Here is a 56353-nt window from a genome sequence, read left to right as displayed (position 1 = left end):
TGGGAGAAGCGATACGTGCCCGCCGCCGGGCACTGGACCTATCGCAAGAAGCGCTCGCGGATGCGGCGGGAATTGATCGATCTCATATGGGAAAGATCGAGCGCGGGGAGCGGAACGTCACGTTCCTGAACATTGCGCGTATTGCGACTGCGATGGGGTGCAGGCCATCCGAGCTCCTTGCTGACGCAGAGTTGTGAAGCCAGGCGCTGCGCCCTCCCCCTGCAATCCAAATCGAGCGACGCCGTTCGGCCAAAACCGTCATGCTAGAAGTGCAATTTTCGACCTCAATCACAACGACAAGCCAGAGAGTTTGGGCACAAGATTGGGCACGCTCGCGAACCTCCACTCCCACCGTTCTTTCAGCTGCTGCGAGCATCTATCGAAGTAATGACTTCTTGCATCGTGAGTAGAGCGGGTTCGAGGCATCGGGCAAGCAGAGTCGCGTAGTGCGTAGGCTGAATCTCTCTCCCCCGCGGTATAAAAAGGGGATCTCCCAATCGTCTCCGCAATTTACTCAGCACGTTACTGACAGCGGGTTGGGTGACGTTCAGCTTTAAGGCGGCCCTGGATACCCCTCGTTCCCGATAGACAACCATGAAAGTCACCCAAGCATTCAGGTCGAAAGCACGGAAGGCCTGCTCATCGAACTCCATCAAGGGGCTCCAACTCCGCACTCTCTGAGACGCTGCTGAAGCGGATGCTCGCGGAGTGCTGTCTCAGGAAGCCCAGCAGCTCATCGAGTTCCACGGAGGAGAAGTGTTGGACCATCGCATTGAGGCTGATCCAGTAGCCATTAAGGACCCAGAACTGTTGATCATCTTGGGCACGGCGCAGGCCGTACTGAAGGCAGCCGGGTAGCGATCCCAAGCGTGTGGTGAGCTCCATCAGGTCCTGCTCAAAATGCTCAGCTGCACTTGGGCGAGCCCAGACCTCCAAAGTGTTCACATGACTGACGGACATGGAAGTTGCCTCCTGGATAGAGGCCGGCGGCGGGCGCCGGCCAAACGTAACAATCAACGGGACAGGTCCAGCGAGACAGACGCCTCGGACTCGGGAGCTGGGCGGCTGAGGAAACCGAACACCGCCAGGGCCGACAGCAGGGTGATCCCGGTGAGGATGTGCAACAGCACGTCGAAAGACTCGAGGTAACTCGCTACCAGGATGGCCCGCGGAATCTCGGGCACGAGCGTTGCGGCACGGACAAGTTCACCGGCAGCCACCTGCTGCGCGACTCCGGCCAGGCCGGCAATTTCACTGTCCACCGCGTCCAGCAGATATGCCTGGGTGAGGGATGCCAGGATGGCGCTCACAATCGCAAGGGCAACGCCCTCGCCAGCGACGCGGGCAGTATTGAAGATGCCGGTCGCCATGCCAGCGCGCTCCTTCGGTACCACGCTGATCGCCAGGCCATCCATCAGGCCCCAGGGCAGGCCGGCGCCGACGCCGATCAGCAGCATCGGCAGAATCACTTCGGTACCCGATGCAGCCGAATCGAGGCGGGAAAACCATTGCAGACCGACGGCTGCAATCACGAAGCCCAGGCCGGACAGCAGGCCAGGCGAAATCCAGCGCGCCAGGGTAGCGGCCAGGATCGGCACCACCAGCATGGGCGCGGACAGGGCCAGCAGCATCCAGCCCGCCTCAATCTCACTCATGCCCTCAACACCGATGAAGCGCAGCGGCAGGATTACCACCAGCACGATGTAGCAGTAGCAGGTGCCAATAGGCAGCAGCTGCACCCCCACAAAGCGCGGGATGCGGAACAGGCTGAGGTCAAGCATGGGACGGGCGACGCGGTTCTCCACCTTGATGAACGCAACCAGCAGCGCCGCCGAAGCCAGCAACAATCCGACGACCAGCGGGCTATCCCAACCGCTCTCCGGTCCCTGGATCACCCCGAAGGTGAAGCACGCCAGGGTTCCGGTGAAGGTCAAGGTGCCAGGCCAGTCGAGCCCCGTAGCGTTCGGGTCGCGGGTTTCACGCATACGCGGCAGGCCGAAGATCATCGACAACGCACCCAGCGCCGCCGTGGCGAAGAAGATCGAGCGCCAGCCCAGGCTTTCGATCAGCAGGCCCGACACCAGCGGGCCGAAGGCCAGGCCAATGCCGAAGGTGGTCCCGAGCATGCTGAACGCACGGGTCTGAGCATGCCCTTCGAACTCCTGGGCCAGAGCTGCCGAGCCGCTGGCCAACGCCGCCGCCCCGGCCACGCCTTGCAGCGCCCGCAGCAGGTCCAGCGAGAGCACGCTGGGCGCGAAGCCCTGGGCAAAGGACGTGAGGGTGAAGAGCGCGGTGCCGATGCAGAAGAGGCGTTTGCGGCCGTATTGGTCGGCCAGCGCGCCGGCGGCCATCAGCAAGCTGCCGAAGGTCAGCATGAAGGCGTTGGTGATCCAGGTGAGCTGGACCGCACTGCCGCCCAGTTCGTGTCCAATGGCCGGACGTGCCACGGCGCCACCGGTAAAGCTCATCGGCAGCACCAAGGCTGCCAGACAGATCGAGGCGAGGATCATCAAGCTGCCTCGCGAGTTTGCTGTGCTCATTGCTTTTTCCACCATGAGTTCGCCCAGGGCGGAGCCAGGGGCGCCACCCGAAGGGACGTTGAGTTGAGGGCCCGACCGGACGGCCGGGCTAGTCGGGGATCAGGGCTGCACGGCCAGGTCCGCGCCCTCCAGTGGCCTCGGCGACAATTCCCAGCCACCACCGAGCGCGCGGATCAGGTTCACCGTGCCGATGGCCTGCACGCCCTGCAGCTCCACAGCGGCGCGACGCGCCTGAAGCAGCGAGCGCTCGGCGTCGATCACGTCGAGGTAATCCGTGGCGCCTTCCAGGTAGCGCGTGCGGGAAAGCTCGGCTGCCCGCGCGGAGGCATCCACCGCTTCCTGCTGGGTGCCGGTCTGGCGCCGCAACACGGCCAGGTCCGCGAGGTTGTCTTCCACCTCGCGGAAGGCCACCAGCACCTGCTGGCGATACAGCGCCACCTCTTCCTCGTACTGCGCACGGGCGCTGGCGAGGTTGCCGCTGCGCCGGCCGCCGTCGAACAGCGGGATGTTCAGTGCGGTACCAGCCAGGGGGCCGAGAAGGAACGCCCCATTACTCCAGTTGAACAGGTTGCCGAGGCTGTCCCCTTCGAAACCACCCGCACCCGTCAGGGTCAGCGAGGGGAAGAACGCTGCCTTGGCGATGCCCACGCGGGCATTGGCAGCGGCCATGGCACGTTCGGCGGCAGCGACATCCGGGCGCCGTTCCAGCAGGGACGATGGCAACCCGGCCGGGATGTTCAGCGCCACCGGGCGCAACGGCTCGACGGGCAAGGCAAACTCGGACGGTGCCTTGCCCAGCAATACCGCCAGGCTGTGCTCGGCAGTAGCACGACGACGCTCCACGGACATCGCCTCGGAGCGCGCAGTCGCCAGCTCGGCGCGTGCACGGGAGACATCCAGGTCGTCCACTTCGCTGTCGTCGAAGCGTGCCTCCATCAATTCCAGCGCCTTCTGCCGCAGCGTCACCGCATCGGCCAGCACCTGCGCCTGGGCGTCCAGTTGGCGGAGGACGAAGTAGTTCTGCGCCACGTCCGCCTGCAGGGCCAGGCGGACGGATTGGAACAGCGCCTCGCTGCGGGCCAGTTCAGCTTCGGTGGCATGCACCGACGCCGAGACGCGGCCGAACAGGTCCACCTCGTACGAGAAGCCAACCTGGGCTCGCACGGTGGTGTTCTGATACGCCGTGGAGCCTTCGCGCTGGGCCGCCTCGGAAACCCGCTGGCGGGTGGCGCCCACGCCAGCGTCCAGCGTCGGGAACAGCCCACCGCGCGCCACCTGGTTCAGGCCGCGGGCCTCCTTCACCCGTGCCGCGGCGGCCAGTAGATCCTGGTTGGCGGCGAGAGCCTCAGCTTCGAGTCGATCCAGCGTGGCATCGCCAAATGCTTTCCACCATTCGCCACGGGGAAGTTCTTCGGCGGGTCGCGCGGTTTTCCAATCCCCCGCCGCCGAGACCCCCTTGAAACTGTCCGAGACCGGGGCCTCGGGACGCTCATAGGTCGGCTCGACGGAGCAGGCGATCAGGCTCGCTACCGCTGCGGCCAGCAGGCCCAGACGCAGCGAAGCGTGGTTCAGGATTGCGTACATGGTTGCTCCTTCAGCGGGCCGATTCGGCTTGCGGGCGTGTAGCCGGGGAATGAGGGACAAAGTCCGGCTCCTGGGCTTCATGGCTACGCTTGGCGTTGAGCGGCTTGCCGCCGGACAGCTTGCGCAGCAGCACGTAGAACACTGGCGTCAGCAGCAGGCCGAACAGGGTCACGCCCAGCATCCCGAAGAACACTGCAATCCCCATCGCCTGACGCATCTCCGAACCCGCGCCGCTGGATATCACCAGGGGCACCACGCCCATGATGAACGCGATGGAGGTCATCAAGATCGGCCGCAGGCGCAGCCGGCTGGCTTCGACAGCGGCCTGCACGATGGAACGGCCCTGCATTTCCAGCTCGCGGGCGAACTCGACGATCAAGATCGCGTTCTTCGCCGACAGCCCCACCAGCACCATCAGTCCGATCTGAGTGAAGATGTTGTTGTCGCCATTGGTCAGCCACACACCGACCAGGGCCGAGAGCAGCGTCATGGGTACGATCAGCAGGATCGCCAGCGGCAGGCTGAGGCTCTCGTACATCGCCGCCAGCACCAGGAACACCAGCAGCACGCTGATGGGGAACACCCAGAGCGCCGAGTTACCGGCCACCACCTGCTGATAGGTCAGGTCGGTCCATTCGTACTTGATGCCGCGGGGGAACACCTCAGAGGCGATCCGCTCCACGGCGGCCTGGGCCTGGCCCGAGGAATAGCCCGGCGCCGGTCCGCCGTTGATATCGGCGGCCAGGAAGCCGTTGTAGCGCACCACCATTTCCGGACCGTAGGTCGGTGTGACGGTCACCAGCGACGACAGCGGCACCATCTCACCGGCGGCGTTGCGTACCTTCAACTGGCCGATGGAGTCGGCCGTGGCGCGGAATGGCGCGTCGGCCTGAGCACGTACCTGGTAGACGCGGCCGAAGGCGTTGAAGTCGTTCACGTAGAGCGAGCCCAGGTAGATCTGCAGGGTCTCGAACACATCCTTCACCGACACGCCCTGCTGCTTGGCTTTGACGCGGTCCAACTGCACATCCAGCTGCGGCACATTGATCTGGAAGCTGCTGAACATTGGCCCCAGTTCAGGCGCTTCGGCGGCTTTCTTCATGAAAGCCTGGGTGGCAGCGTTCAGGGCCTCATAGCCCAGAGCACCACGGTCCTCGATCTGCAGCTTGAAGCCCCCTACCGTGCCCAGCCCAGACACCGGCGGGGGCGGGAACACCGCAATTGCGGCGCCCTTGATCTTGGCGAACTTCTCGTTGAGGGCCGCGGCGATCTCCGCCGCGCTTTCTCCGGCACCACGCTCACTGGACGGCTTGAGCACCGGGAACACCAGCGCGCTGCTGGAGGAGTTGGTGAGGCCATTCACCGACAGACCGGGGAAAGACGGCACGTGTGCGACACCCGGCTGAGCCAAGACGATGTCACTCAGCGTGCGGGTGATTTCGCTCGTGCGCTCCAGGGACGCGCCGCTGGGCAACTGCACGATGGCCACCAGATAGTCCTTGTCCTGACCCGGCACGAAACCGCCGGGGACGGTCTTGCCCAGGTACAGTGCGAAGGCCAGCAGCACGCCATATACGACCAGCATGGCGCCCTTGTGGCCGACCACCCGTTGCACACCGCTGCCGTAGGACTCGGAGCCGCGCTGGAACACGCGGTTGAACAGCGCGAAGAAGCGGCCAAACACGGCGTCCATGAACCGGGTCAGACGATCCTTGGGCTCGTGGTGTCCTTTGAGCAGCAGCGCAGCCAGGGCCGGCGACAGGGTCAGCGAGTTGAAGGCCGAGATCACCGTGGAAATGGCGATGGTCATGGCGAACTGCTGGTAGAACTGGCCGGTGAGCCCCGACATGAACGCCAGCGGCACGAACACCGCCACCAGGGTCAGCGCGATGGCGATGATCGGGCCACTCACTTCCTGCATGGCCTGGTAGGTCGCCTGCCGCGGGGTCATGCCAGCGGCAATGTTTCGCTCGACGTTCTCGACGACCACGATGGCGTCGTCGACCACGATGCCGATCGCCAGCACCAGGCCGAACAGGGACAGCGCGTTGATGGTGAAGCCGAAGGCCAGCAGCAGCGAGAAGGTCCCGACGATGGACACCGGCACCGCCAGCAGCGGAATGATCGACGCGCGCCAGGTCTGCAGGAACAGGATCACCACCAGCACCACCAGGGCAATGGCTTCCAGCAGGGTCTGGATCACCGCATTGATGCTGTCGCGGACGAACTGGGTCGGGTCATAGCGCACGGCGTAGTCCACGCCCTCGGGCATGTCCTTTTTCAGCTCGGCCATGGTCCGGCGCACGTCGTCGGAGATCTGCAGCGAATTGGCATTGGGCTGCTGGAAGATGATCAGCTGCACCGCTGGCTTGCTGTCGAGCATGGCGCGCAATGCGTAGTCCGCTGCCCCCATCTCCACCCGTGCCACATCGCCCAGGCGAATCACCGCGCCATCAGGCGAGGTCTTGAGGATGATGTCGCGGAACTCCTCCACCGTCTTCAGCCGGCCCTGGGCGTTGACGCTCAACTGCAACGGCACATCGACGGGCATGGGCGCGGCGCCGATGATGCCGGCGGCGACCTGGACGTTCTGCTCGCGGATCGCGGCTACCACCTCGGCCGCGGTCATGCTCTGCCGCGCGACCTTCTGCGGGTCCAACCAGACACGCATGGAATAGTCGCCCGAGCCCCACATCACCACCTCGCCGACGCCGGGAATGCGCGCCAGCTGATCCTTGACGTTGATCAGCGCGTAATTGCGCAGGTAGGTCAGGTCATAACGGTCGTTGGTGGTGATCAGGCTCACACCCATGGTCAGGGTCGGCGTGGATTTCACCGTGGTCACACCCAGGCGCTGTACATCTTCAGGCAGACGCGGCAGGGCCTGGGCGACACGGTTCTGCACCAGTTGCTGGGCCTTGTCCGGGTCGGTACCCAGCTTGAAGGTCACGGTGGTAGCCATGCTGCCGTCGCTGTTGGACTGCGACTGCATGTAGAGCATGTTCTCGACGCCGTTGATCTTCTCCTCGATGGGCGAGGCCACCGTCTCGGCGATCACCTTCGGGTTGGCGCCGGGGAATTGCGCCCGCACCATCACCGAGGGGGGCACCACTTCCGGATATTCGGCCGTGGGCAGTTGGAACAGGGAAATGATCCCAGCCAGCAGGATCACCACCGAGAGCACGCCGGCGAAGATCGGCCGGTCGATGAAGAACTTGGAGATATTCATGATGGCGAGCCTCAGTTGGCGAGGGCCAGCGGCTGGCTGGTCTGCATGCTGGTGTCATGAACCTGGACCAGGTCGTTGGGCCGTACGCGCTGCACGCCGTTGACGACGATGCGTTCGCCGGCTTCGAGACCCTGGGTGACGATGCGCAGCCCCTCATGGAGCCCACCCAGAACCACTTCGCGGTACTGCACGCGGCTTTGCGGGTCCACCACCAGGACGAACTTCTTCGCCTGGTCGGTACCCACCGCGGCATCGCTGATCAGCACGGCTTGGGAGGGCTTGCCACCCTCGACCTTGACCCGTGCGAAGAGACCCGGCAGCAGCGCGCCATCGGCATTGTCGAAGCGAGCACGGACACGCAGGGTGCTGGTCCCGGTGTTCAACTGGTTGTCCACCGACACCAGTTCGCCCTGGCGGGAATAACCGCTCTCGTCGGCCAGGCCCAGAGCAACCGGGACCTTCGTGCCGCTCGTTCCTCGCAGGTAGCGCAGGTAGGTCTGCTCGTCGACCTCGAAGGACGCATAGATCGGCGACACCGACACCAGGGTCGCCAGCAGCGGCGCACTGGCGCCCGCCGCGACGATATTGCCGACGGTCAGCTCGGCACGGGAAACCCGGCCGCTGACGGGCGCCGTGATGCGGGTGTGGTCCAGGTCGATCAGGGCTGCCTGCAACGCCGCCTTGGCCGCCTTGACGGCCGCGGCGGTCTCCTTGCCGGCGTTGACGCGTTCGTCGAACTCGCGCTTGGCAATGGCGTCGCGGGTAATCAGCCGACGTGCCCGGTCAGCATCAGTGGCGGCATAACTCGCGCGGGCTTCGGCGGCGGCTACCTCGGCACGCGCCCGCTCGACGGCGGCCTGGTACGGGCGCGGATCGATGGTGAAGAGCAAGTCACCCTGTTTCACCACGCCGCCATCCTTGAGGTGGACGCTGACGATGGTGCCACCGACTAGGGGGCGCAGCTGGATGTGTTCGGTGGCCTCCAGTCGGCCGGAGTAGCTCTGCCACTCGGTGATGGTGCGGCCGATGGCCGGAGCCACATCCACTTCCACCGCCGGCGCTTCAACGGCGGCTTCGGCGCTGGGGATGGAGGCAGTGCCCTGATGGATGGCGAGGCCGGCGGCGCCGCCCAGGGCGATAAGTGCGCTGATGGCAAATACGAGGGTCTTGGGTTGGACTGACATGGTGCTTCTCCTGGAAACCGGTATGAAAAGGGGGGCGGACGGGTCGACGGGAACATCAGGGGGGCGCGTCGAGTGCGGCATCCCGGAGATGGCAGGCCACTGTCGTGGCCAGTGCATCGATGTAGTGATCGCTCAGGCCGTGTTCGCGCAGGGCCTGCTGCAGCAGCTGCAGGTACTCGGCGTTGCTGCCATGGGGGCCGCTGGCCAGTGCGATTTGTCGAGCGATAGCGACGACTGAGGAATCGGCTTCATAGAGGCTGAAGGCCGGATCGGCGACGAACACCAGGGCCTCGGTCTGATTGCCGTCGGCCAGGGTGATGCGCTCCCAGACGGGCCGGTAGGAGCCGAACACCATCTCCCGCCGCCAGACGCATTGCAGGTCGTGGTGCAGAACCTCACCACCGAGGCGGTAGGCGACGCCCTGGGTGTGGCCGCCGGGCTCGACCGCCAGCATCCGCCCCGGCGCGGCTTCGGTGCCGCGGCCGGCGACCATCCGCAGGCAGAAACTGCGCTGCCAGCCATGCAGGGTGGCCACGGCGCGCTCGATGAAATCCAGCAGGGGGTTCCAGATCAGCGAACCGTAGGCGAACAACCAGATGTCGCCGTTGCCGGTGCGCGCTGACAGGGTCTCGTCGAGGGACTGGAGGATGCGTGCCTCGCTCCACAGGAGGCCTTCGAACGACTCGAAGCTCTTCAAATAGAGACCACTGCTCAGGGCGTCTTTGGTCAGCATCGGGATTCCTCCTCGCACCGGGGTGGCGGTGCCATCTGGGGAGGAATTCTGAATTCGACCTGCAGCGGGATAAACGCGCCACCAAGCGACGCTTTGTAGCGTCTATTTCTACAATCCGGCGGCGCGGATCAGGGGATAGGTGGCCGGGCCGTACGAGCCCGGCAGACACCTAGGCGCGCAGGCGCTCGGCGAGGTAGTCGAGCACTGCGCGGGTCTTGGCCGGCATCCTGTGGCCGGCGGGAATCAAGGCATGCACGGGTGGGCCGGGGACTGTGGCCTCGGGCAGGATCGGCACCAGTTGGCCCTTCTCCACATAGGGCCGGGCGACGCGGTCGTATATCTGGGCAATGCCCAACCCGGCGACCACTGAATCGATCAGCGCCTGGCCATCGGAAAGCACCAAGGTCGGGTTGGGGGCGAACTCCTTGATGTAGCCGTTTTCCATCAGCGACCAGGGCCGCAGGCGCCCGGTGAAGCCGCGGAAGGTCACCGCGTCGTGGTCGATGAGGTCGGAAATGGCGGCAATCGCCGCGTGGCGCTCCAGGTAGTCGGGGGCAGCGTACAGGGCCAGTCGAATATCGCAGAGCTTGCGCACCGTCATTTCGCTGTCCTGAGGCAGCTCACCTGCTCGCAATACCAGGTCCCAACCTTCCCCAACGGCGTCGGACATGCGATCAGTCATGGACAGTTCGAGGGTGACCTGGGGGTAGCGCTTGCGCAGCTCGGACAGGGTGGGCAGGAAAAGCTGTCGGAAGCCCGAGGGCATGTCCAGGCGCACTCGGCCAATGGGCTCTTCTCGCCGCGCCGCCAGTGCCTGTGCCGCATCGCGCAGGCCGTCCAATGCAGCACGGGCAGCCTCCAGATACGTCTCACCATCCTCGGTGAGGCGCACCGCACGGGTCGTGCGTTGCAACAGGCGCGTACCCAGCCGCGCTTCCAGGCGCTGGACCGCCTTGCCGACGTTGGACTTGTTGCTGGCCAGGTGTTCGGCCGCGCGGGTGAAACTCCCCGTCTGGGCCACCGCCACGAAGGCAGCGATCTCGGGGAAGGAGGCATCAGTCTGCTCCATCGTTGTATCTCCCGTGGACACAATTCGCAGGACTTCAGGGAGCTTATCCGCCATACGCGCGCATCCAAAATTTCCTAGAGTTTGTAGTTGGGCGCGCAACGTTAAGCGGCCAGCAGGGGCAGATAAACCGCTCCAACCACCGCGCACTGTCGCCCCGAAAATGACAATCACCATCCTGTGCGGCTTCTTGATTGTCGCCCTGAAACCGACAAAGCGTCTCCCGGAGGCGCGTTTATCAAGCTAGGAGAAACTTCGAAACTGCGCTCACCGGCCCTGATACCCAGGCCGACTCCCCACTCCAAGGTGACGCACATGAAACTCTTTATCGCCGACCAGACCTGCTCCGAAGCCGTCCAGATCATCGCCAACGAACTGGGCCTAGACCTGGAACTGGTGCACTTCGACGTCTGGAACCGGACCACCTCGAACGGTGAGGACTTCGCCCAGATCAACCCGCTGTTCTACGTACCGGCGCTTCAGCTGGACAATGCGGACAAGGACATCCTCACCGAGACCATCGTCATCACGTCTTACCTGGCCGACCAGTTCCCCGAAGCGGGCCTGGTGCCCCCGCAAGGGAGCCTTGAGCGTGCGAAGTTCAATCAGTTGCTGACCTTCCTCGCCACCGAAATTGCCCAGAAGCACATCCCGCTGATGCGCAAGCTGCTCACCGAGGAAGGCACTGCCTGGACCCGCGACAAGCTGGTCAAGGCTTACACCACCCTGGATGCCCGCCTGGCGGACGGACGCACCTGGCTCACCGGTGAACAGTTCACCGTGGCTGATGCGTACGTTTGGGGCACCTTCTGGCATGAACGCTCCGGTGTCGAGATCGGCCACCTGAAGCATCTGATGGCCTACAAGGCCCGCATGGATGAGCGCGCCTCGGTGCAGAAGACCATTCAGGACGAAGCCAAAGTAGTCGCCGATCACAAGGCGATGGCGCAGGCCTGATTAGCCACACCGGCCGATCCGCCCCTTTCAGGGGCGGATCTCTCCTTTCCTCTTTTTGGCCCCGGCGATGGGCTTGGTGTCGGTCTGGTTGGTCCGGAATGGCAAGCCGTTCAGCTAACGGCTCCCTCCTTGATTGCCATCACCGTCCTGGCCACCCTCGATCAACCGCAAGCTCTGCGGAGACGACAGCGCGATCTTCTGTTCCCGCAGCGCCTCAAGGATGGTGAACAGCAGGTCGCTGCGAGTGCCGGAAACCAGGCGAGGGCCGCTGACGTAGCCACTGACGGTCACGATGATGCCGTTGCTGGCGAGGTCGTTGAGGCTCACCGAGGGCGCAGGCGTCTCGAGGATGGCGGCATGTTCGGCATAGACCTTCAGCAAGAGGTCCCGCACCAGACGCATGTCAGTGTCCAACGGGAGGGTCAGGTGGATACCGACCACTCCCAGGGCGCTGTCCATGGTCACGTTCCTTACTTTCAGCGAGATGAATTGCGAGTTCGGGACTATGACCGTGGAGCGGTCCGACATCTGGATTTCGGTGGCCCGCACATTGATGCGTCGAATGTCGCCCTCGACCCCGTCGAGACTGACCCAATCCCCGACCTTCACCGGCCGCTCGGTGAGCAGGATCAGGCCGGAAATGAAATTCTGCACGATGGCCTGCAGGCCGAAGCCGATGCCCACCGACAAGGCGCTGATCACCCAGGTCAGGCTGGTCAGGTTGATGTGCAAGGTCGACAGGACCACCACCGCCAGCAGGATGAAGCCGAGGTAACCCACCAGGGTTACCAGCGAGGCCCGCATGCCGGCGTCCAGGTTGGTATCAGGCAGCAGTTCGTCACTCAGCCAGCGCTTGAGGACACGAATACCCTGCAGCCCGGCCAAGAGAAAGCCGACTGCAAGCAGGATGTCCTGCGGCAGGATATTCAGCCCCCAGAGCGGTTTGTCCAATCCTCCCCAATGATTGACGCCCAGGAAATCTCCGGGCCTGGACCCGGACGGCAACAAGGCAAGTATCACGGCGATGAACAACAACAGGCTGCGCCCTAGACCGGTCAACAGCGTACTGACCTGTGCCTGGTGCCGTTGTGGGAGCCCGAAGGCGGAGGCCAGCGCCAGGCCGCCGGGAAGACGTGGTGAAAACAGGGTTTCACACAAATCCCCGTAGAAAGCGATAACCAGATAGGCGCTGGCCGCCACTACGCTGATCCACAGCAGCTTCACGGTCAGGAAGTAGGCCAGGCTGAGGTATCCAATGAACAACGCAGCCAGGATGAACCCCACCCACGCACTGGCCAGGAAGGCCATCAATCCAGCGATGCCCCGCGGCGGCCCCAGGCCGGAACGTCGACGCACATGCCGGTAGCGCAACAAGGCAACAGCGAACAGCAGCGCAGTGACGAACGCGGTCAAGCCATAGGTCGCCACGGTCAAGGCCAGGCTACTGGCAATCACGCTGTTGATCCGATCCTGGGTGACCACGATCACCAGGGTTAGCGCCAACAGCGGCGGGAACCACGCCAGGGCACTGGCTACCGGGTCCGGGATCGGCGGAAGGCGCCAGGACGGCCTGGACGTCATCAGCAGTGCGCGGCCGAGCCCTGCGACGCAGGCGCAGAACACCACCACGGACATCAACTGGCTCCCCAGCGTAGCAATGCTCGGTGGCAGCTGAGCGCTGCTCTCCAATCCCCAGAGCGATAGCGATACCGCCCCACCAATGGTAAGCAGAGAGATCACGCCAACGCCCAGCGCGAAGCCTGTCCGACGCATGCGCCCTTCTGGCAGCCAGCGGATCATCGACCAGGCCAGAAGGCGTTCGAGCAAGTACCGACCCACGCCCCACAGCAGCCCGGAAGCGATCAGGCAGGCGATGAACAGCCCGCTGCGCTCCGAGGAGAATGCGTCGCGCAGCATCGATGAAGCGTCCGCCCAGAGGCCACGCAGGCGGCTGAGATCGTCCCCGGAAAGACGAACAAGTTGCGACCAGAACTTGGGACTCAAAGGGCTGGCCGCACGGGTGCTGATCTGCGAGTTGAACAGGCTGCGGCGAAGATTGCTGATCTGCGCCGACAAATCGGCGGCCGACTGCACCAGCTGGTTGGCCTGGCGCCGCTCATCGAGCAGGGACACCCTGTCCTGCATCAGCTGCTGCCGCTGACTGGCCAGGTTCTCTGCCTCGCCGGCCTGCGCCGGACCAAGCACCTTCAGTTGGTCGTCCACCCGTTCGATATCCGCGCTACGCAGGTCGCTGAAGGCATCGGCGAGGCGTTGCACCTGCGTCGCCGCCTGGCGCAGTGCCAACAGGAAATCGTCATTGGAGTCACCCGCCACCTTCTGACGGATCAGGTCCAACTGCTCGCTCATGCGCCCCAGCCCGGCCCCTTCGGCCAGCGCCGGCAGCTCACTGGGCACCGTTGCAGGCTCCGCCTGCGCAGAAGGAAACCAAACCAAGGCAGCTATCCAGAACGTCAAGGCCAACGGTAGGCCATTCAGGCTGAAGTGCCGCATCGTGGCTCCCCCTGTGCTTGTCTGCCTATCGATCATAGACGGCCAGAGGGCGCCGGGGTCGTGACGCGGCGGGTTCTGCCTGATCGGTCCAACTTCCGGCCGCTCATTCATCCGTTTACTTTGACGCTTCTGCTTCCCACTTTCCCGCCCCGGTTGTTCCTATTGGCCAGGACGTTGCGCGGCGGGATGCGCGCGGCCGGTCCGAAAATGCAAGTTGCAGCCATGAAAGCTACAGTGGAGTGGGCGCGACAATTTTCCATCAGCAGCCCCATCTCCTGTCATGACAGGAACCCGGCCACGTCAAGTTTCTGTCGACTCACCGCAACTCGCATTGGGCAACCTGTCCGCAGCGGCCCCTCGCTTGTAGCGATAGTCGATAGCCAACCCGCTCTGGGCGCCATCGCGCATAAGCCATCTCTCAGCCAAGGAGAAGCATATGAAGCTCGCGTCAACAGTCGTTCTGGCTGCCGCTATCAGCCTGGGTCTGACCAGCCAGGTGTCGGCCGCTGACCAGGATGAACTCCTGCAGATTGCCAAGGACGCCTACGTCTACGGTTACTCGCTGATCACCACCGAGGTCACCCGGGTGCAGATGACCAACGTAGACAAGGTCAGCGGATTGCATGGCCCCATGGGGCAGTTCATCAACGTCCCGCGCTATCCACCGGCCGACTACCGTGGCGTGTCGGCGCCGAATGCCGACACGCTCTATTCGGCCGCCTGGGTGGACCTGAGCGAGCCGCAGGTGTTCAGCCATCCCGACATGGGCACCCGCTTTTACCTGATGCCGATGTACGACCTGTGGATGACCGACTTCCACTCGCCCGGCGCGCGCACCACAGGTGGCAAGGCGGCCAACTACCTGCTCACGGGGCCGGGCTGGAAGGGCGAGGTTCCCGAGGGCATGGTCCAGATAAAATCCGCCACCGCAAAAATGCTCATTCTGGGCCGCACCTATGCCAATGGCACCGATCAGGACTACAAGGCGGTCAACGCCTTGCAGGCGCAGCTGAAAATCACGCCCTTGTCGGCCTGGGGCAAGGCCTATACGCCCAAGGTCCCCGCGGTGGACCCGAACCCGGGTTTCAGCATGACCGCCAAGCCCCAGGACGTGATTCTCGGGATGAGCACCGAGACCTATTTCAACAAGCTCGCCTCATTGATGTGCAAGGACGCTCCCCCGGCTGCTGAAGACGCCCCCATCCTGGCGCGTATGGCCAAGTTGGGCATCGAGCCTTGCAAGCCGTTCGAGCTCGGCAAGCTGGATCCGGGGTTGCAGAAGGCGTTGGCAGATCTGCCCGCGGTTGCCTTGAAGGAAATCGGCGCGAACCAGCATTCCATTGGCAGCGAGGTGAACGGCTGGCTCTTCACGAAAGGGCTCGGTGTCTACGACACGCAATACATGAAGCGCGCGGTGGTCGCCGCCTTTGGCTGGCCGGCGAACGTACAGCAGGATGCCGTCTATCCCTATACCACCGTCGATAGCAGCGGCCAGACACTCAATGGCGCCAATCGCTACACCCTGACCTTCCCCAAGGGACAGACGCCCCCGGTGAATGGTTTCTGGTCCATCACCATGTACCAGATCGATCAGGGCTGGTGGTTCGTGGACAATCCGTTGAACAAATTCACCGTCAGTCCCCGCAACGATCTGAAGTACAACGCCGACGGCTCCCTGACCCTGTACCTCCAGCATGAATCACCCGGCAAGGACAAGGAGGCCAACTGGCTGCCAGCGCCAAAAGGAGATTTCCTGCCCATGATGCGCATGTACTGGCCGAAGGAGCAGAGCCCGTCGATTCTCGATGCCAGCTGGACCCCGCCGAAGATCGTCAGGGTCAACTAGCCGCCCCGCCGCAATGGCCCCGATGCCGGTCGCATCGGGGCCTGCTTGGCATACGCGGCTGAAGCCAGTGGAGGCGTTATTCAAGGCTCGGCCCCAGCACAGGGTTATGCTGCTGGCAGACCGTGAATGGCAAACCGCTTCTGGCCGATAGCCGCCCTACCGCTGCACGGCATACCGTAGGAGCGAGCTCTGCTCGCGAACACCCCCCGCGCCAAACTCACCCCAACCTTGTAGGGGCGATATCAATCGCCAAGGGCAACCCCGTTGCCCCAACAAAACAAAGGCCCCTCTCCCAACCCGGAAGAGGGGCCCCACCACAGCTCAACTCACATCCAATCCAACGGCAATTTCTGGCCTCTTCATTAACTGACCGAAATCCTCCTGATTGCTGCGGGCGAGATGAATCACCGCCTCCATCAACATGCCTTCCCGGTAGTAATTGAGATAAGCCCCGGGAACGCAGGGCCGCAATGTGGCGTTGTCCAGGAGTATCTCCGCCAGCACCTGCACGATCTCCAGCCGCGAATCCAGCCGGTTCACCAACTCCCGCAGCCGGCGTTCTTCAAGCTCCTCGGTCATACCGACACCTCCTTGCCGCTCGCCATAAAGGCCGGCAAATCCCGCCAGGCCACCCACACCTCACCCTGCCAGCGCACGACACCAATCAGCCGACCCTCAAAGCTCAGGTTCTCCCGACGCGGCGCCGCATCAGGTACCCGGTGGTAGTCATGCAGCGTCGGCACCAGCACGGCGTTCAGCCAGCGGCCCACCTCGCCGTGCTTTGGCTTACCGAATTGGAACAGCGCCCGGTACGCGCCGATATCGCTGATGACGGTGACCTCTTCATGGAAGTCCTGGGTGTAGCCGAGGCAGAGGGTTTGCTGCTCGTGGGGCTCCAGGGCCGGAAGCAAAGGGACGGCATCGGGAAGGCCGATCAACCGCGCGAAGTCATGGGCGACGAACCAGGGCTGGTTGTCGACCATCACTGCGCGCAGGCGGAGGGAGTGGTGATAGAAAACGACAGGGGTATATGCGTCGTGCATGGCGGATCTCCAGTGTATGAGTAGAACCCGCCACCGTCCGCTGTCAGTCGAAAGGTGGCAGATCGCGCAGGGTTGACAGACCGGACACTGGAGCCGGCAGACCGCTAGGGGTCTCCCCACGCGATCTGCCATAGAGCCATGCAGTTGAAAAACTGCATGCGAACAAGAGCCTGCAAAGAACGTCCGCCGTTCCTCGCATGCACCTTGCGGCGCAATCGCGCCAGTGTTTCGGGCTGTCAAACCCGGCCACGGGATTGACCGTGACGGGGAGGGACACTAGCCAGGGCGCGCGTAGGGCCTCAAGGCTAATGTGCTGTGGGAAATTTCTCTGTAGGCCAAAGAAAAGATGCTCGGAAATATCTGTAGGACCAGGCCGTGCGGAAGGCGCTGTGGCGTTGGTCAACCCGGTGTTTTCGTGCTTTGGCTATACAAGAGGCGCGTGACTGTTTGCGACCAGGCACGAATGTCCGATTTCGGCCAGAAGCGGACGATGGGGTTCGCTACGCAGTCGACCGAATTTTTGCGATGTCTTTGCTGGGAGCTGCACCAAACATCCGACTGTATTCTCGGCTGAACTGCGAAAGACTCTCGTAACCCACCCTGAAGCCCGCCGTGGAGACATCCAATCCCTCTGAAATCATCAAACGGCGCGCTTCCTGTAATCGCAGTTGTTTTTGGTACTGCAGGGGACTCATGGCGGTAACGGATTTGAAGCGATGATGAAGGGTTGAGGTGCTCAAATTCACGTAGCTGGCGAGCTCTTTGATGTGCAGAGGCTTTGCGTAGTGTCGGTTGAGCCATTCAATCGCCCTGGTAACCCGGTGGGTCTGACTGTCCGCGATCACAATCTCATGCAGCCGCTGGCCCTGTTGGCCTTTGAGCAGGCGATAGAAAATTTCCCGAAGTGCCAGAGGGGCTAATGCGGGGATATCTGCTGGCGTATCGAGAAGTCGGACCAGACGCAGCATGGCGTCCAGCAGCGATGTGTCGATCTTGTCGAGGTACAGCCCTCGGTTTGCCCCGTGGCCTGGAATGCCAATAGGGCTGCTGTCCGCAATAAGCTGCGCGATCTCGGCAGGGTCGATGTCCAGTCGTATACACAGATACGGATGTTCTGAAGATGCCTCAATGACTTGGCCTGCCAGCGGCAAAGTGACCGATACAACGAGGTAATTCAGCGGATCGTAGACATAGCTTTCGTTCCACAGCCTTACCTCCTTGCGGCCTTGGGCGATGATGCATAAACCTGGTTTGTGGACCGTGTGGATCGTATCGGTTGGAGCATCGCTGCGGATGAAGTGAAGCGGAGGGATAGCCGTCTGGTACACGCCGTACTCGGGAGCGAAGCGCTGTATGGTTTTGGCCAGCTCTGCTCTGCGTCGGGCAATTTCCACGTCCAGGTCGTTCACCTTCATCACTCCGTCAATCTGCTGCGCCAAAGGATATTGCGATTGCTTGGCGCTTGGTAGACGTACCTCTGGGTATCCATGCGCGAGGACATCCATTAGCGCCGGACCCGTGCCGGCAGATGTCCGCCTTGTTCCACTTGGACATGGCTTTCAGTCAGCAAAAAGTCGGCTGGAAGCGGCACTAGCGGCGTTCCCGCCCCCACAGCATTGTGCAAAACCTTCGTAGTAATCGATTAACGGCACCTCGGCATGACTTCTTAATCTCACTCCAAGACCTGCTGGGCAGCAGGAACCTCTGAAGCGAAAACAGGAGTCATGAAGATGAACAATATCGAACAGAAAGTCGTCGTCATTACCGGTGCCAGCAGCGGCATTGGCGAGGCAACCGCCCGCCTTCTCGCCGGCAAAGGCGCTCGGGTTGTATTGGGGGCTCGCCGTACCGATCGCCTCGAGGCCTTGGCAGACGAAATTCGTGCCGCTGGCGGTATCGCCGATGTGCTGCCACTGGATGTAACCAGCCTGGATGACATGCAATCGTTCATCGACTTTGCCGTGGAGCTTCACGGCCGCGTGGACGTACTGGTCAATAACGCCGGGGTCATGCCGCTGTCCAAGTTGGAGGCCCTGAAGGTCAACGAATGGAACCAGATGATCGATGTGAACATTCGCGGAGTGCTGCACGGCATTGCAGCGACCCTGCCCCTTATGCAGCAACAACGATCGGGGCAGATCATCAACATCGCATCGATCGGCGCCTATGCCGTAAGCCCTACCGCTGCCGTGTATTGCGCGACTAAATATGCTGTGCGCGCCATATCCGAAGGGCTTCGTCAGGAAGTAGGTGGCGACATTCGCGTCACAGTCATCGCTCCCGGTGTCACCGAGTCCGAGTTGGCTGACAGCATTTCCGATGAAGGTGGGCGCGCGGAAATGCAAGAGTTCCGCAAGATCGCCATTCCCGCCGTAGCCATTGCTCGCGCCATCGCCTACGCCGTCGAGCAGCCTGCTGATGTGGACGTCAGCGAATTGATCGTCCGTCCCACCGCGAGCCCTTTCTGATCGTCATTTCCAGCCGAGGAGGAGAAAGTCATGGCACAGCCATCCGGAGACCAGAACAAGTACGTTGGCATGTGGGTGACCGCCGACGGTCGTATTCGCCATGAGTTGTTGCCTGGCGGACGTTATGACGAGGCCCGTGGGTCGCAGAAAAGTGCCTACCAAGGACGTTACTGGCTTGAAGGCGACCATATCCAGTACGTCGACGATACAGGCTTCACTGCAGACGGCGAGTTCCGAAACAACGTGCTGTATCACGCCGGGATGGTCCTCTATCCAGAGCGTTGAAGCCAAGGCCGGAATGAATGCATTCCGGCTTTTTTTTCCAGGTGATGGTTCCAATATCTGATCGCCCGCCTCAGTGCGGGCGTCGACGTTGAATCCACTTCGGCTCGCAAGGTCTGAGAGTGAAGTGAGGTTTCATGACGCTGCAGTTGCAACCATTGGCCGATGGCCTGACCCATCAGGAGAGAGGTGGATGAGCGTGAACCTGACCGAGCGGACTTCTGCCGAGGGTTTGGAGGCGTACATTCGCGGCAGGCGTCTGGCTGCCTCGGACAGCCTGGCAGCACGCGATGTATTGGTTCAGATATTCAATCGTGAACGTGACCAGGACAGCTTTATCGTGCCGGCCGTGGCCGAACCGCTACTGGTGTGGATCATCTCCGGAACCGCTGCCGTGGAGGAGCGAATTCCTGGCGGCGAGTGGGAAACCAGCCATGTGGCCAAGGGGGACTTTTTCTTGACGTCCTCCGCAGAGCCCTACGAAATGCGCTGGAAAGTTTCCGGCGCAGATGCATTCGAAGTGATGCACATCTATCTCGGCATCCCGCTGCTTGAAAAAGCCGTCCGGGAAGTGCTCGGGGGATCCGGCGCCGTCCGTCTGCGTGAGGTATCGGGTGGTCGTGACGAGGTCCTATCACTGCTGCTGGAGCAGGTCCGCGCGGAGCTGACCAATCGGAATGCGGTCAGCGCACTGTTTCTCCAGGGGCTGGCCCAATGTATGGCTGTCCACCTTGCCCGCGAGTATCTGGACAGCTCGGCGGACGATATCGCACACCGTAATGCATTGCCCGCCTTCAAGTTGCGGCGAGTCTTGTCGACCATGGAAGCCAATCTGGCTTCCCCGTTCAGTCTTGGGACGCTGGCTGAAGAGGCCGGCATGAGCGAATACTGAATCGCCCCTAGTTTCGTAGACACCTCCAAGCCTCATAATGAGGCCCATTAGGAGGTGCCATGAGCAACCAGCGTTACCCCGAAGAATTCAAAATCGAAGCGGTCAAACAAGTGACCGAGCGCGGCCTCCCCGTAGCCGAGGTGGCAGCGCGGTTAGGCATGTCGGTGCATAGCCTGTATGCCTGGATCAAGCGCTACGGCAAGCCCCAGGCGCAGCGGCAGCAAGACGACGATCAGCAGGCCGAACTGCGTCGTCTGCGCGCCGAACTCAAGCGAGTGACCGAAGAGCGAGACATCCTAAAAAAGGCCGCCGCGTACTTTGCCAAGGAGTCCGGCTGAAGTACGCCTTCATCAGCAAGCTGTCGGTGGAGTACCCGGTTCGACGTCTCTGCCAGACCCTGAAAGTGCATCCCAGCGGTTACTACGCCTGGCTGACCGAGCCGAAATCCGTACGCGCCAAGGAAGATCAGCGCCTACTCGGGTTGATCAAACATGCCTGGCTGGAAAGCGGTGGGGTCTACGGCTATCGCAAGATTCACGACGACCTGCGTGAGCTGGGGGAGTCCTGTGGCCGGCACCGCGTGGCTCGCCTGATGCGAGGAGAAGGGCTGCGCTCACAGACCGGCTATCGGCGGCGCCCCGGCTATTACGGCGGCCGGCCAACGGTGGCTTCGCCCAATCGCCTGGAGCGGCAATTCAACGTTAGTGAACCGAACAAGGTCTGGGTCACCGACATCACCTACATCCGCACCTATGAAGGCTGGCTGTATTTGGCGGTGGTGCTGGATCTGTTTTCACGCCAGGTGATCGGCTGGTCGATGAAGCCACGGATGTGCAGCGACCTGGCTATCGATGCCCTGTTGATGGCGGTGTGGCGGCGCAAGCCCAAGCAGGAAGTGATGATCCACTCCGACCAGGGCAGCCAGTTCAGCAGCTCGGACTGGCAGAGCTTCCTCAAGGCCAACAACCTGATCAGCAGCATGAGTCGACGCGGTAACTGCCACGACAACGCGGTGGCGGAAAGCTTTTTCCAGTTGCTGAAGCGGGAACGCATCCGACGAAAAACCTACGGCACCCGCGAAGAAGCCCGGAGTGATGTGTTCGATTACATCGAGATGTTTTATAACCCCAAACGCCGGCACAGCAGCGCTATGCAGCTATCGCCAGTGGAGTTTGAAAAGCGTTATTTCCAGAGCTTGGAGAGTGTCTAGGAAAGCCGGGGCGATTCAAATTTCCCTCTTCTCGACATGCATCTCTTTGGCAGGGTTGCTCAGCCTATCGGGGTTTTGCTCCTTTCTTTGATGCGCAGTTTTTGTTGGATGGATGACAAAATCTGGCGGTTACTCGCGGAGCGAGTGGCTTTGAGCAGCAATTTCTGCGCTGTCGCCCCAGCTCAGAAATGAGAAGCCCCGGTAGTCATTTCGAACGTCCGCTACTGGCCGGAAGCTGCCGTTCGCAAGAAGTTTCTTCCAGCCATTAGCGGACTAGCGAGATACAAAGCAACAGGATTCTTCAGCGGAACCCAGTTTGCGTTGAGCGATACCCATCAGCCCTGCGCGCATGGGTATCGCTCAGCTCGCGGAACGCCGCCCGCCCCATCCTTGAACTGAGACACGAACAACACCAGTCGTAGCCCGGATGAAATCCGGGAGCGGCGGTGGGGCTCTCCCCGGATTTCATTCGGGCTACCTCCGTCTACGTCGCATCCCACCCTTGCGCGGTCGAATCTGGACAACTGTCCCCTGCCTCGCACAGCGTAATCTTGCTCGCAGTCAGGTCAGGAACAGCAGCGCTCCACGGCTCCTCTCTGTTCCCCTGCAGGCCCTCCCCGGCCCTGCGACCTGCACGGCCTCGAAAGGCTTCGAAGCCGGCTCTTCGTACAGACGTGACTTAAGTCAAAGGCCAATATCCTGCGACCTCGCCGCCGCCACACGGGCGGCGTTTTTTTGCTCGCGCATCGGTACGCCCGGCCGCCTGGATTCGCCGCGCCACTACCAGCCGAGGTACTTGAGCCCCCAGAGCGTGAGCATGCCGGCCGCGAGCGTCAGCGCGGCATTGCGGGTAAGCCAGGCGAGCAAGGCGGCGACGATGGCCGCGGGGATCTGCGGGTTGTCCAGGGCGATGTCGTGCTGCCCACTGGGGAAGATCACGGCGGGCAGCACCAGCGCGGCCAGCACGCTCGCCGGCACATAGAGCAAGGCTTGCTTGAGAAGCGCCGGAATCCGCAGGCGGCCGTAGAGTTCGACGAACGAGAGGCGCATTGCGAAGGTGCCCAGGCCTGCGGCCAGGAACAGCCCCCACAAGGTCAGGTCGCTCATGGCGCCTCCCTTTCGCTGACGCTTGCGGCCGTGGCGGCCGTGGCGGCCTGCGCGCCGCGTCGCGCGTTCTCGATCAGCACCCCGGCCACGATGCCGGCGATGGAAGCGGTGACCAGCCCGAGGTTGTAGGGCATGTCGATCGCCAGGACCGCCACCACGCCACCCACCACGGCGGCCCCCAGGCTTGCCGCCGTGCGGATGGACGGCACCAGGATCGCCAGGAAGGACAGCGGTATCGCGAAGCTCAGCGACCAGGAACCGGGGATGCTGGCGCCCAGGTAGACCCCGGCCAGTACCGATATCTGCCAGGACAACCACATGGTCAGTGCCGTGCCGGCGTAGTAGAAGTGGGCGAAGCGCCCCAGCTCCCCCGACGACAGCTTGAGAATGCAGATGGCATACGACTGGTCGGACAGCATGTAGGACAGCGGCCAGGTCCAGCGCCGGGGCAAGTGATGCAGGAAGGGCGCGAGCGACGCGCTGTACATCACGAAACGCAGGTTGATGATCAGGGCGGTCAGTACGATCGCCAACGGCAGCACGCCGTTCTGCAGCAGCTGCAGCGCGGCCATCTGGGCCGAGCCCGAGTAGAACAGCAGGGTCATGGCCATCGTCATGCCAGGGGACATGCCCAGGTCGATGGCCATGACTCCCGCGACCAGCCCGAACGGCACCACGCCGGGCGTCAGTGGAATCAGTGTGCGAACGCCCGCCCAGAAGGCTTGCGTTCGAGTCGGGTACGGCATGTCGTGTCCTTGGTTGTGGAGCCTGATCGCTTCGCGATGCCTGCCTGGATGCTCAGACCTTGAAGTGGTTGCGTTTGCGGAACTGCCCCGGCGCCATATCGAACATGGTGCGGAAGCAGCGCTGGAAATGCGGGAGCGTCACGAAGCCGCTCGCCACCGCGATCTCGATCAGCGATTTGTTGGTGTGCTGCAGCAGCTGGCGCGCGCGGGTCAGTCGCAGCTCGAGGTAGTAGCGCGGCGGCGTCGCCTTCACGTGGCGCCTGAACAGGCGCTCCAGGTGCCGTCTGGAGATACCCACGTAGCGTGCGATCTCGTCGATCTCGATGGGGTCCTCGATGTTGCTGTGCATCAGTTCCAGCGCGAGCTTGAGGGTCTCCGGCAGCGTCGGGTCGAAGTCGATGGAGACCACGGACACGTCGACGACTTCCTGCATCTTGTCGCAGCTGAGCACCTCTTCCACGGCGCTCACCAGTTCGTCGCCAGCGCTGTGGCGCACCACTTCCAGCATCATGCCCAGGGAGCTGTTGGCGCCGGCGCAACTGATCCGCCTGCGGTCGAGCACCTGGGCGTGACTGGTCACCTTCACCTTGGGAAACAGCTCGCTCATCATCGCGCGGCCGTCCGGATGGAACGCGCAGTCATGGCCATCCAGCAAGCCGGCCTCGGCCAGGAAGTAGGCGCCGTTCCAGAGCCCACCCAGCACGGCGCCGGCGGCATCGGCCGAGCGCAGCTTCGTCCGCAGCTGCGCATCGCCCTCCAGCCGAACGCGAAAACCGCCACAGACCACCAGGATGTCCTGGCACTTTTCATCCAGCGCCGTGAGCGTGCAGTCGGTGGAAATGGAAATGCCCAGGTCGCTCACCACGAGGTTGCCGTCGCCCCCCACGACCTGGACGTCGAACACCGGGGACGAACTCATGAGATTGGCCGTGACCAGCGCATCCACCGCACCGGTGAAGGCCATCATCGAGAAGTGCTCGCGCAGGATGAAGGACACCCGACGCACCTGGGGCGTCAGGCCTTCCCGACGCGCCTTGTCCAGGTGCGCCAGGTTCTTGCTTTTGAGAACACTCTCGAAGGACGTTTTCATGTGACGACTCGCGGAACCCGGGGAACGAATCGGCATTCCCCTGCTGGTACCCGGGTATCGGTCCATGGGTTGGTACCAGTGCGAGCACATTCTCACAGTTGGACCTCGCGGACTATTCCGCAATCGCCGTGTCGTTTTCCCGACGCGACGCCGCGCCTGAGCCGGTCGCCGCGATGCGCCGCAGAAGCTCCGGGAGCCGGGAGATCAGAACCGCAACGGTAGCTTGGCCGGCCGCCGTCGACGACGATGACCTGGCCGGTGATGAAGGCCGCCGCCGTTCAGGACGACCGCCCCTCCCTCTCCTTCTCCACCTCGGTCGAGGTCACCACCACCTGGGCTGGCTGCCCGTGGCCGATCCAGTCGGAGATCAGGCTGTAGGCCACCGCCAGCAGGGTTGGACCGAGGAACAGGCCCATGAAGCCGAAGGCGAGGATGCCGCCGAACACGCCGAGCAGCACCACCACCAGGGGCAGGTTGCCGCCACGGCTGATGAGGTAGGGCTTCAGCACGTTGTCCACGCCGCTGATGATGAACATGCCCCAGATGCCGAGGAACACGGCGTAGCCGTAGTCGCCGTGCCAGGCCAGCCAGGCGGTGACCGGCACCCAGACCAGGGGCGGGCCCATGGGGATCAGGCTGAGGGCGAAGGTGGCGATGGCCAGCACCAGGGCGCCAGGCACACCGGCGATCCAGAAGCCGATCAGCGCCAAGAGGGCCTGGGCGGCGGCGGTGCCGATCACGCCGTTGACCACCCGCTGCACGGTGCCGGCTACCAGTTCCAGGTAGTGCTCGGCACGGTCGCCGATCAGTCGTTCCAGGCCGCGTTCGACGAACAGCGCCATGCGCGGGCCGTCGCGGTAGAAGAAGAACACCAGCACCAGGCTCAGCACCAGTTCCAGCACGCCGCCGCCGAGTTGCGCGCTGCGTGCCAGGATCCAGTTGCCGGCCTGGCCCATGTAGGGCTTGAGGCTGGCGAAGAAGGCCGCGCCCTGGGCGTCGATGGAATGCCAGGCGCGCACCAGGCGCTCGCCCACCAGGGGGATCTGCGGGAGCCAGTCCGGCGGCGGCGGCAGGCCCTGCACCTGCACGTCCTTCACCAGTTCGGTGGCATCGCGCACATGCTGGGCGAGGTTGCTGCCCAGCCACACCAGCGGCAAGGCCACCAGCAGCATCCAGCCGGCCGTGAGCAGGCCGGCTGCGGTGGACTCGCGGCCGTGCAGCAGGTTGCTCAGCAGCCGCATCAGTGGCCAGCTGGCGAAGGCCAGCACGGCGGCCCAGAACAGCGCCGAGACGAAGGGCGCCAGCACCCAGAGGCAAGCCCCGAGCAGGGCCAGCAGGAGGATCTGCACCAAGAGGCGGTCGTTATTGAGCATCCCTGAATCTCTCTGGCTCGCGGGAAAGGAAGGCCGGGCCCGCCGCCATGCGGCGCGAGCCCGGCAGGCTTAAGCATAGAGACTGGTGTGGAGTTTTCTCAGCGCAGCAGGATCAGGTGCAGGCCGGGTTCTTCGCCTTCGCCCAGTTCCAGGCGCGCGGCGCGCACGCCCTGCCCCACCAGGGCCTCGCGCCAGGCTTCGGCGCCAGGGCCGGCGAGGCTGACCCGCAGGGTGCTGTCGAGGTTCAGGGAGCGCGCCAGCAGGGTTGCCCAATTGGCCGGGGGCTCGTCCGGCAGCCGCGCCAGGTGCAGCTCGCCGCTGCTTTTCAGCTCGCGCATCAGGGTATCGGGGGTGGGCAGCAGTTCGCCCAGGGGTGCGTTGGCATCCAGCTGCTCGGCATGCAGGTAGGCCCGGCGATTGCCCCGGGTGATGCTGTAGATGGCCAGCAGGCTGTCCTGGCTCGGCTCGGCCAGGCGCACCAGCAAGTAGGCCTGCTGGTCATCCGGGCCATAGAGCTTGGCATTGCCGAACACGGTGTTGGCCCAGAGGCTGCTCGAACCACAGTCGCGGCCCTGGCACCAGTAGAGCAGTTCGGCGCCGCGTTCGAGCAGGTCCCTGCGGGCGCGGTCGAAGGCATCGAAGGAGCTGTGGCCTTCGGGCAGGCGGTAGGTGATGGACGTCTGCCGCCCTTCGGCCTCCACCTTGCGCTCCATGCGCAGCTGGTTGCTGATGCGGCGGATCGAGCTCTGCGGGTAGACCCGTTCCTGGTCCGGGGTCTCGCGGAAATCGGTGATTTCGGCGTGGGGGAAACGCGGCAGTGCCGCCAGGTCATGGCTATCGGGCAGGTCGGCGGCCTGGGCGGATGCTGCCAGCAGAAGGCCGGCAAGAAGGGTGTGGCGCATGCGCATCCTTATCGAGATGTCCTGGAGTGTGCAGTCTGGACCAGCTTCACGGCCTTTGCCTTGCGCGCTCCACGGACCACTCCGCAGTGCGCAGCGGTGGCGGACAGGTCGGCCATCCCACTGATCCTTGACCAAAAACAGCCAGCCTTCCCGGTTGGCCGGTGCAAGTCAAGGAACGGCGAAGAAGGGATTGAAACAGTCTGCTACGGCCTGCGCGCCGGCTTCGTCGTCCAGGTGCAGGTGATGGCGGCCGGGAAGCCGGCGCACGTCGAAGGCGAGGTCCTCGACTACCCCGGCGAACTTGGGCTCCGTGTGCAGCAGCCCCTGCTCCGCCAGCACCAGCAGGCTCGGGCATTGCACCGCGCGGGCGAAGGCCAGGGCATGGGCGCGGGTCAGGCGCAGGGGCGATGGCAGGGTCAGGCGGCTGTCGCTGCGCCAGGTGTAGCCACCGGGCACCGGCATGAGACCACGCTCGGCGAGCAGCTCGGCGGCCTCGCGGCTGATGGAGCCGGCGCTGCGCATGCGCGCTTCCACGGCGCGCTCGATATCGGCGTAGACCGGCTTGCGCTTGCCCGCCAGCGCCGACTGCGCACGCAGCGCCTCAGCGAGCTTGGCCGGCGCCTGCTCGGCTTCGCCGGTGTAGGGCATGAGGCCATCGATCAGGGCCAGGCGCTCGACCTTCTCGGGCATGGCGCCGGCGAGCAGCACCGATACGATGGCGCCCATGGAATGGCCGAGCAGGGAGAACCGCGCCCAGCCCAGTTGCTCGGCCACCTGCAGCACATCGGCGACGTTGTCCCAGAGCAGGTAGCTGGCCCCGGGGGCGCGATGGGCGGAGTGGCCGTGGCCGGCGAAATCCAGGGCGACTATGCGCAACCCCGGCAGCAAGGGCGCCAGGCGCGCGAAGCTGTTGGCATTGTCCAGCCAGCCATGCAGGGCGATCACCGGCTGGCCGTCTTCGGGTCCGTAGAGGTGCGCGGCCAGTTCGACGTGAGGCAGGTTGAGGCGGATTTCTTCGACCTGTGCCGTCATGCGTGGGCCTCCTGGCGGTGACCATCCCAGCGGCCGAATACCGACTTCAGCAGCTCCGCGGTTTCCCGGGGGCGTTCCAGGGGGAACATGTGCCCGCCCGGAAACGACAGGTATTCACCCCGTGGCACCTGCTTCAGCAAGCGCGCATGGTGCGGCAGCACGACCTTGCTCTGGCGCCCGCGCACCAGGGCCAGGGGCACCGTCAGTTGCTGCGGGCGGCCCGGCGTACGGTGCGGCACGTTGCGGTAGATGCTGATTTCGGTGGCGGCGTCGAACTTCAGCCGCAGGTTTTCGCCCTGGCGCGCCAGGCCATGGCGCACATAGGCGTCCAGGCATTCGGGGTCGAAGCGGCTGAACAGGGTCTTGCCGGCGAAGTAGTCACGGGCTTCGTCGAGGTCGCCGAACTCCTCGCGGCGGCCCAGGGTACGCCCGGCCGGCGTGATGCGGTCGATGAAGCCGAAGCGCTTGGCGGCGCGGATGACGATGCGGTCGGCCAGGGTCAGCACCGGCGAGTCGAGCATCACCACGCCGCGATAGAGGTCGGGCCGGCGCAGGGCGGCATGGTAGTGCAACACTCCACCGAGGGAATGGCCCAGGCCCCAGACCGGCTCGCCGCGCGCTTGCAGGTGGTGGATGAGTTCATCCACCAGGTTTTCCCAGTTGTCGTTCACCGGGAAGCGCGGGTCATGGCCGTGCTGCTCCAGGTGCTCGACCCGGAAGTCCGGCGCCAGGGCGCTGAACAGCTTGCCGTAAGTGGCCGACGGAAATCCGTTGGCGTGGGCAAAGAAGATGGTGTGCATGGCATCCGGCTCGTCGGGGAATGCGCCGATTGTCCGGCAGCCCCGCCCACGCGGCAATGACTGTAACCGCCAGTGATGATGGCGCTATTGCCAAAAGCCTGGTGCCAGCAACCTGCCCACCAACCCCAGGGCCACCAGCAGGAACACCAGGCCGCAGGCCAGGTCGATGGCCGGCGCGGCGCGCAGCAGCAGTTGCTGGTTGCGCCCACGGGTGAGCGCCAGGCCCAGCAGGCTGAACCAGGCCAGCCCCATGCAGAAGAGAATCGCGGCGGCGCCCAGCTTGCCGGCGACCGACATGTCCGCCGGGATCAGCCCCGACAGCAGCGCCAGGAAGAACACCAGCGCCTTGGGGTTGAACAGGTTGGTGGCCAGGCCCCGCACCCAGGGCCCCAGCGCCGAGGGTGACAGGTCACCGTCGAAACGGCCGCCGCCACCCTGGCCACGGCGGAACCAGGCGCGCACGGCGCCGACGCCGAGCCAGCCGAGGTAGCTCGCGCCCAGCAGTTGCAGCAGGTCGAAGAGGATCGGCGAACGGCTCACCAGCAGTGCCACGCCGGTCAGTACCAGGGTGCCGTGGACCAGGATGCCGCAGGCCAGGCCCAGGGCGCTGAGCAGGCCGGCGCGGCGGCCCTGGTGCAGGGCGGTGCGCACCACCAGCGCCACGTCGGGGCCGGGGCTGACCAGGGCGACGGCGAACACGGCCGCCAGCGACAGCAAGACGGAAGTCTCCTGCATCGAGGTTCTCCAGAAGGTGTGGGGTTTAACGGGGATGAACGATCAGCGGCCGCGCAGCCTGGCCGGTGGCGCGCCGTAGGTGCGGCGGAACAGCCGCGAGAAGTGCGCCTGGTCGTAGAAGCCGAGGTCGAGGGCCAACTCGCTGAGGTTCTCGCCGCGCAGTACGCGCGGTAGCGCCTTCTCCAGCCGCAGCTGGGTCAGCCACTGGTGGGGTGGCAGGCCGCACTGGCGGTTGAAGCGGCGCAATGCCTGCCAGGGGCTGAGGTCGCAGAAGGCGGCCAGTTCCTCCAGCGAAGGCGGTGTGTCCAGGCGTGATTCCAGCCAGTCCCGCAGCCGCGCCCAGGTGCGTCCGTCGAAGCCCTGCTCCGGCTCGCGCACCCGCAGGGTGGAGCCGCGCTCCAGCAGGTTCGCCAACGCCGACCAGAGATGGCTTTCCTGTTCCAGCCGCGAGCCCTGCAGCAGCGCACGGTGCAGGTCCAGCAACTGGTTACGCAGGCCGGCATCGCGAAGGATGCTGGTGGTCAGGCGCGGCGCCCCCTGGCGGTCGTCGCTGAGGCTGCGGCTGGCGTCGTCCAGCCATTGCGGATCGAAGGCCAGCACGCGGATCTGGTAGCCCTGGCCGTCGACGCCGGCACCGTCGTGGATCTGTTCCGGCGCCATCAGCATCACGTCGCCGGTGTCGGCCTGGTGGCTTTCACCCTGGTGCAGGTAGCGCTGGCGGCCATCCACCATCAGCCCCAGGTGGTACTCCAGATGGAAGTGCCGGGGGAAGCTGAAGTGCTGGTGCCGGGCGTCGATCAGGCGCAAGCCGGGCAGGCTGCTGGGAATGTGTTGGGTCTGGTCCATGGGCACCACTCTACTCCCTGGTGGTGCCGGGTTCTTGGACAAAATTGCGGGGGATGGCGCAAGCGCAAGGCGGGAAGTGTGGCTGCGTAGGATGGGTTGAGCCTGCGATACCCATCGACCGTTGATGGGTATCGCAAGCTCAGCGGAACGCCGCCCGACCCATCCTACAAGAGCCTCAACCGCGCGGCGGCTCGGCGCCGAGGGGCACGATGGCCATGGTCAGCCGGGAGATGCAGCTCGGCTTGCCGTCGTCACCGAACAGGCGGATGTCCCAGACGTGGGTGGTGCGCCCCAGGTGCACCGCGCGGGCCACGGCGGTGACCCGGCCACTGCGCAGGCCGCGCAGGTGGTTGGCGTTGACCTCCAGCCCCACGCAATAGAAGCGGCTGCTGTCCAGGCACAGGAAGCTGGCGGTGGAGCCGAGGGTTTCCGCCAGCACCACCGATGCGCCGCCGTGCAGCAGGCCGTAGGGCTGGTGGGTACGCTGGTCGACCACCATGCTGGCGGTCAGGGATTCGTCGTCGAAGGCTTCGAAGCGGATATCCAGGCCTTCGCCAATGGTGTTGGTCAGGGTTTCGTTGAGACGCGCGAGATCGGGGGTTTGTCGCCATAGACCCATGGGAGGCTCCTAGGAAGAGGCCGGGACGGGTGTCCCGGCCGGGCTGGATCATTCGTGCCAGACAAGCGCCTCCTGGCGCTCGAGCCATTCGGGGAAGCGCTTGCCGTAAGCGTCTTCCACGATGTTGCGCTTGATCTTCAAGGTCGGGGTGAGGAAGCCGTTGTCCACCGCCCAGACTTCCTTGACCAGCACCAGCCCTTGCAGGCGCTCGTGCTTGTCGAGGTCGCCGTTGACCTCTTCCAGCAGGCTGCGCAGGCTGACTTCCAGTTCCGCCCTGGCGCTGTTCGCGGCCTCCTGCCGGCCCACTTCGGACAGCACGCAGAGGGCCATGGGCTGCGGCAGGCCATCGCCGACCACGCACACCTGCTCGATCTTCGGGTGCACGGCCAGGCGGTTCTCGATGGGCGCCGGCGCCACGTACTTGCCCTTGCTGGTCTTGAAGATTTCCTTGATGCGCCCGGTCAGGCGCAGATTGCCTTCGGCATCCTGCTGGCCCTTGTCGCCGGTACGCAGGAAGCCGTCGGTGGTGATGGTTTCAGCGGTCTTCACCGGGTCCTTGAAGTAGCCCTGCATGGTGGCGCCGCTGCGAACCTGGACTTCACCGTCTTCGCTGATGCGCACTTCCACGCCAGGGCTGTTGCGGCCGATCCAGCCGAGCTTCACCTCGCCCTTGCGGCACAGGTGGGAGTAACCGCAGTTCTCGGTCATGCCATAGACCTCCAGCACTTCCAGGCCCAGGCGCTTGTACCAGTCCAGCAGCGCGCCGGGCACCGGCGCGGCGCCGCACAGGGCGTTGCGCACGGCATCCAGGCCGAGGCCGGCGAGCACCTTGCGACCGACCATGCGGCCGATGATGGGCAGGCGCAGCAGGCGGTCGAGTTTCTGCGCCGGCATCTTCGAATAGACGCCCATCTGGAACTTGGTCCAGATCCGCGGCACGCCGAAGATGGCGGTGGGCCGGGCACGGCGCAGGTCGTCGAGGAAGGTCTCCAGGCTTTCGGCGAAGAACACCGTCTGCCCCGCGTAGAGCGAACCCATCTCGACGAACATGCGCTCGGCCACATGGCACAGCGGCAGGTAGGACAGCAGGCGGTCTTCCTCGCCGGTCTGGAACAGCTGCATGCCGTGGCTGGCGGCGAAGGCGAAGTTGCTGAAGTTGTGCATCACGCCCTTGGGCGTGCCGGTGGTGCCGGAGGTATAGATGATGGTGGCGAGTTGGTCGGGATTGCTCCTGGGAACATCCTGGATCGGATTGGCGGCCTGCAGGTCGGCCCAGCTGAAATCGAACTCGCCTTGCGGGTGGATCGGCAGGGCGATGGTCGACACGCCCTGGGGTATGCCACCGGCCATGGCCGGCCAGTCGTCGAGCTTGCCGATGAAGACCAGCGCCGACTCGGAATGCTCCAGTACCTGGTGCACCGATTCGGCGGTGAGATTGGGGTAGAGAGGCACCGACACGTGGCCGGCCATCCAGATGGCGAGGTCGGCAATGATCCAGTGCGCGCAGTTCTTGGAAATGATCGCGATTCGACTGCCCTGGGGCAGGTCGCGCCCCCGCAGCCAACTGGCGGCCCGGCGGGCCTGTTCCCCCACGTCGCCCCAGCTCAGCTCCTCGACCCTGCCGCCACCCAGCGGCTGGACCAGATAGCGCTTGTTCGGGTGACGGGCTTCACGCTCGAAAAAGATTTCAAGCGGCATACGGACTGCATCAGCCACAGGGCCTCCTCCTTTGTTCTTTTTTTAGGGGACAACCAAGCACTTGCTTGGTTGACTATCCACAGACAAGGGAGGCGGTGCAAGTTAAGAAATGTTGCGAATCGTCAGTGATGGCGAACGTGGTGCAGGCTGCGCAGGGACACCAGGCCGGGGATCAGCAGGTCGCCTTCCAGCTCGGCCAGGCTGGCGGTGCCCATGGGCAGCGGGTCCTGGCGATGGCCGTGGATCAGCAGGCCGGCCAGTTCGCTGACGAAGGGGTTGTGGGTGACCAGCAGCAGGTCCTGCTCGCCATGCTCGGCAAGGAAATCCAGGGCCTGGCGCGGGTCGCTGTCGGGGGTCGCCCAGGGCGCGGCGCCAATGGCGCCGGTGAACCCCAGGGCATCGCGCACCAGTTCGGCGGTCTGCTGCGCCCGCACATAGGGGCTGGCGAGGATCGCCCCCAGCGGCCGCCCGGCCAACTGGGCGGCGCTGTGCAGCACGTCCTTGCGGCCGTGGCGGGTCAGTTCGCGCTCAGCGTCGGTATTGGCGCGGGCCTCGGCCTCGCCATGGCGCAGCAGCCAGAGCCTCACAGCTTGGGCTCTTCGTCACGCACCGGGTGGGCGGCTGGCGGCACCGAATGGGGTGTCTCGCCTTCGGGCGCGCGGGCGGCGGGCCAGTCGGCGAAGGGCCAGGGCTTTTCCTCGGTGTTGAAGGTGCCGAAACGGCCGATCTGCGCCAGGTACTGGCTCAGGCTGTCGCCGAACGCCATCAGGCCGCCGTTGGGTGCGCCGTAGAAGGCGCGATAGCCGAGTTGCAGCAGGACCACGGCGCCCAGCACCAGCTCCGCCAGCTGCCAGACGACGACGAAGATCAGCATCCACAGGACGCGCAGCAGGATGTGCTCGCGCTGCAGGTCTTCGCGCTCTTCACTCATGGGGAATCTCCTTGTCCGAAAGGGTGATGGGTCTAGGCTCTGTACGAAAAGTGCCTGCGCTCGGTGATGCTGCGTTGAAATCAATCTCAGAATGCTCATTTACAACACGTAAACTGCGCTTCTTCGGCCGATTTCGTCTTGCCTGACCTTCGCTCGACGACTTTTCGTACAAGACCTAGAAGCCGGTGGTTGGAATGAAATCTACATCGGTCTTGGGCTCGCCGCGCATCAGGGCCTCGATCACCTGAGCCAGCGTACGCCCCTCGAAAAGGATGGCATGCAGGCCAGCGACCAGCGGCATGTACACCTGCAGCTCTTCGGCACGGGTCTTGAGCACCTTGATGGTGTTGACGCCCTCGGCCACTTCACCCAGGCGCGCCACCGCGTCTTCCAGCGAGAGGCCCTCGCCCAGGGCGAAGCCCACCTGGTAGTTGCGGCTCTTGGGCGAGGAGCAGGTGACGATCAGGTCGCCGACGCCGGCCAGACCCAGGAAGGTCATGGGGTTGGCGCCGAGCTTGACGGCGAAGCGGGTCATCTCCGCGAGGGCGCGGGTGATCAGCATGCTCTTGGTGTTCTCGCCCATGCCCAGGGCGGCGGCCATGCCGGCGATGATGGCGTAGACGTTCTTCAGCGCGCCGCCCAGCTCGACGCCGAAGCGGTCCTGGCTGGCGTAGACGCGGAAGGTGCGGCCGTGCAGCGCCGACTGTACGCGGCTGCAGAGTTCGGCGTCCTCGCTGGCGACCACGGTGGCGGTCAGCGCGTGGTCGGCGATTTCCTTGGCCAGGTTGGGGCCGGAAATCACGCCGATGCGCGCATCCGGGGCCACCTCTTCGAGAATCTCGCTCATCAGTTTGAAGCTCAGCGCCTCGATGCCCTTGGTGGTACTGACCAGGAGCTTGCCGGCCAACTGCCCGGCCACCGGCTCCAGGACCTTGCGCAGGGCGCTGGACGGCAACGCGACGAACACCAGCTCGCAGTCGGCGAGTACCGCGTCCAGGTCGGTGTCGGGTTCGACGCCGGGGAGGATCTTCACCCCCTTGAGGTAGCGCGGGTTCTCGCGCTGGGTGCGGATCGCCTCGGCTTGTTCCGGGTCGCGCATCCACTGGCGGACGCGCTGGCCATTCTCGGCCAGCAGGTTGGCGATGGCGGTGCCGAAGCTGCCGCCGCCGAGCACCGCGACGGGTTGCTGTTCTGTCATAACGTGTCCAGGTAGGCCATGGGGATGGCGAATTCGCGCATTATACGGTGCCGCCGCCGGCCAGCCAGCCTCTATCCGGGGCCTTTGCGCTGGCAATGTGGTCTTCGTCAGTTAAGATGCCGCCACTATCTGACGCCAAGGTTGCCATTTGGCTCCCCTGACCAGGCGCATCAATGGAAAATCCCCCAGCATTGGGGCTTATCGGGACTAGAGTTCCAACATGGTTCCGCAGCACGGACGACCCCGTATCGAGGCCAATAGGAAGATGTGCCCACCCTCCCCCCGACTCCCGTTCGCTTGCCTGGTAGTAGGAGAGTCGCGCGTATGACACTGCGGCGCCGCTGGGACATCCACACCCGCACCCAACTGATCAGCCTGGGCCCGGCACTGCTGCTGACGCTGCTGCTCACCGGGTTCTTCACGTTCGCCCGCCTGCAGGACCTGCGCCAGGAGCTCAACCACACCGGCCAACTGATCGCCAGCCAGCTTGCCCCGGCCGCCGAATACGGCGTGGTCACCGGCAACCTGGAAGTGCTGGAGGGGCTGCTCCAGGCCAGCCTCGGCACGCCCCACGTGCGCTTCCTCGAAGTGCGCGACCGCGCCGACAACATCCTGGTCTACCTGGAACAGCAGGACAGCCTGGAGAAGACCGGCAGCCAGGTGGAGGTGTTCCACGCCCCGATCATCCAGCAGCAGATCCACCTGCAGGCCCACCGCACCCTCGCCACCAGCGACAGCCGCAGCAGCGACGGCAACTACCTGGGGCGCGTGGTGGTCGGCATGTCCAACGACGCCTTCAGCAGCCGCCAGCAGGAAATCCTCTTCAAGGCCACCGTACTGGCCCTGATCGCCCTGCTCCTGACCTTTCTTCTCGCCCGCCGGCTGGCTACCCGCCTCTCCCAGCCCATCAGTGACATGGGCGATGCGGTCAAGGCCATCCAGGACGGCAACTACAACGCCGGGCTGCCGGTGGTGGACGACAGCGAACTGGGCAACCTGGCGCGCCACATCAACAACCTCGCCGGCGGCCTCGAACAGGCCAGTACCGAGCAGCAGCAGGCGATGGACCAGCTGATCAAGGCCCGCGAGGAAGCGGAAATGGCCAACCGGGCGAAGTCCGACTTCCTCGCCATGATGAGCCACGAGCTGCGCACCCCCATGAATGGTGTGCTGGGCATGCTGCAGCTGCTGGAAACCACCGAGATGACCGAGGAGCAGACGGAATACGCGGCCCTGGCCACCGAATCCACCGAGCACCTGCTGAAGGTGATCAACGACATCCTCGATTTCTCCCGTATCGAACGCGGCGCCCTGGAGCTGGAGCGCATTCCCTTCAACCTGCTGGACCTGATCCTCAGCTCCGTGCAGGTGTTCCAGCACAGCGCGCAACAACGCGGCCTGGCTCTCGGCCTGGACACCCAGCAGGGCCTGGAACGGGTCGAGGCCCAAGGCGACCCGACCCGCCTGCGGCAGATCCTGGTCAACCTGGTGGGCAACGCGCTGAAGTTCACCGAAGAGGGCGGCATCAAGGTGGAAACCCGCTGGCAGGCGCTGGACCGCGACGTGCTCTGGCTCACCTGCTCGGTGCACGACAGTGGCATCGGCATACCTCCCGATCGCCTGGAGCACATGTTCGACGCCTTCCAGCAGGCCGACCACTCGATCTCCCGCCGCTACGGCGGTACCGGCCTCGGCCTGCCGATCGCCCGGACCCTGGCCGAGCGCATGGGCGGTACCCTGCGCGCCGAAAGCCATGAAGGCTCGGGCTCGGTCTTCACCCTGGAGATTCCCCTGCCCTTCCGCATCCAGGACGCCCAGCGGCTGTCCGGCCAGGAGAGCAGTCAGGGTGAAGGCACCGGCCAGCACGTGCTGCTGGTGGAAGACAACCCGGTCAACCAGACGGTGATCGAAGCCATGCTGCGCAGCCTGGGCTACCAGGTCAGCCTGGTGGGCGACGGCGCCCAGGCGCTGCACCAGGTCTCGCGCCAGCACTATGCGGCGATCCTGATGGACTGCCGCCTGCCGGTGCTCGACGGTTACGAGGCCACCCGGCAGATTCGCCAGATGAATGGCGGAGCAACGCTGCCGATTATCGCCCTCACCGCCAATGCCCTGCAGGGCGACCGCGAAGCCTGCCTGGCGGCGGGCATGAACGACTACCTGGCCAAGCCCTTCAAGCGCGCCGACCTGCTGCAGGTGATGCAACGTTGGCTGAACAAGCCGACGGACTGAAACGATTGGTGCCGTTTCCAGACATTCGTCGAGTGTTCCAGAATGTTAAAGTGCTCCACTCTGTACGAGCGGGACGCCCCTGGTACGCCCTTCGCGGCGCTCCGGCGCCGCCCAAGTGAACGACTGTGCTCGCCGCCCTGTGACTTTCACCGCAACGCAACAGTCTATGACTAGTCTGCCGGCTGAAGCCCCGATAAAAAGGCCACGGCAGAAGGATGAATGCAAAGCCCTGTGTCGCACGGGGACCATTGAGGAGCTCGCATGACCAAACAAAACGCCTATTCCCGGGAAGACCTGCTGCGCTGCAGTCGCGGCGAGCTGTTCGGCCCGGGTAATGCGCAACTACCCGCCCCCAACATGCTGATGATCGACCGCATCGTGCATATCAGCGAAACCGGCGGGAAGTACGGCAAAGGCGAAATCGTCGCCGAGCTCGACATCAATCCCGACCTGTGGTTCTTCGCCTGCCACTTCGAAGGCGACCCGGTCATGCCAGGCTGCCTGGGCCTCGACGCCATGTGGCAACTGGTCGGTTTCTACCTCGGCTGGCAGGGCAACCCCGGCCGTGGCCGCGCCCTCGGGTCCGGTGAAGTCAAGTTCTTCGGCCAGGTCCTGCCGTCCGCGAAAAAGATCACCTACAACATCCACATCAAGCGCACTATTAGTCGTTCGCTGATCCTCGGCATCGCCGATGGCACCGTTGCCGTCGACGGCCGCGAGATCTACAGCGCCGAAGGCCTGCGCGTCGGCCTGTTCACCTCTACCGACAGTTTCTGAAGGACATCCGCATGCGTCGTGTCGTGATCACTGGCCTGGGTATCGTTTCCTGCCTGGGCAATGACAAAGCCACCGTCTCCGAGAACCTGCGCGCCGGTCGTTCCGGTATCCGCCACAACCCCTCCTATGCGGAGATGGGTCTGCGCAGCCAGGTGTCCGGCTCGGTCAACCTGAACCTGGAAGAGCTGATCGATCGCAAGCTCTTCCGCTTCATGGGCGATGCCGCTGCCTATGCCTACCTGGCCATGCAGCAGGCCATCGAGGACGCCGGCCTGAGCGCCGAGCAGATCTCCAGCCCGCGCGTGGGCCTGATCGCCGGTTCCGGTGGTGCTTCCACCGTCAACCAGATGGAAGCCATCGACACCCTGCGTGAAAAGGGCGTCAAGCGCATCGGCCCATACCGCGTCACCCGCACCATGGGCAGCACCGTTTCCGCCTGCCTGGCCACTCCCTTCCAGATCAAGGGCGTGAACTTCTCCATTTCCTCGGCCTGCGCCACCAGCGCGCATTGCATCGGCCAGGCCATGGAGCAGATCCAGCTGGGCAAGCAGGACATGGTCTTCGCCGGTGGCGGTGAAGAAGAACATTGGAGCCAGAGCTGCCTGTTCGACGCCATGGGCGCCCTCTCCACCCAGTACAACGAAACCCCCGAGCGCGCCTCCCGCGCCTACGACGCCAAGCGTGACGGCTTCGTCATCGCCGGCGGCGGCGGCATGGTGGTGGTGGAAGAGCTGGAGCACGCCAAGAAGCGCGGCGCCAAGATCTACGCCGAAATCGTTGGCTACGGTGCTACCTCCGACGGCTACGACATGGTCGCCCCGAGCGGTGAAGGCGCGATCCGCTGCATGCAGCAGGCGCTGTCCACCGTCGACACCCCGATCGACTACCTGAACACCCACGGCACCTCCACCCCGGTTGGCGACGTCGCCGAGATCCGCGGCGTGCGTGCAGTGTTCGCCGACAAGGCCCCGGCCATCAGCTCCACCAAGAGCCTGTCCGGCCACAGCCTGGGCGCCGCCGGCGTACAGGAAGCCATCTACTGCCTGCTGATGATGGAAGGCAAGTTCATGGCTGGCTCGGCCAACATCGACGAACTGGACCCGGAAGTGGCCGACCTGCCGATCCTTCGCGAAACCCGCGAGAACGCGCAGATCGACACCGTTATGTCCAACAGCTTCGGTTTCGGTGGCACCAACGCCACCCTGGTCCTGCGTCGCTACCAGGACTGATCCACCGCCGGCTGTACCCGCAACGCCCGTATCCCTGGATACGGGCGTTGTCGTTTGTGGGCGTTTCCTACGCCAGCAGGAACACAGGAGAAGTCTTATTCCGCTAGACCTGTAGGCCCCTTCCGAACCGTACTTTCCACCATCAAGAAGCGCCCCGCCCCTCCGCTAACCGGACCAGGACATCCTCAATCCCGGACCGGAGTAGCCTCCCATGTACCTTCGTCAGCTCCCCATCGCCTACCGCGCCGCCGTAGGCTTCGCCATCATCACCCTGCTGCTGGTGGGCCTCGGCTGGTTCGCCAGCGACCGCATGGAAGTCATCAACCAGGCATCCACCCGTCTCAGCCAGATCTCCCTGCCCAGCGTCCAGGCCGCCAACCGAATCGGCCAGGTGGTCGCCGAAGTGCGCCTGGCGGAGATGGCCCACCTCCTGGCCCGTGACCCCGCCAGCTGGCGCGGCCAGGAACAGCGCCTGAACGAACTGGCCGCCGAGCTGCGCAAGGCCGAGGAAGACTTCCGCCCCCTGGTGGACAACGCCGAGGAACAAGCGCTGTTCGATCGGCTGGAAGCCCTCACCCGCGACTACCTCGCCGGCCAGCCGGCGGTGCTGGAGCGCTCCCGCTCGGGCGATGCCGAAGGCGCCCGGGTGCTGATGCGCGACGCCCATCGCGACCGCTACGTGGCGCTGCTGGACAGCCTGCAGGCCCTGAGCAAGTTGGTGGAGGACCAGGCGCACGCCGACAACCTCGCCAGCGACCTGATCTTCGAACGCTCCAGCCAGGCGGTACTGGTGGTGCTGCTGGTGGCCCTGCTGGCCAGCGTCGCCATCGCCTGGCTGCTCACCCGGAGCATCGTCCAGCCCATCCGCAATGCCATGCTCACCGCCCAGAAGGTGGCCGACGGCGACCTCACCGGACAGATCGACACCCACGGCAAGGACGAGCCGGCGCACCTGATGCAGTCCCTGGAGCAGATGCAGCGGGTCCTCCACGACACCATCGAGCAGATTGGCCAGTCCGCCACCCAGCTCGCGTCGGCGGCCGAGGAACTCAACGCGGTGACCGAGGAAGGCAGCCACTCGCTGACTCGCCAGCACAGCGAGATCGAGATGGCCGCCACCGCGGTCAACCAGATGAGCGCGGCCGTCGAGGAAGTGGCACGCAACGCCGCCTCCACCTCCGAGGCCTCCAGCGCCTCCGAAGGGGCCGCCCGCACCGGCCGCGAGCGGGTCGAGCAGACGGTGCAGGCGATCCGCGACATGGGCCTGGAGGTGACCCACACCACCCAGCGGGTGGCGGACCTGGCGGTGCAGGCCCAGGGCATCAGCCGGGTACTGGACGTGATCCGCGCCATCGCCGAGCAGACCAACCTGCTGGCCCTCAACGCGGCCATCGAGGCGGCGCGGGCCGGCGAACAGGGTCGCGGCTTCGCCGTGGTGGCGGACGAAGTGCGCGCCCTCGCCCACCGCACCCAGGAATCCACCCACGAGATCGAGCAGATGATCGCCGGCATCCAGGCCGGCGCCGATACCGCCGTGGCCGCCATGCGCGAGAACGAGCGGCACGCCCAGGACATGCTGGAAGTGGCCGAGGGCGCGGACCAGGCGCTCTTCGAGATCGCCCGCCAGGCCGGCGAGATCAACGAGCGCACCCTGGTCATCGCCAGCGCGGCCGAGGAGCAGGCCCAGGTCGCCCGCGAAGTGGACCGCAACCTGGTGAACATCCACGACATCTCGGTGCAGACCTCGGCCGGGGCTGGCCAGACCTCCACCGCCAGCCACGAGCTGTCGCGCCTGGCCAACGACCTGAACGGCATGATCGCGCGCTTTGTGGTGTGAGCCCGCCCGCAGGGCCCAACCGTAGGATGGGTTGAGCGAAGCGATACCCATCAAGTCCGCGAGATGGGTCTCGCAGGCTAAGCGGAACGCCGCCCGCCCCATCCTACCGCCCCCATCGCGCACGAACGAAAAAGGGCGCCCCAATCGGGGCGCCCTTTTCGTTCACCCAGCCCTCAGGCCGCTTCGCGATCGTCCTCTGCCTTGTCCCGGCCACCGACGCGCGGCAGCAGCATGGGCACCTGGCGCCGGTAGTCGGCGTACTCGGGGTGGGCCTGCAGCAGGTCACGCTCTTCCAGCCGGATCGCCGCCAGGATGTAGATGCTGGTCAGCACCGCGAACAGCAGGTGCGTGGCGCTCATGGTCGGGGTGGCCCAGAAGCACAGGAACCAGCCCAGATACAGCGGATGACGCACCAGCTTGTAGGCGCCGGGAGTCTTGAACTCCAGGTCGGTGTAGGGCTTGCCCAGCAGGTTCAGCCAGACCTGGCGCAGGCCGAACAGGTCGAAGTGGTTGATCAGCACGGTGGAGTAGAACACCAGGGCCCAGCCGAAGCCGAAGATCGCGCCCATCACCAGCCGGCCGGAACGGTTCTCGATGTTCCAGATTTCCCCACCCAGGGGCTGCCAGAAGCTGTACAGCAGGATCAGCGCCAGACTGGAGAACAGTACGTAGGTGCTGCGCTCGGCCGCCGGCGGAATCCAGCGGGTCCACCAGGCCTTGAAGGCCGGCCGGGCCATCACGCTGTGCTGGACGGCGAACAGGCCCAGGAGCAGCGCGTTGATTCCCAGGGCACTCCAGAACGGCAGCTGCGGCTCACCGTCCATGGTGCGCGGGGCGAACGGCAGGTTGGCGACGAAACCGATGGAGTAGACGAACGTGGCGAAGAAGATCAGGTAGCTGGCCACGCCGTAGAGGAAGATCGAAATGCGCTTGAAGTAAGTGAACATGATGCGCTCCTGCCGGGGTTCTGGTCGGCGGCATCGTTGCCGCCTTGGACAGAAGCTTGATCCCGGCCTGTATCAGCCCTATGGCTGGTGGCGCTCAGTTTGTTTCGGCTTTGTATCCGCTGGCCGGGGTGACCAGCCAGGCCTGCAACAGTTGATGCATGCGCTGCTGGTCCAGGGGTTTGGTCAGCAACGCCTTGACCCCCTGCTGCTGCACCTCGCTTTCCAGCAGGGAATCGCTGAAGCCGGTGTACAGCACGATGGGCAGGTCGGCACGGGAGGCCAGCAGGCGCCGCGCCAGTTGCAGGCCGGAAAGGCGCGGCATGCTCTGGTCGAGGATGGCGAAGTCCCAGGCGTAGGGGTCGGCGCAGAGCACCTGGCCGGCCTGCTCGGCATCGCAGAAGATGCGCGGCGTAAGGCCCCAGCCCTCCAGCAGTTCGCCCATGAACTCGGCCACCGTGGCATCGTCGTCCACCACCGCCACCCGCCCCTTGAGGGCCGAACGCAGCGGCGGCCGATCCTGCGCCGCGCTGCATGCGTCTTCCACTGCCGACGCCGGGCTGTGGGCCGGCATCAGGACGCGGAAGGTCGCCCCCTGCCCCGGCTCGCTGACCAGTTGGATGTGCCCGCCGTATTCGTGAACGATGCCGTGCACCATGGACAGCCCCATGCCACTGCCCTGGCCGCTGGCCTTGGTGGAGAAGAACGGCTCGAAGATCTGCACCCGCAACGCCGGGTCGATACCCGGCCCGCTGTCGCTGACGGTGAGGGCGACGAACTCGCCCCGGATGCGCTGCTGACAGGACGCACAGACGCCCTCCTGGGCCTGCCGCTCCAGGCTCACCCGCAACTGGCCGACACTCCCCATGGCGTCGCGGGCATTGATGCAAAGATTCATCAGCACCTGCTCCAGCTGCACCGGATCGGCCAGCACGCGCGGCAGATCATGGCCCAGTTGCACATCCAGCTCCACCGTGGCCGGCAAGGTGGACTCCACCAGGCGGATGAAATCACCCAGCAGCAGGTCCAGCGCCACCACTTGCGGCTTGCCGCGACTTCCACGGCTGAAGGTGAGCATCTGCTGGATCAGGTCGCGGGCCTTTTCCGCCGAGCGCTGCACCCTTGAGAGGTACTTGCCCAGGCGCTCGTCGCCGCCCTGCTCCGCCAGTTCCTGGGCCATCACCGTGTAGCCCAGCATGCTGGTCAGCAGGTTGTTGAAGTCGTGAGCGATGCCCCCGGTCAGGTGGCCGATGGCCTCCATGCGCTGGGCCTGGCGCAATTGCTGCTCCAGTCGGGCGCGCTCCTCCTCCGCCTGGGTCCGCTCGGTGATGTCACGCAGGTAGCAGATGAAGCGCGGCCCTTCGTCGCCGGGTACCTGGGTCAGGGCCAGCTCGGCGGTGAACTCGCGGCCATCGGCGCGTTGCGCCACCACCTCCATGCGTTTGCCGAGGAAGGCGCCGTGGCCGGTCTGCAGGTAATGCTCCAGGGCGTGCTCGTACGCGTCGCGAAAGCGCGGCGGAATGATCAGCTTGAGCAGGGAATGGCCCAGCGCCTCGTCCCGACTGATGCCGAAACACTGCTCCGCCGCCGGGTTGAAGGCCAGCACCCGGCCGGTTTCGTCCATGCTGATGAAACAGTCCAGGGCGGTATTGGTGATGGCCCGGTACTGCAACTCGCTGGCGCGCAGGGCTTGCTCGGCCTCCTTGCGGGCGGTGATCTCGCGGGTGATGCCGAGGATGCGGTCGATGCCGCCAATGGTCACGCGCTTGAGCAGCACTTCATCCCAGTGCAGGCTGCCGTCGCGGTTGCGCCGGTGCCACTCGAAGCGTTGCACCTGGCCAGCGGCGGCGCGCGCCAGGTGGCCGGTCGCCTCCTTGCCGGTATAGGGCGAATAGCCGGCGCTGAAGGCATCCATGTCCAGCTTGAGCATTTCCTCGTAGCTGTAGCCATAGGCGCGGCACGCCTTGGGATTGACGTCCACCAGGGCGCCGCTGTCGATGTCATGGACGAAGATGGCGTCTTCGGAGGTATTGAATATCGCCCGATAACTGGCTTCCGCCTCCAGCCGTTCGATTTCCGCCGCGGCCCGCACGGAGAAGATGCGCAACACCGACTCCACCTTGTCGCGGTCGCTCATGGGGCCGAGCCGGCCGGCGGCGATCAGCCCCAGGGGCCGGCCATCGCTGGCGAACAGCGGGTAGCCGGCGTAGCTGTCGACGCCAAAGGACGCCAGCACGGCGTCGCCCGGATAGCAGCGGCGCAGGTCGCGGGGCACGAAGTGGAAATGACCGCCGAACACGTCGGCGCAGGGCGTACCACTCAGGGCATAGGTGGCGTTCTGTTGCAGACCGCCGTTGTAGTAGAGCGCCAGGGTGGTCAGGCACTCCGGGCCTTCGTCGCTGATGCGGCTGACGAAGGCGAAGTCGGCGTTCAGCGAGCGCACCAGGTAGCGGGCGATGGCCTCGAATACCTCGTTACCGGTGGCCGCCGACACCCCCAGGGCAACGAAGCGCAGGACCTCCTCCAGACCCTTGCGCGAGCTGATGTCGGTGGAGATGCCGCAGATGGCGCTGACCCGGCCCTCGCTGTCGAACAGCGGGAACTTGTTGGACAGGTAGGTACGGAGCACGCCGTTTATGGGCACCTGCTCCTCGAACTCCAGCTCATGGCCGAGCTGGGCCACGCGCACGTCGTTGGCGCGCAGCACGTCGGCCATCGCCGCGGGGAAAAAGTCATGGTCGGTATGCCCCAGCACCCGCTCCGCGCGCACCTTGAACAGGCGCTCGAACGCGCGGTTGACCAGGCACAGGCGACCGTCCAGGTCCTTCACGTAGATCACCGCGCTGCTGCTGTCGACGATCTGCCGCAGGCGATGCTCCTCGGCGCTGATGGCGAAACGACTGCTCAGGGACTGACTCACCTAAAAGCCCTCCGGGGTGGCGGACAGCCTGAGTATAGAGACAGCCCGGCGCCGCCCGGAGGCTCAGGCGGGGATTGAAACAATTGAAACAAACGGGGTGCCGTGGCGGTTCTCGCCTTTCGTAGGCTGGGTCCAGCGCAGCGTTATCCGTCGACACCGAATGATGGGTTTCGCAGGCTCTACCCATCCTACGAGGCGGAGATTTCATCCGAGCTACGGACTCGTAGGATGGGTCGAGCGAAGCGATACCCATCAATGCGGAATGCCGGGGCCGCTCGCACCTCACCCCGGCACGAACATGTAGCCCACGCCGCGCACGGTACGGATGATCTGCGGCTTGTCCGGGTCTGGCTCCAGCTTGCGGCGCAGGCGGGCGATGCGGATGTCGATGGAGCGGTCGAAGGGATTCCAGTCGCGGTGCTGGGTGAGGTTCAGCAGTTGGTCGCGGGACAACGGCCGATTCGGGCGCTGGGCGAAGGCCTGGAGCAGGTCGAACTCCATGGCGGTCAGGGGGATTTCCTCGCCCAGGGCATCGAACAGCTGGCGGCTCTGCAGATCGAGGCGGCAGCGGCCGAGCTGCAGGCAGGGGCTCTCGCTTTCCATGACCGGCTCGGCGGTCGGCGGCGCCGCGCGGCGATAGCGCCGCAACACGGTCTTGAGACGTGCCAGCAGCTCGCGGGGATCGAAGGGCTTGGCCAGGTAGTCATCGGCGCCCACCTCCAGGCCGACAATGCGGTCCAGCGGGGTGCCGGCGCCGGAGACCATGATCACCGGCAGGTCGTGATGCTCGCGCAGAAAGCGCGCCAGGCTGAGGCCATCCTCGCCGGGCAGGCCCACGTCCAGCAGCACCAGGTCGGGCAGTGCCTCGGCCAGCCGCGCTCGCAGCTGGCCGCTATCCGCCACGGCCTGGACCTGGTAGCCCTGGCCGCCGAGGTAATCCAGCAGCAACTCGCGGATCGCCTCGTCGTCGTCCACCACCAGGATGCTGATCTGTTCGGCCATGGGCCCACGCCTCGCGCCACCTTCAGACCCAGCGACTATAGCGCGCCATGGCGACGCGCGCGGGGTCAGCGGACGGTGAAGCTCTGTTCGGCCAGCAGGCGGTCGCCCTGGAACACCATGAAGCGCCACTCGCCCGGCACCACTTCGTAGTGCTCGGTGAACTCGAAGGCCATCACGTCCAAGGGTGCGCCGGCGGCCATCTGCTGCTCCACCACGAACTTGTCGTGGCGCTTGCCGTCTGGCGACACCACGCCGGGGGTGAGGTACAGCAGGGTCAGCGGGGTGTCTTTTTCCTGCTTGCCGGTCAGGGTGTAGCGCATGCCGAACTTGGTGCCCAGTTTGGCCGGGATCACGTCGGTGCGCTGAATGGTCTGGTTGCTGCGGGTCAGCACGCGCTCGCCCGGCTGGTAGTCCTTGTACTGGGATTCGAAGATGCCGTACTCAATCGGCCCGTCCACCCGTACATCGGCCAGGGCCATGCCGGATGCCAGGCCAAAGGCCACGAGTGCTGTCATTCGAAAGGGAATCATGTCGCGCTCCTTGTTTGCGGTGGCGCGAGGCTATGACATGCCCGTGACAGGCATATGACAGGCCGTTGAAGCGCTCAACGGCCCGGTCGATCGGCCTGCACCTGCGCCTGTTCCTTGGCCGAGCGGTGCTTCATTGGCAGCACGGCGAGGAAGTTGTCCCGCGCCACCTTGCGCGCCACCGCCTCGGGCAAGGCGTCGAGGAAGGGGTCGTAGGCGCTGAGGTAATCCCCCAGTCCATCGAAGCGCCCCACCACGTCCGAGCCCAGCATGAAGCGCTCGGGGTAGCGTTCCACCAGCGTCAGCCAGCGGCGGTCGGGCTTGCCGTCGGCGTCCAGCAGGTAGGGCTCGAGCACGCTCCAGGACAGATCGATGTAGAGGTTGGGGTAGCTTCCCAGTAGCCGGTCCAGGGTGGAGAGGAGGAAATCCATCTTCGTCTGGTGGCGGTGGATCTCCATGCTCGAACCGGCGTGGGCCCAGATGAAACGCACATGGGGATGGTTGCGCAGGGGCTCCTCCACCTCCTGCAGGTAGAGCGGGTTGCGCTCGCGCTTGGAGGTGATGTTGGAATGCAGCAGCACCGGCAGGTCGTACTCGGCGGCCAGGTGGTAGATGCGCCCCATGGCCTCGTTGTTAGCCCGCGGCGTGTCGCCGTCGATCAGGGCGGTGAGGTCGTCATGGCGGGTGAACACCTCGCCTATGCCCTGCCAGAGCCCCGGGTCCAGCTCCAGCATGCGGCGAATATGGGCGTCGGCGTTCTTGTCGTTGGGGTTGAAGCCGCTGAGGAAGGGATGGAAACGCTGGCGCTGCGCGTCCGACAACTGCTTCACCGCGGCGGCCACCAGCACGTCGGTGGCGCTGTACCAGTAGGCGGCGGCATCGTCGCCGGCGTAGTAGCGCGGCCGCTTGGGTTCATCCTCGTGCCATTTCTTCGCCACCGGGATGCCGGAGATCATCACATGGTCGATTCGGCCCTTGTCCATCGCCTGCAACAGGCTCTTCATGCCGTCGCTTTCCTGGAAGAAATCCACGTAGTGCAGGTGGGCGTCGCTGTAGTGGTAGTCCCGCGCTTCAACGGGCAGGGTTGCCGCCAGCAGCAGCAGCGCGGCGAGACTGGTCCTCAGTCGATACAAGGCAGTTTCTCCCAGGTGGCTGAACGGAGTTGGACCGCCAGCCTCCCGGCTGCGTTCAACCCGGCTCCCGGCTGCGCGGCGGTGATCCTTTGCGCTAGCCTAGTCGGGACTTCATCCGCGCACCGGCCAGGAGGCCTTCCATGACTATCCGTCTCACCCGTGATTCCGCCAATGCCACCCGCCAGCGCATCGAACTGGACGGCAAGGCGCCGCTGTTCACCGACCTGCCGACGGACCTGGGCGGTGCCGGGGCAGACCCGGAGCCCCATGATTACTTCGACGCGGCCCTGGGCAGCTGCAAGGCCCTGACGGTGACCTACTACGCCCAGAAGAACGGCATTCCGCTGACCGGCGTGGACGTGGAGGTGACCCGCGACGACAGCGAGGAACGCAAGGGACACTATCGCCTGGACGTGAAACTGACCCTGCGCGGCGTCCTCACCGACGAGCAACGCGCCACCCTGCTGCGCATCGCCGACAAGTGCCCCGTGCACAAACTGATGACCCAGGTGGAAGTCAGCATCGAAACCCACCTCGCCGAAGGCAACTTCAGCCAGTGAGCCGCGCAGGAAGTCCGAACATGAACATCCTCACCATCCGCCCGCGCGCCGAAGCGGTCGCCGGACAGCCCATCCTCCGCCCGCTGCCGTCGGCCCAGTGCCGCAGCGTCGGGCCCTTCGTGTTCTTCGACCACATGCTGGAGGCGACCTATGCCCCCGGCACCGGCATGGACGTGCGCCAGCACCCGCATATTGGCCTCTCCACCCTCACCTACCTGTTCGAGGGCGAGTTGCAGCACAAGGACAGCCTGGGTTCGGACCAGGTGGTGAAACCGGGGGATGTCAGCTGGATGACCGCAGGCAAGGGCGTCGCCCATGTGGAGCGCACGCCGGACGCGCTGCTGGCCAGCGGTTCCCGTGCCCACGGCCTGCAGGTATGGCTGGCGCTACCGAGCGCGCTGGAAGACTGCGAACCCAGCTACAGCCACCACCCGGCGAGCAGCCTGCCGGAGCGGGACGCCCTCGGCGTGCGCATCCGCCTCATCGCCGGCAGCGGTTTCTGCCTGGAGTCGCCGGTACCAGTGCTCTCCCCTACCCTCTACGCCGACCTGCAACTGGAGGCAGGCGCCACCCTGAACATCCCCACCGAGCACCCGCAACGCGCCCTCTATGTGCTGGAAGGCGAAGCGCTGCTGGATGACCAGCCCCTGGAGCCGCGCTGCCTGGTGGTGCTGCCGGAGGGTGAGGAGTACGTGCTGTCCGCCTGCAGCGGTTGCCAGCTGGTGATGATCGGCGGCGAGCCGCTGGACGGACAACGACGGATGAACTGGAACTTCGTTTCCAGCCGCCCGGAGCTGATCGACCGGGCCCGCAGCCGCTGGGCGGCCGGGGATTGGCCGGTGGTGCAGGGAGAAACCAGCCGTATCGAGTTGCCACGCTGAGGCAATAGGTAGCCCGGATGAAGTCCGGGCTACGACTCTTCAAGAAGGCTGGTTGAGGATCCGTAGGTTGGGCCAAGCGCAGCGCGGCCCAACGCTGAGGCGAGTGTTGGGCTTCGCGTAGCTCAGCCACAACCTACCGCGTGAGCGGGTAGCCCGGATGCAATCCGGGGAATTCCCGTCGCCGCTTCCGGATTTCATCCGGGCTACGGTCTGTGGGGGCGAATTCATTCGCCAAGGGCGGCGCAGCCGCCCAAACGATCGCCCCCACAAAAACCAAGACTCACGCCGTCAGGCAAAGACCTCGTCCAGCAGCGCATACATGGCGGCGAAGGCCCGTCGCGACACCTTGGCGTCGTACTGCGAGGTGCCCGGAACCTTGGCGTCGGGGTCGGTGAAGGAATGCACCGCTCCGCCGTAGCTCAGCAGCTGCCAGTCGACGCCCGCATCGCCCATTTCCTTGGCGAAGGCCGGCAATTGCTCGCGGGGCACCAGCGGGTCGAGGGCGCCATCGAGCACCAGTACCGCGCCCTGGATGCGCCGCGCGTCGGCGGCATCCGGCGTATCCAGCGAGCCATGGAAGGACACCGCAGCCTTCAGCGGCGCGCCGGCTCGCGCCAGTTCCAGCGCGCAGGTGCCACCGAAGCAGAAGCCGAAGGCCGCCAGTCGCGTGCCGTCGATGGCGGTAACCGACTGGCCACGCAGGGCATCCAGGGCGGCCAGAAGGCGGCGACGCAGCAGCGAGCGGTCCTGTTTCAGCGGCAGCATGGCGGCGCCGGCTTCGGCCGGGCTTGCCGGGCGCAGCGTCGCGCCATAGAGATCGACCAGCAGCACCCGATAGCCACGGCTGGCCACCTGGGCGGCGATCTCCTGGGCGCCCTCGCTGACCCCGAACCAGTTGGGCGCCATCAGCAGGGCTGGGCGCGGCGCCTGGTCGGCGGCGTCGAACAGCAGGCGGCCTTCGAAGGCCAGGCCATCGACGCTGTAGCCAAGGGCCTGGGACTGGATTTGCGTCATGTTTTACCTCGTTCCGGTGAAGACTTCGTCGAACAGGTCGTTCATGGCCTGGTAGGCCCGTGCGGCGACCTTGGGATGGTATTCGTTGCGGCCCGGCACCTTCGCGTCGGGGTCGGTGAAGGAGTGCACCGCGCCGCCATAGCTGACCAGTTGCCAATCGGCCTTGGCCGCGGTCATTTCAGCGGTGAAGGCATCCACCTGGGCCTTGGGCACCGAGGGGTCGTCGGCGCCGTGCAGCACCAGCACCGGCGCGCGGATATTGCGCGCGTCGGCCGGATCGGGGGTGTCCAGGTTGCCATGGAAGGACACGAAGCCCTTCAGCGGCGCTCCGGCTCGCGCCAGCTCCAGCACACTGCCACCACCGAAGCAGAAGCCGATGGCGCCGAGGTTGGCCTGGTCCAGGGCCACCTTGCTGCCCTGGGCCTTGAGCGTCTCCACCCCGGCCTGGGCGCGTTTGCGCATCAGCGGGCGGTCGCCGCGCACCGCCGTGGCGGCGGCCTTGGCTTCGTCGGGATTGCTCGGGCGCACATCCTTGCCATACATGTCGGCGATGAAAATGACGTAGCGCTCGCCGGCGATCACCTTGGCCTGCTCGGCGGCGGCCGGCGTCACGCCCAGCCAGTTGGGCACCATCAGCAGGCCGGGGCGCGGGGTTTTCACGGCATCGTCATAGACCAGGGTGCCCTGGAACGCCTTGCCGTCGATTTCGTAGGGCACCGCCTGGGTGACCATGGCCGCCCAGGTGGGGCCGGCCATGGCGAACAACAGCGAAGACAGCAGCAAGCGGTTCATGAGCGTTCTCCTGAGTCAGGGAAATGACCAAGCTTAGACGCCAGCCCGGAGGTGCGAATTCAATCTCGTTTCGCGTTGCTACGCTGCCCGTTCGGCGGTGCGCAGGGCGCACCCTACGAAAAGAAAAAGGCCCGCTTGCGCGGGCCTTTTCGGGGTCAGGCGGAGAGTTCCACCAGTAGCTTGTTCAGGCGGCGCACATAGGCGGCCGGGTCCTTCAGGCTGTCGCCGGCGGCCAGGGCGGCCTGGTCGAAGAGAATGTGCGAGAGCTCGCCGAAGCGGTTCTCATCCTGCTCGCTGTCCAGCTTCTCGATCAGCGGGTGGGCCGGGTTGATCTCGAAGATCGGCTTGGAGTCCGGCACCTTCTGCCCGCTGGCCTCGAGGATCTGGCGCATCTGCAGGCCGAGGTCCTGTTCGCCGATGGCGAGAATCGCCGGCGAGTCGGTCAGGCGGTGGGACACGCGCACCTCGCTGACCTGCTCATCCAGCACCTTCTTCAGGCGCTCGATCAGCCCTTCCTTGGCCTTGGCCACTTCCTGCTGGGCCTGCTTGTCCTCTTCCGAGTCCAGCTTGCCGAGGTCGAGGTCACCACGGGCGACATCGACGAAGCCCTTGCCGTCGAAGTCGGAGAGGTAGCTCATCAGCCACTCGTCGATGCGGTCGGTGAGCAGCAGCACTTCGATGCCTTTCTTGCGGAAGACTTCCAGGTGCGGGCTGTTCTTCACCTGGGAGTGACTCTCGCCGGTGAGGTAGTAGATCTTGTCCTGGCCTTCCTTCATGCGGCCGATGTAGTCGGCCAGGGACACGCTCTGCTCACCCGATTCGTCGCTGGTAGAGGCGAAGCGCAGCAGGCCGGCGATCTTCTCCTTGTTGGCGAAGTCTTCCGCCGGGCCTTCCTTGAGCACCTGGCCGAAGTTCTTCCAGAAGCCCTTGTATTGCTCCGGTTCGTTCTTCGCCAGCTTCTCCAGCATGTCCAGCACGCGCTTGGTCAGGGCCGACTTCATGGAGTCGATCACCGGGCCCGACTGGAGGATCTCGCGGGAGACGTTCAGCGACAGGTCGTTGGAGTCGACCACGCCCTTGATGAAGCGCAGGTAGAGCGGCAGGAACTGCTCGGCCTGGTCCATGATGAATACGCGCTGCACGTAGAGTTTCAGGCCACGCGGGGCCTCGCGCTGATACAGGTCGAACGGGGCGCGGGCCGGCACGTAGAGCAGCGAGTTGTATTCCAGCTTGCCTTCGACCTTGTTGTGGCTCCAGGACAGCGGGTTCTCGAAGTCGTGGGCGACGTGCTTGTAGAACTCCTGGTACTCCTCGTCCTTCACTTCGGTGCGCGGACGGGTCCAGAGCGCGCTGGCGCGGTTGACGGTTTCCCACTCCGGCTCGGCGGGCGCGTCTTCGCCATGCTGCTCTTTCGGCAGTTCGATGGGCAGGGCGATATGGTCGGAGTACTTCTTGATGACGTTGCGCAGGCGCCAGCCGTCGGCGAATTCCGCTTCGTCGGCCTTCAGGTGCAGGACGATGCGGGTGCCGCGCGATTCCTTCTCGACGGTGGCGAGGTCGAACTCGCCCTCGCCTTTCGACGACCAGTGCACGCCCTCGGCGGCCGGCAGGCCGGCGCGGCGGGTGAAGACGTCGACCTGGTCGGCAACGATGAAGGCGGAATAGAAGCCCACGCCGAACTGGCCGATCAGGTGGGAATCCTTCTTCTGGTCGCCAGAGAGGTTCTTCAGGAAGTCGGCGGTACCGGATTTGGCGATGGTGCCCAGGTGCGAGATCACCTCGTCGCGGCTCATGCCGATGCCGTTGTCTTCGATGGTGACGGTGCGCGCGTCCTTGTCGAAGCTCACGCGGATCTTCAGGTCGCTGCCGCCTTCGAGCAGCGCCGGCGTCGCCAGGGCTTCGAAGCGCAGCTTGTCGACGGCGTCGGAGGCGTTGGAAATCAGTTCGCGGAGGAAGATTTCCTTGTTCGAGTAAAGGGAATGGATCATCAGGTGAAGCAGCTGCTTCACCTCGGTCTGGAAGCCCAGGGTTTCTTTTTGAGTTTCCACACTCATGGTCTTCTAACTCCACGTGGATGACAGAGGCCGCGTAATGCGGCGGATGTCATCCAGATGGGGCCATCGACAGGGATTTCAAGTGCTTAGCGAAACTCGGCGTTTCTTTCCGGCGTACCGCGTGCCTACGGCTCCAGCAGCTCGATGCGTTCGATCTCATCCACCGCCAGGCTGTAGCTGGCGGCGCCGGCTCCACCCAGGTTGCGACGGATGAGGATGCGGCCCTCGCGATCCAGCCCGGCGAAACGCCCTTCGGCGGTGCTGCCGCGCTGGGTGTAAACGCGCATGCCGAGTTCCTGGTACTGGTTGGGGTTGTTCAGCAGGCGCTGCAGGGAAAAGCGCAGACGGCGGTCCGCCGGGCGCACGCTCTCGACCACCGCCAGCGCCTCGCTGGCGGGCTCCGCCGCCTGGACCTCGGCCACCGGCTCGGCCAGGGGCGGGAAGCTGTCACGGCGCACGCGCCAGCCCCGCTCGTCGCTCTTGAACAATTGCAGGGGCAACCGCTGGAGCTGGCCATCGACCCGGGCCTCCACCGCCACTTCCAGCTCCCGCGCCGGCAGGCTGACGCCCGGCAGGGGCGCCAGTTCCACGTTGCGCGTGGCGAAGCGTCGCTGCAGGTAGTCGCGGATCACATAGGCCAGGGTGTCGCGGGAATCGTAGTGGGTATCCACCCGCCCTTCGCGGTAGCGCAGCCGGTCGGTGAAGACCTCCAGGTGACCGCTCAGGGTAGTGGCGAACTTCGGCGGCAGGACCAGGTGGAAGTCGCCCGCCAGGCGGTTCGGCGCCACCGGCTGGAGGTTGAGGTGCAGGGTGTAGCCACGGGGAATGCGCCTGGCCTCGGGCAGTTCCTGTTCCGGTAGCAGCCAGCTGATCTCGATTTCCGGCTGCGGGCCGGCGTCCTCGGGCAGTACGTCCAGGCTCAGGGCGCCTTGCGGTTGCGCACCGAGACGGATGCTCAGCTCGCGGCGGGCATAGAAATCCTGGCCTTCGCGAAGGCTGAGGATGCCGTCCACCAGTTCCGCCTGCAGCGGTACGAAGTCCTGGCCGTTGAGTTCGCCATTGAGGCGGATGTCCAGTTCGGAACCCGCCTGCCGCTCATCGTCCAGCCAGCGCAGGCTGAGGATCGCCTGAAGGCGATCGGGGTCCTGGGCGGCGAGCATGGTCAGCCCCACCACCAGTGGGATGAAGCCCATGGCGCCCAGTACCACGGCCTTGCGTGCGCGGCGCCAGTGATAGAGCACATAGGCCAGGGTGACCGGTGGCAGCAGGCTGCCGAAGCCCCAGAGCAGGCTGGTGCCGAAGGCGAGCATCACCAGCCAGACCAGGCCGGCGACTATCAGCAGCAGGCCGCCAAGTATCAGTAACGCAACCATCGAGTTTTCCTAATGGGCGACCGGACGCGCCTGGCGCCGCGCCTCAGGGTTCGTCGACCTTGAAGTGGGCGCGCGCGGTGGCGATGGGTTCGGTCTGGGTGGTCTGCCAGGCGGTGATGGCGACGTTGGCGACACGGCGGCCTTGTCGCCAGACCTGGCACTGGACGTAGGTGTCACGATAGTGCCCGGCGCGCAGGTAATCTATCGAGAAGTCGATGATTTTGGGCATATGTGGCGTGCCCATGAACATCAGCAGGTGAAGCATGGCCGCATGCTCCATGAATCCCGCGATCACCCCGCCATGAATGGCCGGCAGCGTCGGGTTGCCGATGTTGTCCTTGTTCGCCGGCAGGCGGAACACCATGTCGTCGCCCAGGCGCAGGCACTCCATGCCGATCAGCTTGGCGTAGGGGATCAGGCATACCAGCGAGTCGTAGTCGTTCTTCGCGTGGGCTTCGCGCACCAGGGCATTCAGATCGAGGCTCATGCCGCGCCTCCCTGCTTCAGCTGGCCGGGCTTGCCCATGCGCATGAAGGTGCCCACTACATGGGCGATGGGCTGGGCCGGATCGTCCTGGTAGGCATAACCACGGGTGAAGATGATGTTGGGCGTCACCCGGTAGCACTCGGCGAAACCGAAGACATCCTTGTGGGGCTCGGCCGGGTGCATGTAGTCGATGCGCAGGTCCAGGGTCGGGCAGATCTCGAATTCCGGCAGCACGCAGACGGTGGAAATGCCGCAGGTGGTGTCCATCAGGGTGGTGATGGCGCCGCCGTGGATCACCCCGGTTTCCGGATTGCCGATGATCTGGGTGCTGTAGGGCAGGCGCAGGGTGAGGCCCTGTGGGCTGGCGTCGTGCACGCTGAGGCCGAGCACCTGGCAGTGGCGCAGCGCCGAAAGAAAGCGCTGCGCCCGTTCGATAAGGGGATTGTCCGTCATGACTGCAACCTTGGCGGAAGAGGGGCAAAGAGGCGAATCATACCCTGCCGGAGCCCGCTTGGATGTCGACGACTGCATGGCTCAGGCTTTTTGCAATATTCGCGGAACTTAGAAACAGGTCACAAACTCCAACTGCTATCGACGAACAAAGCCACAATGGAGGCTCAATGATGAAAAAGACCCTGTCTCTCGCCCTGCTCCTGGCAGCCAGCCTTGGTCTCGCCGCCTGCGACAAGAAGGAAGAGGCTGCGGCACCGGCTGCACCGGCCACCGAATCCCAGCCGAGCGCCCCGGCCCCCACGCCGACCCCGGCCCCTGAAGCCGCACCGGCTCCGACCGAGCCCGCCCCGGCCGCTCCGGACACCGCTCCGACCGAGGAGAAGAGCCAGTAAGCTCCCGGCAGTAATACGCACAAGGCCCGCATTGCGCGGGCCTTGTCGTTTCCGGGTCTAGGCCCGTGGCCTATAGCGCCGGGCTGAGCATCAGCAGGAGGCAGCAGACCAGGCCGATGACCCACACCAGGCTGCGCAGGCTGGCCTTGTCGTTCCAGTAGAGGAACAGATAGAGCACCCGCGACACGATGAAGATGATCGCCAGGGTCTCGACGAACCAGCCCTGGGTCTGGGTGGCATGGGCCATGAGTACGCCGGCGGCGAACAGCGGGAAGGCCTCGATGCTGTTCTGGTGGGCCGCCAGGGCTCGCGCGCCGAAGCCGGTCAGCCGCGCCTGCTGGGCCCGCGGGTGACGGTTGTCGTACCCCTTGCCCTCCTGGCTCATGGCCTTGGCCACCGGGATCTTGGCCACGAAGATCAGCAGCGCGGCGATGAACAGGCACCAGAACGGAATACTCATTCGACTTTCTCCTTGGGCGCTTCCAGCGCCTGGGTCGGGGTATAGACCATCACATCCAGCACATCGGAATGGAACTCGCGGCGGTAGAGCACCAGCACCACACCGGTGGCGGTGATCATGAAGAACCAGGGGTTGATGAACCAGGCCAGCATCGATAGACCGAAATAGTAGCTGCGCAGACCGAAGTTGAACTGGTTGGCGGCTAGCGAAACCACCCGCGCGGCGCGCTCGGCGAAGGCTTTGCGCTCCTGCTCGCTGATGTGCTTCTCGCCGATCATGGGTGCCGACCCCACCAGCACGGCCGCGAAGTTGTACTGGCGCATGCACCAGCTGAAGGTGAAGAAGGCATAGACGAAGACCACCGCCAGGCCCAGCAGCTTCAGTTCGGAAATGCCGGTGCTGGCGGGCTGCACGAACGGCAGGTCGGCCAGCACCGACACCGCGCGATCGGTGGAGCCGAGCACGGTGAGGATACCGGCGAGGATGATCAGGGTGCTGGAGGCGAAGAACGAGGCGTTGCGCTCCAGGTTGCCGATCACGCTGGCGTCGGCGATGCGGTTGTCGCGCAGCAGCAGGCGGCGCATCCAGTCCTCGCGATACAGGTGCAGGACCGAGGCCAGGCAGGCGGTGTCCCTGGCCTTCCAGGTGGCGTAGCGGGTGTACCC

Annotated in this window: 52 protein-coding genes and 1 pseudogene (2 of these 53 cut by a window edge); 14 read left to right on the top strand and 39 right to left on the bottom strand. The window is 64.9% G+C overall.

All coding sequences use genetic code 11. From position 1 onward, the window contains the following. Window positions 1-197 carry the 3' portion of a helix-turn-helix domain-containing protein gene (locus tag PCA10_RS11030; protein ID WP_016492154.1) on the top strand. The gene continues 49 nt to the left of window position 1, outside the view, so only the last 197 of its 246 coding nucleotides appear in the window; its start codon lies off the left edge, out of view; the stop codon is at window positions 195-197. Between the two features lie 162 nt (window positions 198-359). Here PCA10_RS11030 and PCA10_RS11025 read toward each other — a convergent pair whose 3' ends face one another. The 8 genes from PCA10_RS11025 to PCA10_RS10990 all read right to left on the bottom strand — a co-directional run bounded on the left by PCA10_RS11025 (window position 360) and on the right by PCA10_RS10990 (window position 10339). Then, window positions 360-653 (bottom strand): helix-turn-helix domain-containing protein, encoded by a 294-nt coding sequence (locus PCA10_RS11025; protein ID WP_041770212.1) that lies wholly within the window; start codon window positions 651-653, stop codon window positions 360-362. Beyond that, on the bottom strand, window positions 640-960 hold the full coding sequence (locus tag PCA10_RS11020) for an antibiotic biosynthesis monooxygenase family protein (protein ID WP_016492153.1): 321 nt from the start codon (window positions 958-960) through the stop codon (window positions 640-642). Before PCA10_RS11020 ends, PCA10_RS11025 begins: the two co-directional genes overlap by 14 nt. Before the next feature lie 53 nt (window positions 961-1013). After that, window positions 1014-2540 (bottom strand): MFS transporter, encoded by a 1527-nt coding sequence (locus PCA10_RS11015; protein WP_041770211.1) that lies wholly within the window; start codon window positions 2538-2540, stop codon window positions 1014-1016. A 99-nt stretch (window positions 2541-2639) separates the two neighbouring features. Then, window positions 2640-4124, bottom strand: coding sequence for an efflux transporter outer membrane subunit (locus PCA10_RS11010; protein WP_016492151.1), 1485 nt, complete (start codon window positions 4122-4124; stop codon window positions 2640-2642). Between the two features lie 10 nt (window positions 4125-4134). Next, complete coding sequence (locus PCA10_RS11005; protein WP_016492150.1) at window positions 4135-7353, bottom strand: efflux RND transporter permease subunit; 3219 nt, start codon at window positions 7351-7353, stop codon at window positions 4135-4137. An 11-nt stretch (window positions 7354-7364) separates the two neighbouring features. Beyond that, window positions 7365-8537 (bottom strand): efflux RND transporter periplasmic adaptor subunit, encoded by a 1173-nt coding sequence (locus tag PCA10_RS11000; protein ID WP_016492149.1) that lies wholly within the window; start codon window positions 8535-8537, stop codon window positions 7365-7367. A gap of 55 nt (window positions 8538-8592) precedes the next feature. After that, the gene (locus PCA10_RS10995; RefSeq protein WP_016492148.1) at window positions 8593-9270 is read right to left on the bottom strand and encodes a gamma-glutamylcyclotransferase; all 678 of its coding nucleotides are present in this window, start codon (window positions 9268-9270) and stop codon (window positions 8593-8595) included. A 169-nt stretch (window positions 9271-9439) separates the two neighbouring features. After that, window positions 9440-10339, bottom strand: coding sequence for a LysR family transcriptional regulator (locus PCA10_RS10990; RefSeq protein ID WP_016492147.1), 900 nt, complete (start codon window positions 10337-10339; stop codon window positions 9440-9442). Window positions 10340-10651: 312 nt separating this feature from the next. On the opposite strand from PCA10_RS10990, the gene PCA10_RS10985 reads away from it, so the two are divergent. Further along, window positions 10652-11293 (top strand): glutathione S-transferase C-terminal domain-containing protein, encoded by a 642-nt coding sequence (locus PCA10_RS10985; RefSeq protein ID WP_016492146.1) that lies wholly within the window; start codon window positions 10652-10654, stop codon window positions 11291-11293. Window positions 11294-11407: 114 nt separating this feature from the next. Here PCA10_RS10985 and PCA10_RS10980 read toward each other — a convergent pair whose 3' ends face one another. After that, window positions 11408-13804, bottom strand: a complete 2397-nt coding sequence (locus tag PCA10_RS10980) for a DUF3772 domain-containing protein (protein WP_041770210.1) — start codon at window positions 13802-13804, stop codon at window positions 11408-11410. Window positions 13805-14240: 436 nt separating this feature from the next. Here PCA10_RS10980 and PCA10_RS10975 point away from each other — a divergent pair, with 436 nt between their 5' ends. Continuing rightward, window positions 14241-15650: a DUF1254 domain-containing protein gene (locus PCA10_RS10975; protein ID WP_016492144.1), complete on the top strand. Its 1410-nt coding sequence runs from the start codon at window positions 14241-14243 to the stop codon at window positions 15648-15650. A 321-nt stretch (window positions 15651-15971) separates the two neighbouring features. On the opposite strand, the gene PCA10_RS10970 is transcribed toward PCA10_RS10975, so the two are convergent. From PCA10_RS10970 to PCA10_RS10960, 3 genes are all read right to left on the bottom strand, one after another. Continuing rightward, window positions 15972-16229: a hypothetical protein gene (locus PCA10_RS10970; protein WP_016492143.1), complete on the bottom strand. Its 258-nt coding sequence runs from the start codon at window positions 16227-16229 to the stop codon at window positions 15972-15974. Continuing rightward, window positions 16226-16693 (bottom strand): BRO-N domain-containing protein, encoded by a 468-nt coding sequence (locus PCA10_RS10965; protein WP_016492142.1) that lies wholly within the window; start codon window positions 16691-16693, stop codon window positions 16226-16228. Before PCA10_RS10965 ends, PCA10_RS10970 begins: the two co-directional genes overlap by 4 nt. Before the next feature lie 500 nt (window positions 16694-17193). Next, window positions 17194-18108 carry an AraC family transcriptional regulator gene (locus PCA10_RS10960; RefSeq protein WP_016492141.1) on the bottom strand — a complete coding sequence of 305 codons (915 nt, stop codon included), beginning with the start codon at window positions 18106-18108 and terminating at the stop codon, window positions 17194-17196. A 315-nt stretch (window positions 18109-18423) separates the two neighbouring features. Here PCA10_RS10960 and PCA10_RS10955 point away from each other — a divergent pair, with 315 nt between their 5' ends. The 4 genes and pseudogenes from PCA10_RS10955 to PCA10_RS10935 all read left to right on the top strand — a co-directional run bounded on the left by PCA10_RS10955 (window position 18424) and on the right by PCA10_RS10935 (window position 21545). Continuing rightward, window positions 18424-19161, top strand: a complete 738-nt coding sequence (locus PCA10_RS10955) for an SDR family oxidoreductase (protein ID WP_016492140.1) — start codon at window positions 18424-18426, stop codon at window positions 19159-19161. Between the two features lie 30 nt (window positions 19162-19191). Further along, the gene (locus PCA10_RS10950) at window positions 19192-19446 is read left to right on the top strand and encodes an Atu4866 domain-containing protein (protein ID WP_016492139.1); all 255 of its coding nucleotides are present in this window, start codon (window positions 19192-19194) and stop codon (window positions 19444-19446) included. 190 nt (window positions 19447-19636) lie between these two features. Continuing rightward, window positions 19637-20332, top strand: a pseudogene (locus PCA10_RS10945) (AraC family transcriptional regulator); the annotation flags it as partial. Between the two features lie 62 nt (window positions 20333-20394). Continuing rightward, a protein-coding gene (locus tag PCA10_RS10935; protein WP_144276949.1) for an IS3 family transposase occupies window positions 20395-21545 on the top strand; the annotation gives its coding sequence in 2 pieces (ribosomal slippage) (window positions 20395-20632 and window positions 20632-21545; 1152 coding nt in all). A gap of 780 nt (window positions 21546-22325) precedes the next feature. On the opposite strand, the gene PCA10_RS10930 is transcribed toward PCA10_RS10935, so the two are convergent. From PCA10_RS10930 to PCA10_RS10865, 14 genes are all read right to left on the bottom strand, one after another. Next, a complete protein-coding gene (locus PCA10_RS10930) occupies window positions 22326-22652 on the bottom strand; it encodes an AzlD domain-containing protein (RefSeq protein WP_016492137.1) in 327 nt (108 codons plus the stop codon). Next, complete coding sequence (locus tag PCA10_RS10925) at window positions 22649-23398, bottom strand: AzlC family ABC transporter permease (RefSeq protein ID WP_016492136.1); 750 nt, start codon at window positions 23396-23398, stop codon at window positions 22649-22651. Before PCA10_RS10925 ends, PCA10_RS10930 begins: the two co-directional genes overlap by 4 nt. 52 nt (window positions 23399-23450) lie before the next feature. Then, window positions 23451-24488, bottom strand: a complete 1038-nt coding sequence (locus PCA10_RS10920) for a GlxA family transcriptional regulator (protein WP_016492135.1) — start codon at window positions 24486-24488, stop codon at window positions 23451-23453. Between the two features lie 278 nt (window positions 24489-24766). Beyond that, on the bottom strand, window positions 24767-25861 hold the full coding sequence (locus tag PCA10_RS10915; protein WP_016492134.1) for an AI-2E family transporter: 1095 nt from the start codon (window positions 25859-25861) through the stop codon (window positions 24767-24769). A gap of 98 nt (window positions 25862-25959) precedes the next feature. After that, window positions 25960-26769: a DUF4892 domain-containing protein gene (locus tag PCA10_RS10910; protein WP_016492133.1), complete on the bottom strand. Its 810-nt coding sequence runs from the start codon at window positions 26767-26769 to the stop codon at window positions 25960-25962. Between the two features lie 162 nt (window positions 26770-26931). Next, window positions 26932-27795, bottom strand: coding sequence for an alpha/beta fold hydrolase (locus tag PCA10_RS10905; protein ID WP_016492132.1), 864 nt, complete (start codon window positions 27793-27795; stop codon window positions 26932-26934). Continuing rightward, window positions 27792-28595, bottom strand: a complete 804-nt coding sequence (locus PCA10_RS10900; RefSeq protein WP_016492131.1) for an alpha/beta fold hydrolase — start codon at window positions 28593-28595, stop codon at window positions 27792-27794. The genes PCA10_RS10905 and PCA10_RS10900 overlap by 4 nt, the downstream gene beginning before the upstream one ends. Before the next feature lie 84 nt (window positions 28596-28679). Continuing rightward, the gene (locus PCA10_RS10895; protein ID WP_016492130.1) at window positions 28680-29330 is read right to left on the bottom strand and encodes a LysE family translocator; all 651 of its coding nucleotides are present in this window, start codon (window positions 29328-29330) and stop codon (window positions 28680-28682) included. Between the two features lie 42 nt (window positions 29331-29372). After that, complete coding sequence (locus PCA10_RS10890) at window positions 29373-30176, bottom strand: AraC family transcriptional regulator (protein WP_016492129.1); 804 nt, start codon at window positions 30174-30176, stop codon at window positions 29373-29375. Between the two features lie 175 nt (window positions 30177-30351). Beyond that, window positions 30352-30795, bottom strand: a complete 444-nt coding sequence (locus PCA10_RS10885; protein ID WP_016492128.1) for a hotdog fold thioesterase — start codon at window positions 30793-30795, stop codon at window positions 30352-30354. Between the two features lie 48 nt (window positions 30796-30843). Next, window positions 30844-32493 carry an AMP-binding protein gene (locus tag PCA10_RS10880; protein ID WP_394296626.1) on the bottom strand — a complete coding sequence of 550 codons (1650 nt, stop codon included), beginning with the start codon at window positions 32491-32493 and terminating at the stop codon, window positions 30844-30846. A gap of 122 nt (window positions 32494-32615) precedes the next feature. Then, window positions 32616-33080, bottom strand: coding sequence for a phosphohistidine phosphatase SixA (gene sixA / locus PCA10_RS10875; protein ID WP_016492126.1), 465 nt, complete (start codon window positions 33078-33080; stop codon window positions 32616-32618). After that, window positions 33077-33424, bottom strand: coding sequence for a DUF4389 domain-containing protein (locus PCA10_RS10870; protein ID WP_016492125.1), 348 nt, complete (start codon window positions 33422-33424; stop codon window positions 33077-33079). The genes sixA and PCA10_RS10870 overlap by 4 nt, the downstream gene beginning before the upstream one ends. Before the next feature lie 175 nt (window positions 33425-33599). Then, a complete protein-coding gene (locus PCA10_RS10865; protein ID WP_016492124.1) occupies window positions 33600-34622 on the bottom strand; it encodes an NAD(P)H-dependent glycerol-3-phosphate dehydrogenase in 1023 nt (340 codons plus the stop codon). A 324-nt stretch (window positions 34623-34946) separates the two neighbouring features. Here PCA10_RS10865 and PCA10_RS10860 point away from each other — a divergent pair, with 324 nt between their 5' ends. The 4 genes from PCA10_RS10860 (at window position 34947) to PCA10_RS10845 (ending at window position 40697) form a co-directional block, all read left to right on the top strand. Beyond that, the gene (locus tag PCA10_RS10860) at window positions 34947-36854 is read left to right on the top strand and encodes an ATP-binding protein (protein ID WP_016492123.1); all 1908 of its coding nucleotides are present in this window, start codon (window positions 34947-34949) and stop codon (window positions 36852-36854) included. 261 nt (window positions 36855-37115) lie between these two features. After that, entirely contained in the window at window positions 37116-37631 is a 516-nt protein-coding gene (gene fabA, locus PCA10_RS10855; RefSeq protein WP_016492122.1) for a 3-hydroxyacyl-[acyl-carrier-protein] dehydratase FabA, read from the top strand. Window positions 37632-37642: 11 nt separating this feature from the next. Continuing rightward, the gene (fabB, locus tag PCA10_RS10850; protein ID WP_016492121.1) at window positions 37643-38860 is read left to right on the top strand and encodes a beta-ketoacyl-ACP synthase I; all 1218 of its coding nucleotides are present in this window, start codon (window positions 37643-37645) and stop codon (window positions 38858-38860) included. 211 nt (window positions 38861-39071) lie between these two features. Next, window positions 39072-40697, top strand: a complete 1626-nt coding sequence (locus PCA10_RS10845; RefSeq protein ID WP_016492120.1) for a methyl-accepting chemotaxis protein — start codon at window positions 39072-39074, stop codon at window positions 40695-40697. Between the two features lie 173 nt (window positions 40698-40870). On the opposite strand, the gene mddA is transcribed toward PCA10_RS10845, so the two are convergent. The 5 genes from mddA to PCA10_RS10820 all read right to left on the bottom strand — a co-directional run bounded on the left by mddA (window position 40871) and on the right by PCA10_RS10820 (window position 47223). Continuing rightward, complete coding sequence (gene mddA, locus PCA10_RS10840; protein ID WP_016492119.1) at window positions 40871-41644, bottom strand: methanethiol S-methyltransferase; 774 nt, start codon at window positions 41642-41644, stop codon at window positions 40871-40873. Window positions 41645-41738: 94 nt separating this feature from the next. Next, window positions 41739-44561 carry a PAS domain-containing hybrid sensor histidine kinase/response regulator gene (locus PCA10_RS10835; protein ID WP_016492118.1) on the bottom strand — a complete coding sequence of 941 codons (2823 nt, stop codon included), beginning with the start codon at window positions 44559-44561 and terminating at the stop codon, window positions 41739-41741. A gap of 282 nt (window positions 44562-44843) precedes the next feature. After that, a complete protein-coding gene (locus PCA10_RS10830; RefSeq protein ID WP_016492117.1) occupies window positions 44844-45563 on the bottom strand; it encodes a response regulator in 720 nt (239 codons plus the stop codon). A 65-nt stretch (window positions 45564-45628) separates the two neighbouring features. Continuing rightward, entirely contained in the window at window positions 45629-46093 is a 465-nt protein-coding gene (locus PCA10_RS10825; protein ID WP_016492116.1) for a DUF3859 domain-containing protein, read from the bottom strand. 74 nt (window positions 46094-46167) lie between these two features. Continuing rightward, window positions 46168-47223: an amidohydrolase family protein gene (locus tag PCA10_RS10820; protein ID WP_016492115.1), complete on the bottom strand. Its 1056-nt coding sequence runs from the start codon at window positions 47221-47223 to the stop codon at window positions 46168-46170. A 140-nt stretch (window positions 47224-47363) separates the two neighbouring features. Between PCA10_RS10820 and PCA10_RS10815 the strand changes: the two genes are divergently transcribed. Beyond that, window positions 47364-47783 (top strand): OsmC family protein, encoded by a 420-nt coding sequence (locus PCA10_RS10815; protein WP_016492114.1) that lies wholly within the window; start codon window positions 47364-47366, stop codon window positions 47781-47783. Between the two features lie 20 nt (window positions 47784-47803). Then, complete coding sequence (locus tag PCA10_RS10810; RefSeq protein WP_016492113.1) at window positions 47804-48664, top strand: pirin family protein; 861 nt, start codon at window positions 47804-47806, stop codon at window positions 48662-48664. A 288-nt stretch (window positions 48665-48952) separates the two neighbouring features. On the opposite strand, the gene PCA10_RS10805 is transcribed toward PCA10_RS10810, so the two are convergent. The 6 genes from PCA10_RS10805 to PCA10_RS10780 form a co-directional block, all read right to left on the bottom strand. Continuing rightward, window positions 48953-49678 (bottom strand): dienelactone hydrolase family protein, encoded by a 726-nt coding sequence (locus PCA10_RS10805; protein WP_016492112.1) that lies wholly within the window; start codon window positions 49676-49678, stop codon window positions 48953-48955. Between the two features lie 3 nt (window positions 49679-49681). Further along, the gene (locus PCA10_RS10800; RefSeq protein ID WP_016492111.1) at window positions 49682-50470 is read right to left on the bottom strand and encodes a dienelactone hydrolase family protein; all 789 of its coding nucleotides are present in this window, start codon (window positions 50468-50470) and stop codon (window positions 49682-49684) included. Between the two features lie 155 nt (window positions 50471-50625). Then, window positions 50626-52524 carry a molecular chaperone HtpG gene (gene htpG / locus PCA10_RS10795; protein WP_016492110.1) on the bottom strand — a complete coding sequence of 633 codons (1899 nt, stop codon included), beginning with the start codon at window positions 52522-52524 and terminating at the stop codon, window positions 50626-50628. A 125-nt stretch (window positions 52525-52649) separates the two neighbouring features. Further along, window positions 52650-53897: a hypothetical protein gene (locus tag PCA10_RS10790; RefSeq protein WP_016492109.1), complete on the bottom strand. Its 1248-nt coding sequence runs from the start codon at window positions 53895-53897 to the stop codon at window positions 52650-52652. Window positions 53898-53940: 43 nt separating this feature from the next. Beyond that, window positions 53941-54384: a PaaI family thioesterase gene (locus tag PCA10_RS10785; RefSeq protein WP_016492108.1), complete on the bottom strand. Its 444-nt coding sequence runs from the start codon at window positions 54382-54384 to the stop codon at window positions 53941-53943. Beyond that, window positions 54381-54836, bottom strand: coding sequence for a PaaI family thioesterase (locus PCA10_RS10780; RefSeq protein WP_016492107.1), 456 nt, complete (start codon window positions 54834-54836; stop codon window positions 54381-54383). Before PCA10_RS10780 ends, PCA10_RS10785 begins: the two co-directional genes overlap by 4 nt. Window positions 54837-55006: 170 nt before the next feature. On the opposite strand from PCA10_RS10780, the gene PCA10_RS10775 reads away from it, so the two are divergent. Continuing rightward, entirely contained in the window at window positions 55007-55228 is a 222-nt protein-coding gene (locus tag PCA10_RS10775) for a hypothetical protein (RefSeq protein ID WP_016492106.1), read from the top strand. 70 nt (window positions 55229-55298) lie between these two features. Here PCA10_RS10775 and PCA10_RS10770 read toward each other — a convergent pair whose 3' ends face one another. Beyond that, window positions 55299-55688, bottom strand: a complete 390-nt coding sequence (locus PCA10_RS10770; RefSeq protein WP_016492105.1) for an MAPEG family protein — start codon at window positions 55686-55688, stop codon at window positions 55299-55301. Next, window positions 55685-56353 carry the 3' portion of a DUF599 domain-containing protein gene (locus tag PCA10_RS10765; RefSeq protein WP_016492104.1) on the bottom strand. It continues 66 nt past the right edge of the window, so 669 of the gene's 735 nt are visible here — the last part of the coding sequence; the start codon falls outside the window, past its right edge — the gene reads right to left on this strand; its stop codon occupies window positions 55685-55687. Before PCA10_RS10765 ends, PCA10_RS10770 begins: the two co-directional genes overlap by 4 nt.

Source organism: Pseudomonas resinovorans NBRC 106553 (assembly GCF_000412695.1).
GTDB lineage: Bacteria > Pseudomonadota > Gammaproteobacteria > Pseudomonadales > Pseudomonadaceae > Metapseudomonas > Metapseudomonas resinovorans_A.
Note: the sequence above shows the minus strand (reverse complement) of the source record. Positions and strands in the feature narration are given on the sequence as shown.

Coding starts and splice junctions, on each gene's coding strand:
- PCA10_RS10965 (WP_016492142.1), bottom strand. CDS start 16,693: ATGCACGACGCATATACCCCTGTCGTTTTCTATCACCACTCCCTCCGC.
- PCA10_RS10815 (WP_016492114.1), top strand. CDS start 47,364: ATGACTATCCGTCTCACCCGTGATTCCGCCAATGCCACCCGCCAGCGC.
- htpG (WP_016492110.1), bottom strand. CDS start 52,524: ATGAGTGTGGAAACTCAAAAAGAAACCCTGGGCTTCCAGACCGAGGTG.
- PCA10_RS11005 (WP_016492150.1), bottom strand. CDS start 7,353: ATGAATATCTCCAAGTTCTTCATCGACCGGCCGATCTTCGCCGGCGTG.
- PCA10_RS10920 (WP_016492135.1), bottom strand. CDS start 24,488: ATGAAAACGTCCTTCGAGAGTGTTCTCAAAAGCAAGAACCTGGCGCAC.
- mddA (WP_016492119.1), bottom strand. CDS start 41,644: ATGTTCACTTACTTCAAGCGCATTTCGATCTTCCTCTACGGCGTGGCC.
- PCA10_RS11015 (WP_041770211.1), bottom strand. CDS start 2,540: ATGAGCACAGCAAACTCGCGAGGCAGCTTGATGATCCTCGCCTCGATC.
- PCA10_RS10770 (WP_016492105.1), bottom strand. CDS start 55,688: ATGAGTATTCCGTTCTGGTGCCTGTTCATCGCCGCGCTGCTGATCTTC.
- PCA10_RS10880 (WP_394296626.1), bottom strand. CDS start 32,493: ATGCCGCTTGAAATCTTTTTCGAGCGTGAAGCCCGTCACCCGAACAAG.
- PCA10_RS10810 (WP_016492113.1), top strand. CDS start 47,804: ATGAACATCCTCACCATCCGCCCGCGCGCCGAAGCGGTCGCCGGACAG.
- fabB (WP_016492121.1), top strand. CDS start 37,643: ATGCGTCGTGTCGTGATCACTGGCCTGGGTATCGTTTCCTGCCTGGGC.
- PCA10_RS11010 (WP_016492151.1), bottom strand. CDS start 4,124: ATGTACGCAATCCTGAACCACGCTTCGCTGCGTCTGGGCCTGCTGGCC.
- PCA10_RS10960 (WP_016492141.1), bottom strand. CDS start 18,108: ATGAAGGTGAACGACCTGGACGTGGAAATTGCCCGACGCAGAGCAGAG.
- PCA10_RS10895 (WP_016492130.1), bottom strand. CDS start 29,330: ATGCAGGAGACTTCCGTCTTGCTGTCGCTGGCGGCCGTGTTCGCCGTC.
- PCA10_RS10905 (WP_016492132.1), bottom strand. CDS start 27,795: ATGACGGCACAGGTCGAAGAAATCCGCCTCAACCTGCCTCACGTCGAA.
- fabA (WP_016492122.1), top strand. CDS start 37,116: ATGACCAAACAAAACGCCTATTCCCGGGAAGACCTGCTGCGCTGCAGT.
- PCA10_RS10890 (WP_016492129.1), bottom strand. CDS start 30,176: ATGGACCAGACCCAACACATTCCCAGCAGCCTGCCCGGCTTGCGCCTG.
- PCA10_RS10860 (WP_016492123.1), top strand. CDS start 34,947: ATGACACTGCGGCGCCGCTGGGACATCCACACCCGCACCCAACTGATC.
- PCA10_RS10910 (WP_016492133.1), bottom strand. CDS start 26,769: ATGCGCATGCGCCACACCCTTCTTGCCGGCCTTCTGCTGGCAGCATCC.
- PCA10_RS10925 (WP_016492136.1), bottom strand. CDS start 23,398: ATGCCGTACCCGACTCGAACGCAAGCCTTCTGGGCGGGCGTTCGCACA.
- PCA10_RS11000 (WP_016492149.1), bottom strand. CDS start 8,537: ATGTCAGTCCAACCCAAGACCCTCGTATTTGCCATCAGCGCACTTATC.
- PCA10_RS10790 (WP_016492109.1), bottom strand. CDS start 53,897: ATGGTTGCGTTACTGATACTTGGCGGCCTGCTGCTGATAGTCGCCGGC.
- PCA10_RS10785 (WP_016492108.1), bottom strand. CDS start 54,384: ATGAGCCTCGATCTGAATGCCCTGGTGCGCGAAGCCCACGCGAAGAAC.
- PCA10_RS10825 (WP_016492116.1), bottom strand. CDS start 46,093: ATGATTCCCTTTCGAATGACAGCACTCGTGGCCTTTGGCCTGGCATCC.
- PCA10_RS10950 (WP_016492139.1), top strand. CDS start 19,192: ATGGCACAGCCATCCGGAGACCAGAACAAGTACGTTGGCATGTGGGTG.
- PCA10_RS10955 (WP_016492140.1), top strand. CDS start 18,424: ATGAACAATATCGAACAGAAAGTCGTCGTCATTACCGGTGCCAGCAGC.
- PCA10_RS10845 (WP_016492120.1), top strand. CDS start 39,072: ATGTACCTTCGTCAGCTCCCCATCGCCTACCGCGCCGCCGTAGGCTTC.
- PCA10_RS10800 (WP_016492111.1), bottom strand. CDS start 50,470: ATGAACCGCTTGCTGCTGTCTTCGCTGTTGTTCGCCATGGCCGGCCCC.
- PCA10_RS10915 (WP_016492134.1), bottom strand. CDS start 25,861: ATGCTCAATAACGACCGCCTCTTGGTGCAGATCCTCCTGCTGGCCCTG.
- PCA10_RS10985 (WP_016492146.1), top strand. CDS start 10,652: ATGAAACTCTTTATCGCCGACCAGACCTGCTCCGAAGCCGTCCAGATC.
- PCA10_RS10805 (WP_016492112.1), bottom strand. CDS start 49,678: ATGACGCAAATCCAGTCCCAGGCCCTTGGCTACAGCGTCGATGGCCTG.
- PCA10_RS10900 (WP_016492131.1), bottom strand. CDS start 28,595: ATGCACACCATCTTCTTTGCCCACGCCAACGGATTTCCGTCGGCCACT.
- PCA10_RS10975 (WP_016492144.1), top strand. CDS start 14,241: ATGAAGCTCGCGTCAACAGTCGTTCTGGCTGCCGCTATCAGCCTGGGT.
- PCA10_RS10870 (WP_016492125.1), bottom strand. CDS start 33,424: ATGAGTGAAGAGCGCGAAGACCTGCAGCGCGAGCACATCCTGCTGCGC.
- PCA10_RS10775 (WP_016492106.1), top strand. CDS start 55,007: ATGAAAAAGACCCTGTCTCTCGCCCTGCTCCTGGCAGCCAGCCTTGGT.
- PCA10_RS10995 (WP_016492148.1), bottom strand. CDS start 9,270: ATGCTGACCAAAGACGCCCTGAGCAGTGGTCTCTATTTGAAGAGCTTC.
- PCA10_RS11025 (WP_041770212.1), bottom strand. CDS start 653: ATGGAGTTCGATGAGCAGGCCTTCCGTGCTTTCGACCTGAATGCTTGG.
- PCA10_RS10970 (WP_016492143.1), bottom strand. CDS start 16,229: ATGACCGAGGAGCTTGAAGAACGCCGGCTGCGGGAGTTGGTGAACCGG.
- PCA10_RS11020 (WP_016492153.1), bottom strand. CDS start 960: ATGTCCGTCAGTCATGTGAACACTTTGGAGGTCTGGGCTCGCCCAAGT.
- PCA10_RS10885 (WP_016492128.1), bottom strand. CDS start 30,795: ATGGGTCTATGGCGACAAACCCCCGATCTCGCGCGTCTCAACGAAACC.
- PCA10_RS10865 (WP_016492124.1), bottom strand. CDS start 34,622: ATGACAGAACAGCAACCCGTCGCGGTGCTCGGCGGCGGCAGCTTCGGC.
- PCA10_RS10930 (WP_016492137.1), bottom strand. CDS start 22,652: ATGAGCGACCTGACCTTGTGGGGGCTGTTCCTGGCCGCAGGCCTGGGC.
- PCA10_RS10780 (WP_016492107.1), bottom strand. CDS start 54,836: ATGACGGACAATCCCCTTATCGAACGGGCGCAGCGCTTTCTTTCGGCG.
- PCA10_RS10990 (WP_016492147.1), bottom strand. CDS start 10,339: ATGGAGCAGACTGATGCCTCCTTCCCCGAGATCGCTGCCTTCGTGGCG.
- PCA10_RS10830 (WP_016492117.1), bottom strand. CDS start 45,563: ATGGCCGAACAGATCAGCATCCTGGTGGTGGACGACGACGAGGCGATC.
- PCA10_RS10980 (WP_041770210.1), bottom strand. CDS start 13,804: ATGCGGCACTTCAGCCTGAATGGCCTACCGTTGGCCTTGACGTTCTGG.